Source organism: Enterovibrio paralichthyis, assembly GCF_019209835.1.
In the GTDB taxonomy this organism is placed as follows: domain Bacteria; phylum Pseudomonadota; class Gammaproteobacteria; order Enterobacterales; family Vibrionaceae; genus Enterovibrio; species Enterovibrio paralichthyis.
The window spans coordinates 1-57,671 of the sequence record NZ_JAHUTS010000028.1; the positions used below are offsets into that span (position 1 = coordinate 1).

Here is a 57,671-nt window from a genome sequence, read left to right on the forward strand (position 1 = left end):
GAGGAGGCGATACATCATGTGTTGCCCATTAAGCGAGAAGATCGAATATACCCGAGAGCCGTGAAGCCTAAGGCAAAGAAATACCCCAATAAAAAGAAAGCCAGTCAGCTTAACTGACTGGCATTAAGCCTGAGCTGCCTTTTCTAATCACTTTGATGTGCTGTTAAAGCGCGGGTTATCAGTGAAGACCGCCGACGTATTTCGAAATCGCGTCAATTTCTTTGTCCGACATTTTGCTCGCCACAATGCGCATCATCCCGTTGAGGTCATTGTTACGTTGGCCATCACGAAACGCCATAAGTTGAGCCTTGATGTAGTCGGCATGCTGACCTGAGATTTTCGGAAAGCCAGACAATGGCGTACCGTTACCGCGAGGGCCGTGACAGGCAACACATGCTGCTATGCCGCGGTCTTTGTTACCGGCCATGTAAAGCTCTTCACCAATATCAATCGAAGATTCAGGCGTACTGCCAGGTTTGGCGGTTTGAGAGGCGAAGTAGGCAGCAAGATCTGCCATGTCCTGCTCATTCAGTGGTGCCACCATACCTGCCATCACGGCATTGTAGCGACCCTGCTCACCACCGGTAGTGGCGCCGAGCTTAAATTCTTGCAGCTGTTTGAGCAGATATTTTTCATGCTGGCCGGCAAGTACTGGGTTGGCGGGAATGACGCTGTTACCGTCAGCACCATGACAAGCGGCACAAGTGGCTGATTTTGCTTTACCTGCTTCTGCATCGCCTTGAGCAAAGGCAGTAAAGCTCGCGAATAAAGTGAGTAGTAGCGCTAATCTCTTCATGACATTCCATTTATAATTATCAAGCTTCCAATACCACGATGCCCACGCCATCATGATACAATCATCGAGCAAAAACCGAGCACGGTCATTTTACACAATTTCACATAAAAGTAATCAGTCGACTACATAAAGTCGAGACGGAGTTAACAGTGAATTCTTCACTCAACTATCGAAAAACCCACTTTATTACCAGCGCACCTGACATTCGACACCTGCCTCACGACACCGGGATCGAAGTCGCGTTTGCTGGCCGTTCAAATGCAGGGAAATCCAGTTCCATTAACCGCCTCTGCGACCAGAAAAGCCTGGTGAAAACCAGTAAAACGCCAGGACGCACGCAGCTGATCAACCTGTTTAAAGTGGATGAAGGGTGCCACATCGTTGACTTGCCAGGATACGGTTACGCGCAAGTGCCCTTGGAGATGAAGAAAAAGTGGCAAAAATCGCTGGGCGAATATTTGCAAAAACGTGATCAACTCAAAGGTCTTGTGGTGCTGATGGACATTCGTCACCCGCTGAAAGACCTGGATCAGGATTTAATCTTCTGGGCGGTTGACTGCAATTTGCCGGTCATGGCGCTGTTGACCAAATGTGACAAGCTAAAAAGCGGTGCGCAAAAGGCTCAACTGGCAAAAGTCCGTGAAGCGGCTGTGGACTTTGGTGGTGATGTGCAGGTCGAGCTTTACTCATCCCTGAAAGGGATCGGTGTCGACAAACTGCGTAAAAAGCTGGATGGCTGGTACCAGCCAATGCTGGCTGTTGACCTGCTGCCGGAAGATGGTGAGGCTGGCGAAAGTCAGGAGTAACCCTCTGGATAATAAAAACCCCACCTGTGAAGGTGGGGTAACGGGAGAGAAATAGGAGGTTCTTATAATCGTTATGGAATTAGTGTCAGCGATAAACGCCAAACCCGCAAGCTAACCCTGCCCGAACATTCTTCATCTTCGCCTTAGTAATCAGGCATATAGTTATATCAAAAAACACAACACACTGATCTTTCTTGTGTTTGGTTGCTTCCGCCCAACTTATTTATCTTCGAAAAATATTAAACTTTTTGTATCAATTCTGCGTCATCCAAGATTGGAACTGAATTACAGGATTGATTGGATAAAAAAAGACCGCACTGATCACTCAGTCCGGCCATAAATAACGTGAGAGCACGATGCCTGACAATTGGTTTCAGGCGGCTCCATCACATCAAGAACAAGAAGCAGTCATCATTATAATGCTCTTGCCTTCAATTTAAAGTAATTACTCTAATTAAACGTAACAAAATACAACCAAGCCTTAAAATACACGCTTAAGCCTTTGTTTTAATTAAGCATAAGATTCAAAGAATAGTGTTGGCAGGTGGGTGTATTGCACAATAAAAAATGCCCCGGTTGACATTCGTCAACCGGGGCTGCTGAATCAGCTAAATCCAATAACGTGAAACAAAAGGTCTGAAAGATAGAACATCTTACCTCTGTACCCTACGTCTGTTACTGTATATCAAATGCTCGATTAAGAAAACCCTTTACGTAGTTTTTTTTCATCAAATTTAAAAATCTCGCGCCTTTTGTATTCACTTTGTTTCATCCAGGCGATAAAAAAGCCTGTAAAAACAGGCTTTTTTCGCATAGAAATTTAAGTCAAATCGTGAGTATTCTCTCACTCAACAGGAAGGATTAGTGGGCATCGTCCCAGTTAACGCCGCTTCCAGAGTCTGCCACCAACGGAACTTCCAGTATGGCAGCTGATTCCATCAGTTTGGTGATCTGTTGTTCGACTTCCGACAAATGATCAGTTTCCACTTCCAGCACCAGTTCATCGTGTACCTGCATGATCAGGGCAACACGTCCTGCCGGCTGTTGCTGGATCCACGCATCGACCAAAATCATCGCGCGTTTAATGATGTCTGCCGCCGTACCCTGCATCGGGGCGTTGATTGCGGCACGTTCCGCGCCCTTGCGGCGCATGGCGTTGCTGGACTTGATTTCCGGCAAGTGCAGACGGCGGCCAAAGATGGTTTCCACATAGCCCTGCTCTGCGGCCTGCAGTCGGGTGTTCTCCATATACTGGCGCACACCAGGGTAACGCTCGAAGTAGCGTTCCATATATTGCTGCGCTTCACCACGTGGAATGCCGAGCTGCTTCGCCAAACCAAATGCACTCATGCCGTAAATCAGGCCAAAGTTGATTGCCTTGGCACGGCGACGCATTTCTGACGTCACATCGCTGATGTCGATCCCCATCACTTCAGCGGCAGTGGCCGCATGAATATCCTTGCCGTGGCGGAAAGCATCAATCAGGGCTTCGTCACCGGACAGGTGCGCCATAATGCGCAGTTCAATTTGCGAGTAGTCGACCGCCAGAATGGTTTTACCCGCAGGGGCGATAAATGCCTGACGGATACGACGGCCTTCTTCATTGCGGATTGGAATGTTCTGCAGGTTCGGATCGGTCGATGACAGACGGCCGGTTGCGGTGACAGCCTGATGGTAAGAAGTATGCACGCGGCCGGTCGCCGGTTTCACCATCTTCGGCAGCTTATCAGTGTAAGTAGATTTCAGTTTCGCCAGACCACGGTACTCCAGAATGCACTTTGGCAACGGATAGTCGAGCGCCAGCTCCTGCAGTACTTCTTCGTTGGTCGATGGGGTGCCAGACGGGGTTTTCTTCACGACTGGCAAGCCCATTTTCTCGAACAGGATTACCTGAAGCTGTTTCGGGGAGCTGAGGTTGAACTCTTCGCCCGCCAGTTCAAAGGCCTGCTTTTCCAGCTCATCGAGACGGACGGCGATTTCTTTGGATTGCTTGGCCAGCATTTCCGCGCTGATCAGAACACCATGGCGCTCCATACGCGACAGCACTGGCACCAGCGGCATTTCATACTGCTCGAAAATGACTTTCAGTTTGTCGTCATTGTTAAGCTGTGCCATCAGGGCATTGTGCAGACGCAAGGTGACATCGGCATCTTCCGCGGCATAGGGCGCCGCCTGATCCATTTCAATCTGGTTGAAGGTCAGCTGCTTTTTACCCTTACCGGCAATCTCTTCAAAACTGATGCACTTATGCTGCAGGTAACGCATCGCCAGGCTGTCCATGTCATGCTTGCCCGCCACGCTGTTAAACACGTAGGACTCAAGCATGGTGTCGTAGGCGATGCCGCGCATTGCGATGTCGTAACGCGCCAATACACTGGCGTCATACTTGAGGTTTTGCCCCACTTTCAGAGCGCCTGCATCTTCCAGCCACCCTTTCATCTCGGCCAGAACCCAATCTCTGTCCAGCTGCTTCGGTGCATCCAGATAGTCATGGGTCAATGGCAAGTACGCCGCTTCACCTTCTGCTACGGCGAAGGAAATACCCACCAGGTTGGCTTCCATGTAATCCAGGCTGTCGGTTTCAGTATCAAAGGCAACAACGTCTGTCTTACGCAGCTTTTCCATCCAGGCGTTAAACGCCTCTTCAGTCAGGATGGTTTCATATTTGCTGCGATCGATAGCGGCCGCTTCAAAGCTCGGCGCTGTATTGCCTGATGCAGACGGTGCAGCCGCGCTGCTTTGCGCTCTCGTGCCCGCACTTTCACCGATGGCATCAATGCCCGCCGCGCCATTTTGCGCTTCGGCCAGCCAGCGTTTGAAATTCAGCTCGGTGAACAACTCCACCAGCTTGTCGTTGTCTGCCGCACGGTTGGTCAGCTCTTCCGGTTTGAACGGCAGTTCACAGTCAAGCTTGATGGTGGCCAGACGGTAAGAGAGATACGCATTCTCTTTGTTCTCTTCCAGCTTCTTCGCCATGGTTTTTGAACCACGGAAGCCAAGATCGGCAATTTTGTCCAGGTTGGCATAAAGCTCTTCCAGGCCACCGATACCGGCAATCAGTGCCGTTGCGGTTTTTTCACCCACACCTGGTACGCCTGGAATGTTATCCACCTTGTCGCCCATCAGTGCCAGATAGTCGATGATGTATTCCGGGCCAAAGCCATATTTATCGTGCACACCCTGCGGCGTCATGATCACATTGGTCATGGTGTTGATCAGGGTGACATTTTCGTCCACCAACTGCGCCATGTCCTTATCACCGGTGCTGATCAGTACCGGCATGCCCGCTTTTGAACCCTGAGTTGCCAAGGTGCCGATAACGTCATCTGCTTCAACGCCTTCGATCACCAGCATCGGAAAGCCCATGGCTTCGATGATCTGATGCAGCGGCGCAATTTGACCGCGCAGATCGTCCGGCATTGGCGGACGGTGGGCTTTATATTCCGGATACATGTCATCACGGAATGTTTTCCCCTTGGCGTCAAAAATCACTGCCACGTTGGATGCAGGGTATTGTTTTACCAAACTGCGCAACATGTTAACCACCCCGTAGACGGCGCCGGTTGGCTCGCCTTTGGCGTTAGTCAGATTTGGGGAGGCATGGTATGCACGGTAGAGGTAAGAGGAACCGTCGACCAGGATCAACGGGTTATCAGAAGTCGTCGCCATAACGTTATAAGCTAACCGGATAATGATGGATGGGTTAGGATGCCATGACTTACCGCCACTGTTAACCTGAGATTTTGCCAAGCCGCTCCCGCTGGCACCGTAAATCTTTGCTTCCCCTGGCCCTGTGAATAAATGCCGTGATGCCGAAAACGCCTCGCCCTCACTGTGGATAAGTTTGTTGGTATTTATTTTCTCGCGTTTAGATCGATTTCATAAACGCCTTAGAACTTAAAATTAATTGCTTATTTTTTAATACTTTAAATGTAAGTCATTGATCATGATCAGGATCGATCTCCGATCATCTGTTGTGGAAAAAGAAATTCCTGATTGGCTCCACCTCTGCGGAACAAATTTCTTTCCGTCAAATATCACTCTGTGATCCAGGTAGATTCATTTCCTCGCCGTTTTGTTCATAAACTATCCTTCCATGGTCTAATTGGCAGACAAACAGACTCAACTATCGAGGAAGGGAAGATGAAAAAAGTAGCGGTGATTTTGTCAGGTTGTGGCTTCTATGATGGCGCAGAAATCCATGAATCCGTGCTGTCATTGCTGGCAATTGAGCAAAATGGCGCAAGCTGGCACTGCTTCGCCCCGGATATCGACCAGTTTCACGTGGTTAACCACGCAGCAGGCGAAGAAATGGCCGCCAACCGGAACGTGCTGCAGGAATCTGCGCGCATTGCACGTGGCAATATCCAGGCGATCAGCGAACTGAATCCCAATCATTTTGATGCCCTGTTATTGCCCGGAGGCTTTGGCGTCGCCAAAAACCTCAGCTCTTTTGCATCAAAGGGGGTCAATCTGGATGTGGACGAAAACGTCCTGCGGGTGTGTAAGGCATTCGCCACTGCCGAAAAGCCTGCAGGCTATGTCTGCATTTCCCCGATACTGATCCCGTCGGTGTATGGCAATGGCGCCAAAGGCACTATCGGCAATGATCCGGAAGTCTCTGCGGCGTTCAATGCCATGGGTGGCGAGCACATTGACTGCCCGGTGGATGATTTCGTGCTGGATCAAAGCCGTCGGTTGCTTTCCACACCCGCCTATATGCTGGCCACCTCGGTCAGTGAGGCTAATGCAGGGATCAGCAAGCTGGTTCAGAAACTGATCGATCTGGCGTGATCGCCCACTTTCGATACAAAGAAAAAAGCGACGCCTAATTGGCGTCGCCTGCATCAGAAAATGCTAATAAACTTACTGGAAGCAATGTGAGCAATGTCGTGCGTTCAAGGGCAAAATGAGCCATTGCCCCGGAACAGTTAAATAATAACCATTCTCATTAGCATTTGGCAAGCATTCCAATCCTTTTTTCCCAGACTCAGTCTGCTGGTGTGATTTTCTTCACAAAATGTAGGCGGTACTGGTCAAGAGTGTCTTTCTTTTCCAGGTGCTCTACCTGGTAGTGGTTATTCAGTAACAAACAGAGCATACCGGCAAAACAGTTGCGGGATTTTACCCGAAGGCTGGTATAGCCATGCTTGGCCACCCAGCGCTCCTGCGCATGCAGCAGGGCCTGTGCAATGCCGCGGCGGCGCCCGCTTTTGGTCACGCCACCCAGCCAACTGTAAAAACAATCGTCATCCAACTGATAACCGATCTTCACGCCGCAAAGCTCACCGTCCAAGTCCGCCACCAATACCAGTGAAGGCTTATCACCAATGCGCTTTTTCAGCGCTTCCAGGGATTCCTTTTGCGCCAGTTCATCAATTTTATGGAGCACCTCTACGGCTTCTGCCAGGGTGCCTTCTCGAATAATCATGGGAATGTCCTTTATATACCTAAACAACCTGAAGAGGCAGGATTCAGCGAGATTGACTGACGTTGTGATCGCGGCGTTCCTTTGTAGGTGTAGTCACCTCCATCAAAAAGGAACAACAAAGAGCACGGCGTCAGTCAATTCGCCCAAAGGGAGGCCATCAATGCGCCCACTTCTTCGTTAAATTCCACGGAAATAGAACGACTATTCCACGTAAAATTTGCCTTGAATTGAACGTATTGATGACCTCTGAATACGAGCATCTTCAGGTCGTTTAGGTATAGATACCCACCGCTTTCCTTTTCGACGCAGATAAATCCGGCGGGTATGAATAGCGCCAAGACGCTCGTGGTTTCAGTATAGAAAACATAAAAAAAGCCAGTCTTGCGACCGGCTCTCTTTCCCTCAATATCTTATCGCAAAATGGCGTTTACACCACTTTGGTTTCCAGCGCGCCATTGACCTGGGTAATGCGGCGGATGATGTAGTTCAGCAACACACCATACATAGGCACGAACAGGCCAAGGCTGATCACCAGCTTGAAGGCATAATCCACCAGCGCGATTTCCACCCAGTTCTGCGCCATAAAGGCATCAGGGCTGTTGTAGAACGCAATCGCGAAGAAGGCCAGTGTATCAATCGCGTTACCAAACAAGGTTGAACAGCTTGGAGCTACCCACCATTGTTTAGTCTGACGCAGACGGTTGAAAACGTGGATATCCAGAATTTGACCCAAGAGGTAGGCCATAAAGCTGGCAATCGCGATACGCGCGACAAACAGGTTGAACTCGGTCAGGTGCGCCAGTCCCTGGTATTGTCCCTGATAGAAAAGCACGGACAACACATAGGAAATCAGCAGCGACGGTACCATCACCGAAAAGATGATGCGACGTGCCATACCTGCGCCGTAGATACGGACAGTCAGATCGGTTGCCAAAAAGATAAACGGGAAGGTAAACGCACCCCAAGTGGTGTGAAACCCGAAAATGGTGAATGGCAGCTGAACCAGGTAATTACTGGATGCAATGATGATCAGATGGAAGACCACCAGATAAGAGAGGGCTTTGCGCTGTTGCGCGGGTGTAAAAGTGCTCATTGTGAACCTTTTTGTCATTGGGGGCGAGGGAACCCAAATTACTCATTCACTGGATTTTGTTATCCAGCGCCTTACTAGGGTGGCGAATTATACAGCAATTTTACCGCTTGCCAACTTCTGAAGATTAGCGCTATTTAGCGAGTTGGCGGGCAAGCCAGGTATGCAAAAACTGCAGTTCTTCATCGCCCTCTGCGCCAAGCTTTTCCAGCCAGACGCAGGCGCTGTAATGCTCAGCGCGCAGCATAAAGGCGACGCCTTCAAAATCCACCAGCCAGCTCAGCAAGTCTGCGTCAGTCTGCTTTTCCTTGGCAGTAGCACCTATCAGTTGGCAAAACGCGGCAAGGTGCGCATCGGCATTGTCAAAATCGAGTGTATCAGCCACCAATGACACTCTTCCTGACGCGGCATCCAGCATCGGACGCTCAAAGCAGAACGCATTATCCATAATGGGATTCACTGTGGTTGAGGGTGATGTGATCTTCAATCACATCAAGGAACACATCGCCGTATTTCTCCAGCTTGCGCTGACCGACGCCGTTTACCGCCAGCATTTCGCCCTGTGAGGTTGGGATCATCTCTGCCATTTCGATCAGGGTGGCGTCGTTAAACACCACGTATGGCGGGATATCTTCCTCATCGGCAATCGCTTTACGCAGCTTGCGCAGTTTGGCAAACAGCTTCTTGTCGTAATTGCGCTTGCCGAGCTTGTCTGCCTTGGTGCGCGGTGCCAGACCCAGTCTTGGCACTGCAAGCTCCAAGGCCACTTCGCCGCGCAGCACTGGGCGCGCTTCTTCGGTTAGCTGAAGCACCGAGCTTCGGGCAATGTTCTGTACCAGATAACCACGATGGATAAGCTGACGGAAAATGCTGACCCAGTATTCGTGGCTGAATTCTTTCCCCAGACCATAGGTGCTGATCTTGTCGTGTCCATGTTCTTTAATACGCTGGTTCTGCATCCCGCGCAGCACCTCAACGGTGTAGCCAACACCAAAGCTCTGGTTGACGCGGTAGACACAGGAAAGCGCTTTTTGCGCCTGTTCAGTGGCATCAAACAGAGTAGGCGGGTCAAGGCAGACATCGCAGTTGCCACAAGGCTGGTTGCGGTATTCGCCGAAATAGTTCAGCAGCACCAGGCGTCGGCAGGTCAGCGCCTCAGCGAACGCGCCCATGGCATTGAGCTTGTGGCTTTCCACCTGTTTTTGCGGCCCGTCCGGTTTTTCTTCCAGACAGCGGTGCAGCCAGCCGAGATCAGACGGGTCATAAAGCATCACTGCTTCTGCGGGCAAACCGTCACGCCCGGCGCGGCCGGTTTCCTGGTAGTAGGATTCGATGTTGCGCGGAATGTCGTAGTGCACCACAAAGCGTACGTTGGGTTTGTTGATCCCCATGCCGAACGCCACTGTCGCCACCACGATTTGTACGTCATCGCGCTGGAACGCTTCCTGTACCCAGGCGCGCTGCTCATTGGTCATGCCGGCATGGTAGGCCGCCGCACGGATGTTGCCGTCAATCAGCTTTTCCGCCACCTGCTCTACCCGTTTGCGGCTGTTGCAGTACACAATCCCGCTCTGGCCACTTTGGGTGGCAAGGAACTGGGTCAGTTGTGCCAGCGGTTTGTGTTTTTCAATCAGGGTGTAGCGGATATTGGGGCGATCGAAGCTGCCGAGGTAAACATGCGGATCGGCCAATGCCAGACGCTGGCAGATATCCTGGCGCGTGGTGTCATCAGCGGTGGCTGTCAGCGCCATGACGGGCACATTGGGAAAATGCTGTTTCAGGCTGCCAAGCTGGGCATACTCAGGGCGGAAATCGTGTCCCCACTGGCTAATACAGTGCGCTTCATCCACCGCAATCAAGGCCAGGGTGACAGACTGCAAACGCTCGATAAAATCGCGCATCAGCACCCTTTCCGGCGAGACGTACAGCAATTTCAATGTGCCGTTTTTCAGCGCCTGCCATGTGTCAGACTGGGCTTCCGGGGTCATGGCGGAATTGAGGCATGCTGCCTGCACACCGTTAGCGAGCAGTTGGTCGACCTGATCTTTCATCAGGGAGATAAGCGGTGAGATCACCACCGTCAGCCCGTCGCGCACCAGCGCAGGAATTTGATAGCAGAGGCTCTTACCACCGCCGGTTGGCATGATGACCAATGAGTCATGGCCGGTAATGGCGGCGTCGATGATTTCCTTCTGACCGTCGCGGTAGCTGTGGTAGCCGAACACCTTCTGCAGTACAGCTTCGTCTTGGGTGCATTGTGGCGTAATTTCGGCCGAATCGGTCGCGGTCATAGAGCCTCTCATCATCGAATAGCCGCTCATTCTAAACGCAGGACGGCGGGGATAAAAGGTCAACAACGTCGAAGTGACGCTTCAATTTTTCTCATCGGATTGTTCAGAGAAAATGTGTGCTTCATGGAAGGTTGCCCATATACTGGCCTTGGCAGCAAAAACGTTTACCGATGATACGGATGTCGGTCTGTTCACCAAACCCGCCGCGTCACTCCCCTTCTTTTCGCTGCCCTGACCGCCTTCCCGGCGGTTTTTGCTCTTTTCTGTTTGGATTAATGAGAATTTGCAGTGACTGACGAAGCACAACAGACCCGCCGCGGCATATTGCTCGCCCTCGGCGCCTATATCATGTGGGGGATCGCCCCGCTCTATTTCAAAGCCCTTAATGGCGTGCCTGCGCCGGAAGTGTTGGTTCACCGCATTATCTGGTCGTTTTTCTTCCTGGCGCTGATTTTGTATTTCACCGGTAGCATGGGCAAAGTGCGCTGGCTGATAAAAGACACCAAACGGCTGATGCTGCTGACAGTCAGCGCGGTGGTCATTGCCGCCAACTGGCTGATTTTCATCTGGGCGGTGAATAACAACCACATGCTGGATGCGAGCCTGGGTTATTACATCAACCCGCTGATCAACGTGGTGCTCGGCATGGTGTTCCTCGGTGAGCGGTTCCGCAAGCTGCAGTGGGTCGCTGTCGCACTGGCTTTCATTGGCGTGGCGGTACAGGTGATCACCTTTGGCTCCCTGCCATGGGTGGCACTGGTACTGGCCTCCAGCTTTGGCTGCTATGGTCTTATCCGCAAAAAAATCAGTGTGGATGCCGCCACCGGCCTGTTTATTGAAACGGCCGTCCTGTTGCCGGTCGCGCTGGTATATTTGCTGATGATTGCCGACAGCGCCTCGTCAAACATGTTTAACAATCCGACCAGCCTGAACCTGTTATTGATTGCAGCCGGGGTAGTCACCACCCTGCCACTGCTTTGCTTTAACGGCGCGGCGACTATCCTTCGCCTGTCCACCCTGGGCTTTTTCCAGTACATCGGCCCCAGCATGATGTTTCTGTTGGCCGTCGGGCTCTACAACGAGCCGTTCACTGCAGATAAAGCCACCACCTTTGCCTTTATCTGGACGGCACTGGCGGTGTTTATATTCGATGCGGTACGCAACCGCAGGAAACAGCGTCAAACAGCGTAACAGCGCGTCGAAGCGGTACTCAGGTGCCGCTTTTTTTATTATGCAATCACAGCCCTATCTTACTGCTTCATCAGCAATTCTCTGCACCCTTGCCTCGTAATACCGACACTTCAATTTTGCATCGGGCGTCTATACTCAAAGTCCAACCGTCTGCGCTCTACAAGGAATGAGAATGAAACTATCCCCGACCCGTTTTCTCCCGGCGCTCGCCTTATCTGCACTGCTTTCTGCACCTGTCTATGCCACCTCGGAAGGTCAGGTTACCGACGCCGTTGCACCGGAGCTTGCCACCGGCAGCGTGATGCGAAAAAGCGTCAAAGGCAAAGAGTGGATGGTCGCCTCTGCCAACCCGCTCGCCAGTAAAGCCGGTGAGGCCATGCTGCGAGCAGGCGGTAACGCCATTGATGCCATGGTGGCCGTGCAAACCGTACTCGGCCTGGTGGAACCACAAAGCTCCGGCCTCGGTGGTGGCGCTTTCTTGGTGTATTGGGACAACGAGGCACAGGCCCTGACCACGTTTGACGGCCGGGAAACCGCTCCTAAAGCAGCGACACCGACCCTGTTTCTCGACGCCGACGGCCAGCCGCTGAAGTTTTATGACGCGGTGGTCGGCGGTTTGTCGGTCGGCACGCCCGGCACCGTGCGCCTGATGCATGACACCCACGCCAAATACGGCAAGCTGTCCTGGCGCACTGTATTGACCCCGGCCATTGAGCTGGCGCAGAACGGGTTTGAAGTTTCCCCGCGTCTGGCTGCCCTGATTGAAGGGGATGCCGAACGCCTGCGCCGTTATCCTGCGACTTACCAGTACTTTTTTGACGACAACGGCAACCCGCTCACTATCGGCCAGCGTCTGACCAACCCAGACTACGCCAACACCCTCAAGCTGGTTGCGGAAGACATTGATAACTTCTACGAAGGAGAAATTGCCGACGACATCGTCGCTACCGTTCAAAACGCAGCAGGCAATCCGGGCGTGTTGAGCAAAGACGATTTGGCTGAGTATAAGGTTATCGAACGCAAACCCGTGTGCGCCCCCTACCATCAATACCGCGTTTGCGGCATGGGCCCCCCAACATCCGGCGGTATCACAGTGGGACAAATCCTTGGCATTCTCAGCCACTTCCCTCTGCAAAATCTGGGCAAAGACAACCCGGAAAGCTGGCGTCTGATTGGCGATGCTTCGCGTCTGGCCTTTGCTGACCGTGGCCGCTATATCGCCGACAGCGATTTCGTTCCCGTCCCCACCGAAGGCTTGCTGGCACCGGCGTATCTGGAAGCACGGGCGGGGCTTATCCCGGCAGAAGGGGCGATGACAGAGGTGTCACCCGGCGAACCACAGTTCAGCCATGCCATCGCCGCCCCCAAGCTTGCTGATGACCAGTCCATTGAGCTGCCCTCCACCAGCCATTTTGCGATTGTCGATAAAGAAGGCAACGTGGTGTCGATCACCACCACCATCGAAAACGGCTTTGGTTCACGCCTGATGACCCGCGGCTTTCTGCTCAATAACGAGCTGACCGATTTCTCCTTTGCCACCCACCAGAATGGTTACCCCATTGCCAACCGCATCGAGCCGGGGAAACGCCCGCGTTCATCCATGTCACCGACTATTGTTATGCGTGATGGCAAACCTTACATGGCGGTAGGCTCACCGGGCGGTAGCCGCATCATCGGTTATGTGGCCACTGCGCTGATAGCCCACCTCGACTGGGGACTGGATATCCAGGCCGCCATTGACCTGCCTCACCTCATCAACCGCTTCGGCACTTACGATCTCGAAGCCGGGACAGATGCAGAAAGTTTTAAGCCAGCCCTTGAAGCCATGGGATACAAGGTCGATATTCGTGACTTAACGTCCGGTATCCACGGTATTGTTATCGACAGTGGCACGCTGGAAGGCGGTGCCGACCCAAGACGTGAAGGTCTGGTAATTGCGAATTAGCGCTCAGGAGACAGCGAATGAAAAAAGTAAGTGCTTTGATGTTGTGCGGATTGTTGGGTGTCGCCACCCTCCCAGCTCAGGCAACGGATTTAGGGAACCTGCTCGGTGAAGCCAACCGCGAAGCCAGCAACCTGTTGGAAGGCGTAAACAGCGAAGCGGCGGAAAACCCGATCACCTCTCTGCTAAGCAAAGGGCTGGATATTAACGACAAACAGGCGGCGGGCGGTGCCGGTGCCATGCTGGCAATGGCTTACCAGACCTTGGGTGAGTCTCAAAGCAGCGAGCTTCTGAAAATGGTACCGGGCATGGAATCCCTGACCGGCATGATCCCGGCGGGTCTTGGCAGCAATCTGGCCAACCTGGAATCCGTGGATAAAGTGTTCAACCTGCTCGGCATGGACGCAGGCATGGTGCAAAAATTTGCGCCGATGATCATCAAGTACCTGACCGGTGAAGGCGCCAGTGAATCCCTGCTGAGCGGCCTGACCAGCGCCTGGGGCGTGAAATAATCCGTCAGCGGAAATAGCAAAGGGTGGCTAAATGCCACCCTTTTTTGTTTGTATTGCCGTTACAGCGCTTCGAGTTTGGCGTACTGGGTCACCAGCCATTTAATGCCTTCACCGTTAAAGGCAACCTGTACCCGGCTTTGCTGACCACTGCCTTCAAAGTTGATGATGGTACCTTCACCAAATTTCGGATGCTGCACGCGCTGGCCGAGGGCAAAACCGGTCTGGTTGAAATTCTGCTGGGTCTGGGTTGACGAGAAACGGCCAGCCGCTGCTGCGGGGCGCGACACCTTGGCACGCATGCGCACTTCTTCCAGACACTCTTCCGGCAACTCGCGGATAAAGCGTGACGCCTTGTGGAACATATCCTTACCGTACACGCGGCGCATTTCTGCAAAGGTGATGTAGAGCTTTTTCATCGCGCGGGTCATACCCACGTAGCAAAGACGACGTTCTTCTTCCAGGCGGCCGGCTTCTTCCGCCGACATCTGGCTTGGGAACATGCCCTCTTCCACACCCACCATAAACACCATTGGGAATTCGAGACCCTTGGCACTGTGCAGTGTCATCAACTGTGCGGCATCGTCAAATTCGTCCGCCTGTCCTTCACCGGCTTCCAGCGCCGCATGGGAGAGGAAAGCTGACAGCGGTGACATCTCATCCTGCACCTCTTCCGGCACCTCGAACTGGCGGGTTGCTGTCACCAGTTCCTCAAGGTTGTCGATACGTGCCTGCGCCTTCTCGCCTTTCTCGGCTTCGTACATAGCACGTAGGCCGGAGTGCTGGATAACGTAATCCGTTTGCTGGAACAGCGCCATTTCGCGGGTGTCATCCTCAAGGGCATTCACCAGCTCGATAAAACGGCGCAGGGAATTGGCGGCGCGGCCAGCCAGCGCTTGCTCTTCCAGAAGCTGGTTACTGGCTTCCCACATGGTTGCACCGCGGTCACGCGCTGCAAGACGGATGGTTTCCAGGGTGCGGTCACCCAGGCCACGGGCCGGGGTATTTACCACGCGCTCAAACGCCGCATCATCAAAACGGTTGCCAATCATGCGAAGATAAGCCAGCGCATCTTTGATTTCCTGACGTTCGAAGAATCGCATGCCGCCGTAAATGCGGTACGGCAGTCCGGCCTGGATCAAGGCTTCTTCAAGCACACGGGACTGGGCGTTGTTGCGGTACAAAATGGCGGTGTCATTCAACGCGCCACCTTCGTCCTGCCAAGCTTTGATTTTGCCGACCACAAAGCGTGCTTCGTCCAACTCGTTGAACGCACTGTATACCGAGATTAATTCACCTTCCTTGCCTTCCGTCCACAGGCTCTTGCCCATGCGCTCGGCGTTATTGGCGATCAGGTGGTTAGACGCTTTCAGGATGTTGCCGGTCGAGCGGTAGTTCTGCTCCAGACGGATGGTTTCTGCGCCCGGAAAGTCCTGCAGGAAACGGGAAATGTTCTCGATTTTCGCCCCGCGCCAGCCGTAGATGGACTGGTCATCATCACCCACAATCATCACTTTGGCAGAGTTGCCCGCCATCATACGCAGCCAGGCATACTGGATATTGTTGGTATCCTGGAATTCGTCCACCAGAATGTGCTGGAAACGGGCCTGGTAGTGTTCGCGGATATGGACTTTGTCACGCAGCAGTTCGTGGCAACGCAGCAATAGCTCGGCAAAATCCACCAGACCGGCACGGTCACACGCTTCCTGATAGGCGCTGTAAACCCGCAGCCAGGTTTTCTCAACCGGATCGAACTGGGCATCAATATGGTGTGGACGCAGCCCTTCATCTTTCTTGGCGTTGATGTACCAGGATGCCTGACGCGCTGGCCAGTGTTTTTCATCCAGGTTCTGTGCCTTGATTAAACGGCGCAGCAGGCGTTGTTGGTCATCCGAATCGAGGATTTGAAAATCCTGCGGCAGGTTGGCATCAAGATGGTGCGCACGCAGGATGCGGTGACACAAACCGTGGAACGTGCCACACCACAGCCCGGACGCGGTGCCCTGCATTAACTGCTCAATACGGCCACGCATTTCTGCCGCGGCTTTGTTGGTAAAGGTTACCGCCAACACCGAAAACGGCGAGGCATACTCAACCTGCATTAACCAGGCAATACGATGGACCAACACCCGGGTTTTACCACTGCCCGCACCGGCCAGAACCAGATAGTTACCAAGCGGCGCAGCCACGGCTTCGCGTTGTTTGTCATTCAAACCGTCAATCAGGTGGGATACGTCCATCGTTTCATTCACTGGTTATTTATACACTGGTTGAGGATTATACCCGCAATGTCCCTCAGATGCATGTCAGCGGATGAGATCACCACCAATTGTTAGATATCAATAAATTAAGACACTCCCCCGCCCTCACACTGCCAATTTTGGCGAAAAAATATCCTTACAAACGAAAGTTTTCTTTGTGGACTCCTATCTTTTAGATCAGCACGCCCTTGGTTTGTGCTGGCGCATAGAACGCCAACTCTATTAATCATTAAAGGACGAAAGTCTGCCTAAAGAGGATTTACCATGAAAAAGACCAATTTTGCTGTTGCTGCCGCTGTAACCAGTCTGCTTGCTGTGGGTGCGACGACCCTCACCACCACGCCTGCCCAGGCAGCAGAAAAAGAGAAATGCTATGGCGTCGCCAAAGCCGGTAAAAACGACTGTGCGACCAACACCAGCTCCTGCGCCGGTACTTCTACCCAGGATGCACAGAAAGATGCGTTCATCGTGGTACCAAAGGGCCTGTGTGATCGTCTGGTTGGCGGTTCAACCACCTCATCTTAATCACGCATTATCACAGGTAACCGGCGAGCGAGGCTTGGCATGAAACAGATTTCTCCCTGGGTAGGTGTAGGACTAAGAGAACCCCACCACGACTATTTCCTCGAGCAGACCCCGGATATGGGCTGGCTGGAGGTTCACAGCGAGAACTTTTTTCTGCCGCACGCAAGTGCCACGAAGGCGCTGCGTACCTTGCGGCGCCGTTATCCCGTGAGCTGCCACGGCGTGGGTTTGTCGTTGGGTTCGGTTGACCCGGTCAACCCACACCACCTTTCCCGTCTGAAGACTCTGGTCGATGAAATCGATCCCCTGTTTGTTTCCGATCACCTGAGCTGGAGTTCGGTTGACAACACTTATTTCAACGATTTGCTGCCCCTGCCATATACGGAAGAGGCGCTGGCGGTTTTTTGCCGCAATGTCGAGGTAACACAGGACTATCTCGGCCGTCAGATACTGGTTGAAAACCCGTCAAGCTACTTAAGCTTTGCCCATTCCACCATTCCTGAGTGGGAGTTTTTATCCGAGGTAGCCAGACGCACCGGCTGTGGTCTGTTACTGGATTTGAACAACATTTACGTCAGCGCCTTTAATCATGACTTTGACACAGACTCCTACCTTGCAGCCATCAATCCGGATTGGGTGCAGGAAATTCATCTGGCCGGTTTTACCAAAAAGACCCTGGATGAAGGGGAGATCTGGATTGATACCCACAGCCAGCCGGTCTCCGAACCTGTGTGGGATCTCTACCGGAAATGGATTGCACACCATGGCGCTTGCCACACCCTGATTGAATGGGACCGGGACATTCCCGCCCCTGCAGTCTTGCTGGCCGAAGCAGCAAAAGCCAATGACATCATCCAGTCGATGGTAACGCCTAGCAGGGAGGCGATATGAGCACGCCAAACCTTGCCGAACTGCAACACCAGTTTCGCGATGCGTTGCACTACCAGCCGCACGACTTGTCGCTTGGCGAAGGCGTTGCGGAGCCGGAAGCGCTGCTGCAGGTGTACCGAAACAATTTTGTGATGACCCTGACAGAGTGTCTGGAGGCTGTGTATCCCGTGGTGAATGCACTGGTGGGCGATGAATGTTTTCAGGCGGTTGCCCGCCACCACGTGCTCAGCCACCCCATGACGGATGCCTGCGCCGAGAGCTATGGCGGGGGATTCAACGACACCATCATGTCACTGCCCAACATTGTTGAAACGGTGCCATACCTTGCCGACATGGCAGCCCTGGAGTGGCATATCCAGTGCGTCAGCCGTGCCCCCATGCCCGCTCCCTTTCCAATGGAAAGGCTGGCGAAGGTCGAAGACGAAGCCTTCGCGGCTATCCAGTTGCAAAGCCCTGCATCCGTCGCGGTATTGCCAAGCGATTACGCGGTTGGCGTTTTGTGGCAGGCCATCAGTGATAACGACGAGACAGCGTTATCCAAAATAGACATCAACCAGCCACAGACCGTGCTTGTCCAGAAACAGGCCGAAGGTGTGGTGATATCAACCTTAACCGAAGAGGATGCCCAGCTGATCCTTGCCTGTCAGCAATCACCGTTAGGTGACGTTGACCCGGCGCTGCTGCAACACCTGTCCGGCGTGATACAGGGCGGCATCTTCAGCGACTTTGTCCTCGTAGCCCAATAAATAAAAAAGGAATTTGAACATGATTGCTGTATTGAACAAACTGGACAGTGTAATGGAATCCCTGCTCAAGCCTTTGGTACCGGTTTTGCTGCTCATCGGACGCCTGTGGGTTGCGTGGATTTTTTTCCGCTCAGGGCAGACCAAATTTGCCAGCTGGGACAGCACCCTGTTTTTGTTCGAATATGAGTATCAGGTGCCTTTCCTGCCATGGGAAATGGCAGCTTATCTGGCAACGGCGGGGGAGCTTATCCTGCCTGTATTGTTGGCGGTGGGCTTTTTAAGCCGCCCAACCGCGCTGGCTCTTTTTGTGCTTAACGCGGTGGCAGTGATTTCCTACCCGGCGCTGTGGCCAAAGGGATTCTTTGACCATCAGCTATGGGGCATGATGCTGCTGTTGATCATGATTTTCGGCCCAGGTTTGGCGGCGGTTGATAACTGGGTTAAATCGCGAGCGGTAGGCTCAGCAGCTCGCCAAGGTGAGTGATTTCGATATCCGGCAGTAATGAAGCGCGCCGCTGCAATGTCAGCGGCGTTTTTGTGTCGTTAAACCAACAGGCACGGAATCCCGCCAGCTTCGCCCCACGGACATCTGCCACCAGATGATCGCCGACATGCAAGATACGCCCGGCAGGCACCTTTAACTGGGACTGTGCCTTGGCAAACAACGCCAAATCCGGTTTGGCAGCGCCATCTGGCCCCGCCTGCAACACACTGTCAAACAGCGGGGTCAGCCCGAGACGGTCGCAATCCACGTTGCCGTTAGTGATCGCCACCATGGGATAGCGCGATGCCAACTTGTCCATGATGTCCATGGCTTCATCCGGTACGGTGAAGTTGCTGCGCTCGTGAAGAAAAAATGCGACGCCGTCATCGGCCAATGATTTGGCTTCCGTGTCGCTCAGTCCGCAACGCTTAGCGGCCAATCCCAACTGAGCGCGGCGGATTTCTGTAACAAAGCCAATCAAGGAAGGATTCGCGGCAATTGCCTCGGCGCGCATTGCCTGCCACTGCGGCCAGTCAAATTCGGCCATTTCAGGGCAGCGTGCTGCCAGCCATTCCAGCAGCAGGTTTTCAGCGCGCACAATCACCACCCGGTTGTCGTACAGGGTGTCGTCCAAGTCGAAGGTCAGTGCCGATACCGGCTGCCAGCGGCGGTAGAACTTCATGTGCGCTCCTTAGCCTTAGCTGTCGCTTTTCCGTTTGCGCGCCCTGGGGTGCGCGGCATCGTAGACTTTTGCCAGATGCTGGAAGTCGAGGTGGGTATAAACCTGGGTAGTGGACAAGTCAGCATGCCCCAGCAACTCCTGCACCGCGCGCAGATCGCCAGAGGACTCCAGCATATGGGTAGCAAAGCTGTGGCGCAGTTTGTGCGGGTTGATATGGCTGCTGACCGCCTGTTTCTGTCCCCATTCCGCCATGCGTTTTTGGACGCTGCGCGGCGAAATGCGGTTGCCCAGTTTGGACAAAAACAGCGCCTCTTCCGGCCCTTTGAGCAATTGGTTACGCACCTTGAGCCAGTTAATCAGCCACTCTTTGGCCATGCCGGTAAAGGGGACAATGCGCTCTTTGTCGCCCTTACCGATGACACGCAAATCGCCCTTTCGCATCGCAACATCACGCACATTCAGGCCAATCAGCTCAGACAGGCGCAGACCCGCGCCATACATCAACTCCATCATGGCGCGATCACGCACCGACAATGGGTCGTCGGCATCAACCGAAAGCAGCTGGTTCACTTCATCGACATCGAGGTTTTTCGGCAAGGTACGTCCTTGCTTGGGCGCAGCCACCCCTTTGGCCGGATTGGCACTGAGTACCCCGTCGGCCACCAGAAAATCAAAGAAGCTTCTGAGCGATGAAAGACGCAGGGCAATGCTGCCCGGTTTGAGTTTGTCACGCTTGGCCTGGGCGGCAATCTGGCGAACCCAGGTAGCATCCACATCCCGCCATTCGGTCACACCGACGCTCACCAGAAATTCAGCGCTGGCAGTCAGTTGTTGGCGGTAATTGGTTTCGGTGTGGCGACTGAGGCCCCGCTCGCGAATCATGTAATCAAAGAATCGCGCCAGCGGTTTTTCCAGACTGGCGGGCAGACTCATTGGTCCGCCTGCCATTTGGTAAGAAGGATGGCGATGTGCTCGGCGACCTGCTCAACAAACAGGGTGTCCATGCTGGGCTGGAAATGGCCGCCGTCTTTGCTGGCAAAAGCCAGAAAGCCCAGCTCTTTACCTTTGACTACCGGCACCAGGGCGTAGGAGCCCAGCTCCGGCGCCTGGGAGACAAACAGCTCGCCATCGGTACGGCGCAACCGGCCAAGGTAAATGCGCTGGCCACAGAAGTGTTGTGCTTTCACGGCATCTACACTGGCGCGGTCAAGGGCATGGTGACCCTGGTCGAACAAACGCAGGCTGACAGAAAGGTTCAGGGAAGCTGCCAGTTCACGCACAGCACAGTGAATATCGTCTTCCGACTCTGCCGCAAACAGGGCTTTGTGCGCTTTGGCAAAGGCGCGGAACAGGTTCTCGTTCCCCGCCGCAATGCTCATCAGTTGGGTGATGTCTTCTTCCAGCTCGCCGACACGTTCGCGCAGGCGGCCAAGCTGGATTTCCACCAAGGAGACCGCGCCACGCTCAGCGTGGGGGATCCGAAGTTGCGCCGCCAGCGAAGGCTGGCGGATAAAGAAATCAGGGTTATCTTTCAGGTAAGCGGCCACTGCGTCTTCGGTCAAAGCCTCGGCAAGTGGCCCCTCGAGCTTGGAAAGCTCAGTCATACTGTTATGTGTCCATCGTATACGTGTGTTGCAGGTCCGGTCATGTAAAGCGGATGACCCGGCCCTTTCCAGCGGATGTGCAGCGTACCGCCCGGCAGGTTTACCGTGACAGATTCATCCAGCAACCCCTGAACAATACCGACAGCAACCGCCGCACAGGCACCGCTGCCACACGCCTGGGTTTCCCCCGCGCCGCGCTCGTAGACGCGAAGGCGGATTTCATTGCGCGATACCACCTGCATAAAACCGGCGTTCACACGCTCAGGAAAACGCTCGTGGGATTCCACCAGCGGCCCCAGGGTTTCCACGTCTGCGGTATCGACATTCTCCACCACAGTCACACAATGTGGGTTGCCCATACTGACGGCACCTACAAACAGGGTTTTATCTTCTACCCGTAAAATATAGGTTTTTTCTTCCGCATTTGCGCGGAACGGGATTTTCGCCGGCACCCAAATTGGCTCACCCATGTTGACGGTAACCAGATCGTCACTGTCGATTTTGAGAACCATCTTGCCCGATTTGGTGCTGACGTGGATTTGGTGTTTGTTGGTCAGCCCTTTCATGCGAACAAAGCGGGCAAAGCAGCGCGCACCATTACCACACTGCTCCACTTCACTGCTGTCTGCGTTGAAAATCCGGTAGTGAAAATCACTTTCCGGATCATACGGTGGCTCAACCACCAACAGCTGATCAAACCCTACGCCGGTGTTTCTGTCCGCCAGACGACGGATCATTTCTGGTGAGAAATAGGCATTCTGGGTCACACAGTCAACGACCATAAAGTCGTTGCCAAGGCCATGCATTTTAGAAAACTGAATCTGCATCCGGGTCCTTTATTCAGGCAGTACCTGCTCGAGTGCCCACAGGGATTCCAGCGGTTCACGCTGGCGCACCAGATGGGCTTTGTCACCATCGACCATCACTTCGGCCGCACGGCAACGGGTGTTGTAATTGGAAGACATCGCAAAACCGTATGCGCCGGAAGAGCGCACCGCCAGCAGATCGCCGGCTTCCAGCACCAGGGCTCGATCTTTACCCAGGTAATCGCCGGTTTCACACACAGGCCCTACCAAATCATAGGTTTGCGCTTCACCGTCGCGCGGAATGACAGGTACGATTTCCTGCCACGCCTGATACAGCGCAGGGCGGAGTAAATCGTTCATTGCGGCATCAATGATGGCAAAGTTCTTGTGCTCAGTGTGCTTGAGAAATTCCACTTTGGTCAGCAGCACGCCTGCGTTAGCGGCAATGGCGCGGCCCGGCTCAAACACCAGTTCAATATCCTGGTGGTTCGACAGGCGATCAAGCAATGCTTTGGCGTATTCCGATGGCTGGGGTGGCTTCTCATCGTGATAAGTCACTCCGAGGCCACCGCCCACATCCAGGTGGGTAATATGAATGCCGTCGTTGCGCAGCTCATCAATCAGTGCCAGCAGACGGTCAGTTGACTCGATAAACGGTTCAATCTCGGTCAGCTGCGAGCCGATATGGCAGTCGATACCGTGCACTTCCAGATTTGGCAGGCTGTGCGCGTAGTGGTAAACGTCACGTGCGCGGTCAAACGCGATACCGAATTTGTTCTCTTTCAGGCCGGTAGAAATGTAAGGATGGGTTTTCGCATCCACATCCGGATTGATGCGCAGGCTGATTGGCGCCACTTTACCCAAGTCGCCCGCCACTTTGTTGAGGCGGTCAAGTTCGGCTTCCGACTCAACGTTAAAGCATTTGATGCCTAGGCTCAGCGCGCGCGCCATCTCCACCTCGGTTTTACCCACACCGGAAAACACCACTTTGGCCGGGTCACCGCCCGCTGCCAGTACGCGTTCCAGCTCGCCCTGGGAGACAATATCAAAACCAGAGCCGAGGCGTGCCAGCACATTCAGCACACCGATGTTGCTGTTGGCTTTCACGGCATAGCAAATCAGGTGCGGATGATCGCCCGCTGCGTTGTTAAACGCATGCCAGTGACGCTCCAGCGTGGCGCGTGAGTATACGTACAGCGGGGTGCCATGCTCTTCAGCCAGTCGTGCCAATGGCAGATCTTCTGCCCACAACTGCCCATCATCCTGATAATTGAAATAGTCCAACGTTGTCCTTCCCTGTCCAAAAATTTATTGCTGAGTGGCGCCCTGAGCGTCCTGTGGAGTTTCTGAAGCAGCAGGTGCAGTCTGCGCCGGCGCATCTTCAGGAAAATAAAGCGGCCCTTGTTGGCCACATGCTGAAAGCAGGGTTACGGCTGCCAGCAAGGCAAGTTTCAGGGGAGTTCGCATCATTATCGCCAGTGATCCAAAAGTTAATGCCCTCTATAATCGCATCAACACACTGAAAAGCAATAGGACGACAGAGAATGAACACAAGCCAATACCACGAACTGGTTGACGTGCAATGGATGGCGATTGAAGAGGGTATCGACGAAAGCGGTGCCGATATCGATTACGAGACCAACGGCAACGTCCTGACACTGGAATTTGAAGACCGCAGCCAGATCATTATCAACCGCCAAGAGCCGATGAAAGAGATTTGGCTGGCATCGCGCTCAGGCGGATTCCACTTCGGTTACCAGGATGATGAGTGGGTTTGCAGCAAGACCGGCATGGTCTTTATGGACATGGTAAAGCAAGAGTGCAGCAAGCACGCGGGCGAAGCTGTCGAGTGGTAACAGCCGCTTGGTAACACTTGATGGGTAACAATAGAGTGCTGACAACCTGTGTTGTCAGCCTTTTTCTCAGCGCGACATAAACTGCGCGGCGTTTTTACCGGCATCGCTACTGCGCTGCCACTGACGATCGCTCTTGTAAGGAATAACCTGGGCACGGCCATCAGCCTGATAGATGATGTCGTAAAACTGCGGCAGGTTGAAACTGCCAGCCTTACCACCGAAGTTGGTCGATTCCTGCGATGAGGTGTAGAAACGGTTTACACCCTGCACCATCTCTTCTTTATCACCGCTGCACTGGCGGTAAACTTCCACCCGGTTATTCTCGTCCAGCACATAGATGTGGAAACCCTGATCGCAATCTTCAAAGAAGAACTGGATAAGTCGTTCACTGGCGTAGGCATCCACCACTTCCGGCGGGTGAACTTCCGTTTCCTTGTCCAACACCATGATAGGTGAACCATGCACTTTGTTGGTGGAAATGGAGCGGTAGAAGTCGACGGAGTTTTCCAGTTTCTGTACTGACACACCACGGCGTTCGAAGAATAGGCCAAAGGTCTGATCTGCCACGCGGATGGCTTTAAAGCGGCGGCGTTTTTCCTGATCAACCGGTTTGAGGCGCAGGTCGATACACTCCGCCACCAGTTGGTACACCAGGTTGCGGATCAGGCCACGCATCTTGCCGGCATAACAGAACACGTCCACCGATTCCGGCGGAATGGCGTCCTGGTGCATTTTGCCGAGCAGGGTTTTGAGTACGTCGAGAATGGCATTCTCACCCTTGAAGTTCAGGGTACGCACTTCGTTCCAGCTGTTGCGGTAAACCAGATCGACACTGCTGACCAGACACTGCTGATCCAGCCCGTAGCAGAAAATGTCGGTATTTTTGAAATCAAACCGGGCAGCAGGCTGCTTGAGTTCCGAGGTCGGATCCTGCTCAAGATTGATAAACAGCGCCAGTTTGCGGATTTCACACGGACTCGACAACGCCTGCAGCGATGGCTGAGGACGGCGCACGGAGAAGGTGTTGCGAATATCACTCACCAATTGGTAGAGCTTGTCGATGTCCACATTGCTGGTTTTGCTCACCACATGCAGACGGGTGGATTCGGTCAAAAGGCCATTGAAATAAGCCCATGCCACCAGCTTGGACAGGTAGCGGTTATGCTCCAACGGCGCACGGCCAATGATGTCGACCGGTTTGAGCGAATGCTTGTACAGATACCAGCCCGGCGGGTTGTTGCGCCCTTCCGGCACATGGATAAAGGTCAGATCTGCCTCGTGCAAGTCCGGTGACAGCTGCGGGTTAAGCAAGGTCACTTTACCCGGCAACACCTCAAATGCTGCGTACAGCTTACGCGCCAGAATACTGATGTCTTCCGGGCTGATAGCAGAGGTGATGTCATTGCGGCGTGCAAAGCGGATCAGGTTGCGGTAGCTCAGCATCAGGGCTTCGAGAAGCTCGTTGTGCGCTTCCTTTACATCTTCCACTTTCCAGTTGCGGCGATTGTCCAGGTGCGCGATATCGTCCTGTGTCCAGCCCCACTCACGGGTCAGGATGCACAGCACTTCGCGGCGCCACGGCACCGAGCCTGGACCCGGATCGCGGGTCAGTTTTTCATGGGTTTTGAGGTAGAAGCAGCGACGCACCAGATCCAGACGGCGGTGATCGTCAATACGCTCAAGGTAGCGCGTCACCTTCTCCAGCATGAGGTAGTAAGCATCGGACTGATACACATCCAGCATACCGGAGAAGAAGCGGCGCTTGCCGTCAACACTCAGAAGCTGGGTCCCAGGATATTCCCAGGAATAGGCTTCGAGCAAAATCGCTTTCAATACCGATTTGTAAGGTGAATCAATGCTTTTATACAGCTGCCACAGGCTGGAGCCGAAATACTCTTCCGCAGGAATTGACGGCAGTCCGCCAAAATCGACCCACTCATTGCGGCGCACCGCACCACTGGCAATCAGCTCGCCAACATAGTCTTCATAGCAGTTTTCCATCTCCGGCGGCACCAGGTACCACAGCAGATGTTGCCCGGCGAGATGCACGGCCGAGCGGTAGAATTCATCCAGCAACAGATAGTGCTGGGTCGAGCCACAGTTGTCTGTGGTCATCTCCTGAGTCAAGTACTGGCGGAAACGCTGTTCGCAGATGACGAAGAAATTGACCTCGACTCCCTGCGCCATCGCCCATTCAGAGATCAGGGCGCATTTGGCATCCAGCATGGCGCGATCGTCGGCATTCACCCAGTCCTGAACACACACCCAGATATCCAAATCACTGGATAGGCTTTGTCCCATGGAGGCAGTACTGCCCATAGAAAACAGTCCCTTAATAGGGAATTCCTGGGAAAATGGCTTGCTGGGTGCCGGTTGGCTAGCAGCCAATGCACAATCGCTGATGAAGTCTTGCTGGTCGTTGGTGAGGGTAAAGTTGCAGACGCCGTGAAGCACACTGCGCTCGAGGTAACCGGGAATGGCAGGATGGTTAAAATGCAGCAACGCCGGTAAAACGTTAAACACGTTTACGGCTTGCGAGTGCATCGCACTACGCGCACGTTCCAACCTCACAAGGTTGAATGCTTCCAGTCGCGCTATTTGCTGATCAACATAGTTTTGCAAGATAAACATCCAAAGTTGCCGACATCCCAGTCAACGTAATGAGCCCGAATTAACAACCACTCCGAGCTCATGGATAAAAACGTGATCAATCTAACAGTTTTTTCCTGGAGCGTAAAGCAAGCGATGCCTCGCTACTTTCGCTGCATATTGTTCACTATATGACCAAAACTGTGAGTGAGACAACGCTTTATCTCAAAATTGATGCGAAATTAAGTGAACCAAGGACGATTTCGCCCCACTTGCGGCCCCGCAAAATTTGATCTTTATCACATGATATTAGTCCAAAGCGTCCACCTTCGCACGTTTTAACCCCCACGCCCGGCTTCTCTTATCAAGAAAGATAAAGCGATGATACGATTAGCGTTAAGCAAACCAAATGGACGTCACTATGAATTCAACCCCTATTCGCATCGCCACCCGCCAAAGCCCGCTCGCGCTGTGGCAGGCAGAATTTGTTAAAGCAGCCCTGGAAGCGACCCATCCGGGTCTGGTGGTAGAGCTGGTGCCTATGGTGACCAAAGGCGACATCATTCTGGATACCCCACTGGCGAAGGTGGGCGGTAAGGGTCTGTTCGTGAAAGAGCTGGAACAGGCCATGCTGGAAGGACGCGCGGACATCGCCGTGCATTCAATGAAAGACGTGCCGGTCGAGTTCCCGGAAGGGCTGGGACTGGTCACTATCTGTGAACGTGAAGACCCACGTGACGCCTTTGTTTCCAACACTTACGCCAGCATCAGCGAGCTGCCTCAGGGCGCAGTAGTTGGCACCTCCAGCCTGCGCCGCCAGTGTCAGCTGCGCGCCATGCGCCCGGATTTGGTGGTCAAAGATCTGCGCGGCAACGTCGGCACCCGTCTTGGCAAACTGGACAACGGTGACTACGACGCCATCATCCTGGCATCTGCCGGCCTGAAACGACTTGGCCTTCATGACCGCATCCGCAATGAGATTGAACCGGAAGAAATCCTGCCGGCAGTCGGCCAGGGCGCGGTGGGCATTGAGTGCCGTCTCGATGACGAACGTGTTCGTGCCCTGCTGGAACCCCTGGCGGATGCCAACACCACTTACCGCGTATTGTGTGAACGCGCCATGAACAACCGCCTGATGGGTGGCTGTCAGGTGCCGATTGGCAGCTACGCCGAAATCCATGGTGACCAAATCCACCTGCGTGCCCTGGTCGGTGAGCCGGATGGCAGCAAAATCATCAGCGGCGAAGTAACAGGTCCGCTGGAAAAAGCAGAAGAGCTGGGTACTGGTCTTGCCGAGCAACTGTTGGAAGACGGTGCACGTGCGATCCTCGAAAGGCTGTATCAGGACGAGGTATGACCGTCCTCGTTATCCGTCCGGCACCGGCTTGTAACGAGCTGAGTGACCGTCTCAACCAGGCGGGAATAAAGGCGCTACCCGCGCCTTTGTTGTCTTTCTCTGCCGGACAAGATTTACCCGATCTGTCTGCATCCCTAGATGCACTCCCGCCACACAGTGTGGTGGTCTCGGTCAGCCCACGTGCTATTGAATATGCCCAGCATCAGCTCGATGAAGAAAATCACTTTTGGCGTGACGATTTGCATTATGTCGCGGTCGGAGAAAAAACGGCGGCGGAATGGCAACGCCTGAGTGGCATCAAAGCATGGCAACCAACGACAGAAGACAGTGAAGGCATGTTATCGCTGCCCGTATTCGCAGAACCAAAAAACCTGTCGGTTTTGGTACTGCGTGGCAACGGTGGCCGCGCCCTACTCGGCGATACCCTGAAATCGCAGGGATCTAAGGTGCGCTATTTTGAAGCCTATCAACGACATTGGACCAGTGAGCCCCTATCATCACTGACTATGCGATGGCGAGCGGAAGGCGTGGATACTCTGGTGATCACCAGCGGTGAGCAACTTTCGCTTTTGTGCCAGACAATCTCACAGAGTGACCAACATTGGTTACGAGAATGCCATATACTGGTGCCAAGCAAACGGATTTACAATCAAGCAATTGACCTTGGTTTTTCGGCAATTAGCTGCGTAAACAGCGCGTCCAATCAAGCACTGTTCAACGCTTTACACGAGATGAACAACTCGGGACATACGGATGACAGACAAGAATAAGACATCAGGCTCAGGCAACGCTTCGTCGGCGCCAGCATCCCCTAAAGGCACTGGAACATCATCGTCCGCCAAGGACACTCGGCCTTCAGGCACCGACAACAAAGCCAGCAATACGCCAAACAAACCCGACGCACCGGCGCCGAAAGAGCCAGTCAAGGCGAATGACACCACGCCACCGGCTTCCCCGCCTCCCGCTCCTGCGGCCAAAGAGAAAAAAGGCGGTAACGGCCTGTCTGTTGTCGCCATCGTGCTGGTGATTGCCCTTGGCGGTGGTCTCTATTATCACGGCCACCAGCAGACTCAAAACCTCAATGCCAGCATCAGTGCCCTGACCGGTGACATCGACACACTGAAATCTGCCCTGTCGCAAAGTGAAGCGCAAAGCAAAGCGGCTGTCGAAAACGCCGTGCGTGACACTCAGGTGCTGATTGACCAGCAGGATAAAACCATCAAGAGCCTGCAATCAGCGCTGGCAGACATCAAAGGCCGTCGTCCGAACGACTGGCTGCTGGCAGAAGCGGATTACCTGGTGAAACAGGCAGGTCGCCAGCTGTGGCTGGAGCACGATGCCCTGACCGCAACCACCCTGATGGAAACCGCTGACCAACGTATTGCCGAACTGAATGACCCGTCACTGACCCCAATCCGTCAGGCGATGGCGAAAGACATTCAGGAGCTGAAAGCCATTAAACGCATCGATACCGACGGTATCGTGCTGCGCCTGACCTCACTGCAACAGGAAGTGGACAAGCTGCCACTGGCTAACGCTATCATGCCAGAAGCTGAGCAGACCGAAACCCACCCGGTATCGGCCAATGTCGACGACTGGCAACAAAACCTGAAAGCGTCATTTGAAGATTTCGTCGGCCAGTTCATCACCTACCGCAAACGCGAAGGCAACGTGGTCCCTCTGTTGTCACCGGCGCAGACTTTCTACCTGCAAGAAAACCTCAAAGCCAAGCTGGATCAGGCCATCACTGCGGTTTACCGCGAAAACGGCCGTCTGTATGCAGAATCGCTCAAAACCGCCAAAGAATGGACTGAGCGTTTTTACAACCAGGATGCAGAAATCACCAAGAGCTTTGAAGCGACACTGACGCACCTGAGTCAGCAGACTATTGACGTATCTTACCCAGAAGCGCTGAAGAGCCAGGCCCTGATCAGCGACATGCTGGATGAACGCCTGCGCCGCGATCTGGCACCGTTACCGTCGGAGGAGAACAGCCAATGATCAAAATTCTCCTTCTGGTTATCGCCCTGATCGCCGGCCTGATTGTCGGCCCGGATCTGGCGGGCCAACAGGGTTACGTGCTGATCTCAGCCGCCAACCAAACCATTGAAATGAGCGTCACTACCCTGATCATTCTGGTGGTGCTGGCCTTTGCTTCTCTGTTTTTGCTGGAATTTATCATCCGCAAACTGTTTTCGCTTTCAAGCTCGACCCGCGGCTGGTTTTCCGGCCGCAAGAGTAAAAAAGCCCGCAAACTGACCAATGACGGCATGCTTAAACTGCTGGAAGGCGACTGGAAACAGGCGGAGAAACTGGTGGTCAAGGGTGTCACTGGCAGTGATGCCCCTTTGCTGAACTACCTGGCTGCAGCAGAAGCTGCGCAAGGGCGTGGTGACGTGGAAAACCGCGACCGCTACCTGCAACAGGCCGCGGATTTCGGAACCGACAGCCTGGCCACTTCTCTGACCCGTGCCAAACTGCAATACCGCCAGGGTCAATATGAAGAGGCGCTGGCGAGCATTCAAGGGCTGCTGGATGCCAATCCGCGCAATACGGTGTTGCTCAACCTTTTGAAAGATACCTATCTCAAGCTGCAGGACTGGCAGGCACTGCTGCGCCTGTTGCCATCACTGAAACGGGTAAAAGCAGTATCTGATGAGGAAGCAGCCAAACTCGAACAGAAAGCCGAATGTGGCCTGATGGCGCACATTGCTACCCAAAAAGGCAGCGATGGCCTGTTGGCACACTGGAACAGCCTGAGCCGCAACGCCCGCCAGCAAACACCGTTGATTGCCTGTCTGGTGAAACAGCTGATTGGCCGCCATGCCGATTCCGAAGCCTATATCATCCTGCGTGAAAACCTGAAAAAACACCCGGATGAAACCCTGATTGCCATGGTGCCGGAACTGAACTTGCCAGATTACCACCCTGCTATCGTAAAGCTTGAGGATTTGCTGCGTTACAACGAGAACAATCCAGTGACCCACAGCGCACTGGGACAGCTTTATTTCCGTGAAGGAAAATGGCCGGAAGCCCGCCGCCATTTTGAAAAGGCGCTGGAAATCCGTCCGGATGTGACCGATTACGCTTGGTTGGTGGATACACTGGAGAAGCTCAATGAGTCCGGTGCTGCAAACAGCCTTTCCCGGGAAGCCCTCAAGCTGGCGCTGCCTCACAAAGAGTGAAACATTTAACGAACAGAAAACGCCCATCCGGGCGTTTTTTTATGCGCAAAATAAGACATACCGCACCTTTCTAAAACAAACATGTTTCAGAACGTTACTAACAATTAACGACTATTTACCGACCATTGTTAAGTAGAACAGTGTGTTATCAAATACAGCGGCAATAAGACAAATAATGTAAACCCCCTTTAAGAAAGCGAGCCCATTCAATGGATATGTTACCTTGGATCCTGGTGTCAGGCCTGTTGGTATCAGTAGTGACCGGTCTGTTGACCGTGCTGCTGGTCAAAGGTATGGAGTGATCCATTTCTGACCGTCAACGCCTCCGTTTGGAGGCGTTTTTGTTTGGAGGGAAGAAAAGGGAAATCAGCGCATCGCCGCTTTGACATAGACATCAAAACGGTTCTTCTTGGTTTCAATCTGGGTCGACGGGGTTTTCCCGTCCAGAAATTCTGCGTAATCAGGCCGTTTCACCACTACCCGTTTGGTCGCCAGCGCAAACGCCGGTTCAAACAGGCCATCTGCATCGTCATCAGCGCCCACCAGTGACTGGAACACCCGCATCTCTTTTTTCACCAGCGCCGACTTTTTCTTGTGCGGGTACATAGGGTCGAGATAGACCACATCCGGACGCGCCAGGCTTTCATCGTCAGCAAGTTTGTCCAGCGCATCATGGCTAGAGGCATGAAGCAGGCTCATACGCTCGCTCACCCAGCCACCGATTTCGGCGTCCACTTTCGCGCGCTCAAGGCCATCTTCCAGCAAGGCGGCGACCACAGGATGGCGCTCCACCATCATCACCTTACAGCCGAGGGAGGCGAGAACAAATGCATCTCGGCCCAGACCGGCAGTGGCATCCAGCACCGTTGGCGTCGCCCCTTTGTTGAGGCCGACGGCCTTGGCAATCGACTGCCCTTTACCGCCACCAAACTTGCGGCGGTGACCGACTGCACCACCGACCAGGTCGACAAACACAGCGCCGAGTTTGGGCTCATCGCGTTTACGCAGCTCAAGTTGCGATGCTGTCAGTACCAGCGCAAAAAGGGCATTGTCGTCATGGGTCAGTCCCCAACGCGAGGCGATACTGTCGAGGGCGTCAGCGCGCTCTGGCGCTTCGCAGATTAAGGCAATCAGCAACTGTGTTCTCCGGTCTGTTTAACGCGCAGAGTATATACGCAAACACCTGCAAGATGCAGGTGTTTGGTTGGTCAGAAGAGGCCGGTCAATACGCCCGGGCGGCGGCAGGCATTTTCGGTGCCTGCTCATAGACAAGCTGCGCCATGGGTTTAGGCACACTGAAATAGTAGCCCTGTGCATAGTCCACACCCAATGCCTGAAGGCGCTCAAGGATGCCGGCGTTTTCGACAAACTCCGCCACCGTGCGTTTGCCCATTTGCGCGGCCAGCTCATGAATCGCCCGTACCATCACGTAATCCGTCTCATCCTCGGCAATATCCCGAACAAACTGGCCGTCGATTTTGATAATGTCTACCGGCAGGCGCTTGAGATAACCAAACGATGACAGGCCAGAGCCAAAGTCATCCAACGCGATAGTACAACCCAGTTGCTTGAGTTTGGTGAACAGCTCAATCGCATCGGTCAGGTTACCAATGGCAGCCGTCTCGGTGATTTCTAGGCAAATCCGGTCACTTGGCACCACACTCTCGGCCAGCGCCTCCATCAGGAATGCCACAAAATCCTCATCACTCATAGAGCGCCCGGAGAGGTTAATCGAGATCATGCCAATGGTGTCGACATATTCCGGGTGATGGACAAACCAACCCAGGGTCTTCTCAATCACCCGTTTGTCTATCAGGTGCGCCATGTTGTAGCGCTCTGCCGCCGGAATAAACTGCCCCGGAGGGACATACTCGCCGTCACCGCCACGCATCCGTACCAGCACCTCAAAATACAGCTTGTCTTCCACAGACGGTGCAACACGCACGATCGGCTGGGCAAAGACCTCAAACCTGTCTTCCCCCAGCGCCTGATGGATCTTGTTGACGAAGGCCATCTCGCGCTCGTGGCGGCGAAGCTCTTCATCATCAGGACGGTACAGGTGGATACGGCTGCGCCCGTCGTGCTTAGCCGCGTAACAGGCAGTATCTGCCTGTGCATGCACCTGCTGCGGCGAACCGGCTGTGCTGTCGAGCATTCTTACCCCGACAGAGCAGCTCAGTGCCAGCCTTGAATTTTGCCAGTAAAAGTCCAGCGAACTCAGGGTATCCACAATCTCCCTGCCCTGTGCCTGCGCCTGCTGTTCATCGCAGTCATAACAAATGACAGCGAACTCATCGCCGCCGAGGCGCGCCAGTGTGGCGTTTTCCGGCAACGCTTCCCTGAGCGCCTGCGCGGTCTGCTTCAACGCCTCATCACCGGCCTCATGGCCGACGGTGTCGTTGATGACCCGGAACTGGTCAAGGTCGATATAGAACAGTGCGTGGACAACCGCACCTTCAGACAGGGTTTGGAGCGCCTCCACCAGCAGGCTTTCAAAATGGTTGCGGTTATACAGCCCGGTCAGGAAGTCATGCTGCGCTTGATAACGGAGCTGATGCTCCATGCGGCGGTTTTCTGTAATGTCTTCGCCCACCAGCAGGAGTTGGGACTGTACCTGGGTCGAACGGACGCTTTCGCGGATCCAGCGCTCCTGCCCATCACGGGTAAGGTACCGGATCTCACGGCGGCGGATGCCAAATGCTTCAAGGTGCTTGTTGCTCAGCAGGCTGCGCGGTGGCGGGCTGTCATCGGCATAGAATTCTGTCACCTTGTGACCAAGCATATGGCGTTTGGAGTAACCCAGCCACTCCATGGCGCATTGGTTCACGGACTGAATGCGCGATTGCTGGTCAATGGTCATCAGCATTACCGGTTGCTGCTCATAGAGCATGCGGTATTCCACTTCGCTGCGTTGCAGTTTCTGCTCGGCCAGTTTGCGTTGGCTGATGTCCCGCGCCTCAAACAGGATTTGTGCTTCGGCATGGCTGTGATCCGGCAGCGCTTTGAGCGCCACATCCAAGATCACTTCGTTTTGCAGTTCAGACAGCAGACAGGCTTCAAAACGGCTGGCTTGTCCTTCGATAAGCGAGCTAAGCTGCAGGCGGAGACGCTCAGCGCCCAGCCATTCAGACCACTTCCACAGCGGGATAAAACTGCGGGAAGCATAATGGGGAAACAGGCGCTGGAAAGCACCGTTGGCAGACACCACACGTCCACGGGAATCGAGCAGCGCGATATACTGGTGGCTCTGGTCAAACACCCCTTTAAACAGGGCGCGGCTTTGTGCCAGTGCTTCTTCACTGCGCTTGCGGCGGTTCATATGCTGGGTCAGGATGCTGATGATCACCCCGGCAATGGCCATGATGGCCAGGCTACTGAAGATGGCATCACGGTTACGCTGTAAAAATGGCAATGGCGTATTGACCACAATTGCATCATGAAACTGGCTGGTATCTATCCCCCTGCGCTTGGCCTCCGCATACTCAAACATCGGGTGGTTGGCGTTTTTAATCACCGGTGGCGTACCGCCATTTTCCAGCGCATTGATTAACAGGCGTGCCTGAACCTCACCATGGTGTTGACCGTCAACCATGATGCTGCCTACGACCCCGTAAGGCAGCATAAAGCTGTTCGCCCCATACACCGGCACACGCGCCGATGCAGTAATCTGGCTGAGCAGCACACCGTGATCCATAAACTCACCCGCAGCATCCTTGAAATAGGACACAAACAGCACCACATCGCCGGTTTCCAGCCTATTGATGCGCTCAATCAAGCCGGCAAAGGTCAGGTGATGCAACCGCTCGACGTCGACCCCAAGGCTTTCTGATTCTTTCAATTGCTGGTTAATTGCCATCCAGTACTGACGGCTGGAAAAGCTGTCATCGAGCGCCAGCCAGACCCTTTTCGTCTCCGGATGCAGGTTTTTGATCAGCCTGACGTTGTCTGGCACGTTCACCACTTCCTCAACGCCACCCAGACGCTTCAGTCCCGGAAATTCGCTGTAGTCAGCCACATTCAGGCCAGAAAATACCACTGGGATATCGCCGATCTCTTCACTCAGTTCGTTCACCAGCCAGAGCGCGGAGTTATCCGTGGTCATGATAGCGTCATAGTGGTGCGACAGCAGGCGGGAGCGGTAGAGTTGTTTGAGCCTTTCGAGGTAGAAAGGCGACTGCACACGTTTGGTATCCAGGTAGGTGTGCTGGACCACGATATCCTGACCGGCAACCCCCTTCTCAATCCCCTCTGCCAGCGATTGCGTCCAGAAAAAATCCGGATGATAAGAGTGAACAGCCAGAACCTGATAAGCTGCAGATGCTGCACCACTCATCAGCAAAGCCGATGTCAGAAATATTCGTTTTATGAATGGGTGCATGTAAATAAATTGCTTATTTTAAAAAAGGTTACGTTAAGATAATACCGTATTGGCAAGTCTGTTATTTGGTCAAGTTTCATGCACGGAATCTGCGGGTTATATGTTCAATCTGCGTTATTATGCAGGTTTTACCGGTAAGAACCGGCGTCAACGGGAAATCGGGTTGGGATACAGGGAGTTAAACGGCCACCATGAATGAAATTGCAAAACTGGATGATTTAGACCGCCAGATCCTCCGCACCCTGATGGCCGACGCCAAGGTACCCTATGCGGAAATGGGTAAGCGTTTTTCAGTCAGCCCGGCGACGGTACATGTACGGGTAGAGAAAATGAAAGCGGCGGGGATCATTACCGGAACGGAGGTTCTGGTCAACACCAAAGCGCTGGGCTATGACGTTTGCTGCTTTATCGGTATTAACCTCTACGCGGCACGGGACTACCACTCTGCCCTGGAAAAACTCCAGCAGCTCGATGAAGTGGTGGAAGCCTACTACACCACCGGTGCCTACAACATTTTCGTCAAATTGATGTGCCGCTCCATTGAAGAGCTGCAATATGTGTTGATCGACAAATTACAAGCCATTGAAGAAGTGCAATCCACCGAGACCCTGATCTCGCTGCAAAACCCTATCAAGCGCAACGTATCGCCGTAAAAAGGTAAGCCTTACCAGAAACAAAAATGCCAGCGAGAATTCGCTGGCATTTTTCATGGGGAACCGGTTTATTCCGCACTTTCCTGATTTGGCAACTCAGGCAGTTCCATCTGCTGCTCTTCTGCCAGCCAGCGTGCTACGTCTTTGGCAAAGTAGGTCAGGATGCCATCCGCGCCTGCACGTTTGAAGCACATCAGAGATTCCATCACAGTTTTGCGTTCATCCAGCCAGCCATTAAGGGCGGCGGCTTTGTGCATCGCGTATTCACCAGATACCTGATAGGCGAAAGTTGGCACTTTCAGCTCGCTCTTCACGCGGCGAACCACATCCAGATACGGCATGCCCGGTTTCACCATCACCATGTCCGCACCTTCATTGATGTCCATGGCGACTTCATGCACCGCTTCATCACTGTTGGCCGGATCCATCTGGTAGGTTTTCTTGTCACCGCCTTTGAGGTTAGACGCTGAGCCAACGGCATCACGGAACGGGCCGTAGTAAGCAGACGCATACTTGGCGGAATACGCCAGGATCTGGGTGTGGATGTAGCCTGCTTCTTCCAGCGCATTACGGATAGCGCCAATACGGCCATCCATCATGTCTGACGGCGCAACAATGTCAGCACCCGCTTCTGCATGGGACAGCGCCTGCTTGATCAGCACTTCGGTGGTTTCATCGTTGAGCACATAACCCTCTTCATCGGTCAGACCGTCCTGACCAGAGAGGGTGTACGGGTCGAGTGCCACATCAGTGATCACGCCCATTTGCGGCACGTGTTCTTTCAGCAGACGCACGGCACGCTGAACCAGGCCTTCCGGGTTGTGAGCTTCATCAGCATTGGCCGATTTAAACTCCTGCGGTACCACCGGGAACAGGGCAATCGCCGGGACACCCAGTTTTGCCAGGTATTCCGCTTCGTACAGCATGAGATCAATAGACAGGCGTTCAATTCCCGGCATGGACTCAATCGGCTCACGGCGGTTTTTGCCCATCAGAATGAACATTGGGTAAATCAGATCGCTGGCAGTCAGCGTGTTTTCCGCCATCAGGCGGCGGCTGAAATTGTGTTTGCGCAGACGGCGCGGGCGACGTGCCGGATAGGCGCCCTGAATGGATACGGTCACGGTATCCTCCTTAATCCAAGTGCGTTAGCGTTGAATGCATCATAGCGGTTACAGCCCAAAGAATCGACGGCTGTTAAGGGTGGTTTGTGTGATCAACTGCTCAGTGTCCTGCCCACGCAACATCGCAATTTCGCCAACGATATGCGGCAGATAGCAAGGTTCATTACGGCTCGACTTGGGTTTAGGACGCAAGGTGCGCGGCAGCAGATACGGCGCATCCGTCTCTACCATCAGCCTGTCGTCCGGTATAAGCGGCACGATATCACGCAACTCTTCACCACGTCTGTCATCGCACACCCAGCCGGTAATGCCTATATAAAGCCCGGCCGCCAGGCACTCGTTCAGCTCTACCTCTGAACCGGTAAAGCAGTGCAACACCGCCGCAGGCAGCCTATCCATGTAAGGCTTCAAAATAGCCAGAAAGCGCTCGTGGGCATCACGGCAATGGAGAAAGACCGGCATCTCTAACTCGGCCGCCAGCATCAGTTGCGCCTCAAACACGGCCTCCTGTTGCGGGCGGGGTGAGAAGTCACGGTTAAAATCGAGTCCACACTCGCCAATTGCCACCACCTCAGGCCGGGAAGCGAGCGCGCGGATAGCAGGCAGGGTGAGATCCTCAACACTTTTGGCGTCATGGGGATGCACCCCGGCCGTTGAAAAAGCATAGCCCGGTAACCGGGCTGCCATTTCAGCAGCGTCTTTGCTCGACTCAAGATCAGTGCCGGTCAACACCATGGCACTGACACCCGCCTCTTTGGCACGGACAACCACATCCTCTCTGTCTTTATCAAACCGGCTGTTGGTAAGGTTTACCCCGATATCAATCACTGGCTTTCCTTGTTCTTCAATGGTGTACAGATAAGAAAAAAGCCAGTGTATCACTGGCTTTCTGTGCAGGCATCTTGCCGGGTTATCCCTGGCTTTGCTCTTCGCTTTCGCTGCTTTCCTCATCACGCGGCTTGTAGAAGCGCGAGAAGAACAGACCGACTTCGAACAGCAGGCACATTGGAATAGCCAGCAGGGTTTGTGAAATCACATCCGGCGGCGTTAGGAACATGCCGACCACAAACGCGGCGACAACGATATAAGGGCGCTTTTTGCGCAGGTCGTCTGGGTCTACCGCGCCTGTCCACACCAGCAGGATGATTGCCACCGGGATTTCAAACGCAATACCAAACGCCATAAACAGCGCCAGGATGAAATCGAGGTAGCTCGCGATGTCTGTGGCTATTTGCACATCCACCGGCGCGATGGAGGTGAAAAAACCAAACACCAGCGGGAATACCACAAAGTAGGCAAACGCCACGCCGCAGTAAAACAGCAGGGAGCTGGAGATCAGCAGCGGTATCACCAGCCGTTTCTCGTGTTTATACAGCCCCGGCGCCACAAACGCCCATACCTGGTACAGAATCATTGGTACCGCAACAAACACTGACACCACCAGCGTCAATTTGATTGGCGTGAAGAAGGGCGAGGCCACATCCGTTGCAATCATGCTGGCGCCTGTCGGCAACTGGGAAACCAGCGGCGCGGAGACGAAGGTGTAAATGTCGTTGGCGAAATAAACCAGCGCAAGGAATACCACCAGCACTGCCATCAAGGCTTTGAGCAAGCGGTCTCTCAGCTCAATAAGGTGGCTGATGAGCGGTTGGGTATCTTCAACAGATGACATAATTTCTCGATAAGTACAGCAGCCCGACCAAACGGCTATTCGGCTTTGTCTTTTGTCGGACTGGAAGTGCTGGCAGCGTCAGGTGACTCGCTCTTAGCAGGGTAAGGGCGCTGCACATCTTCGGCTGCTTTTTTCAGCTCATCAACAGACTGTTGCAGATCCGGTGACAGGTTTTTCATTCCCATCTGCTCGGCTTTTTTCAGGTTTTCCTGCAACTCCTGGATTTTGAGCTCCTGTTCAAGCTCGTCTCTCACAGAGGTCGCCATACGACGTGCCGCACCCATCCAGCGCGACACATTGCGAATAGCCACAGGTAAACGTTCGGGGCCGAGCACCACCAGACCGACAACGGCGATCAGGATCAGCTCCCAAAAACCGATATCAAACACGGATTATGCCTGCTCTTTATCTTTGTCTTTTGCTTCGCTTTTTTGAGCGGTGTTGCTGCCTTTTTCTTCCAGTTTATCCTGGCCGAAATCTGCGTCCTTCTTGTCATCATCTGACATGGCTTTCTTAAAGCCTTTTACGGCAGAGCCCAGGTCGCCACCAATGTTGCGCAGCTTCTTGGTACCGAACAGAAGAATGACGATCACTGCAATGATCAGCAGTTGCCAAATACTAATACCACCCATGCTAGTGCTACCTCTGCGTTAATGTGGTGAAAAAAAAGTAACCGAAGTCTATATGACCAATGTTACAACTAAAATGATAAAACTCACTTATTAAATGCGCGCCAGGCAAATAACCAGCTAAACAATGCGGTTGCGCCGGTGATCTGTGACAACAGTTCTATCTGGTTACTGTAGAGTATGGCAGAAGTCACCATCAGCGTGGCGCCAACCCCCAACAGAAAGCGGGCACGGTTATGTTGCCGGCGCGCTTGCATAAATTCGTGATACATCCTGTCCATACGCTGGTTGACCTGACGTCCCTGACGCAGGCTGTCGTAAACCAGTTCTGGCAGTTCCGGCAGTTTTTCTGCCCAGAACGGTGCCTTTTCTTTAATGGCGTTAATAACCGCTTTTGGGCCTACCTGACGTGACATCCAGTCTTCCAGAAATGGCTTGGCGGTATCCCATAAATCCAGTTGCGGATAAAGCTGACGCCCCAGGCCTTCCACATAAAGCAGGGTCTTTTGCAGCAGCACCAGTTGTGGCTGCACTTCCATATTGAAGCGGCGCGCTGTGTTGAACAGGTTCAGCAGCACATGACCAAAGGAAATTTCGCACAGCGGCTTTTCAAAAATCGGCTCGCATACGGTACGGATAGCAAATTCGAATTCATCGACATTGGTGTCATGGGGAACCCAGCCTGAGTCCACATGCAGCTCTGCCACCTTACGGTAATCGCGGTTGAAAAACGCCAGGAAGTTTTCTGCCAAATAGCGTTTGTCTTCGCGGTTTAATGTACCGACGATGCCACAATCAAGGCCAATCCACTGCGGATCTTCCGGGTGGTCATAAGAGACAAACACATTGCCCGGATGCATGTCGGCGTGGAAGAAACTGTCGCGGAATACCTGGGTGAAGAACACCTGTACACCGCGCTCAGCCAAAAGCTTCAAGTTGGTGCCGTTGGCTTTCAGCCCTTCGATATCGGATACCTGTATTCCATAGATACGCTCAGAAACCATCAAAGTCTGGCGGCAGTAATCGCTGAATACTTCCGGCACATACAGGATATGGTCGTTTTCAAAGTTGCGGCGAAGCTGGATGGCATTGGCCGCTTCACGCATTAAATCGAGTTCATCGAGCAGGGTCTTTTCGTACTCACGCACCACTTCCACCGGCTTGAGGCGGCGTGCCTCTGGCAGGAAACGCGCCACGATACGCGCCATGCGGTACATGAGTTTGATGTCAGCCTGAATCACAGGAAGGATGTCAGGGCGGATCACCTTGAGCACCACTTCGCGGCCGTTTTCTCTCAACGTGGCCGTGTGCACCTGGGCAATCGATGCGGAAGCCAGTGGGGTTTCGCTGAAATCATCAAACCAGTTTTCCAGCGGCCCACCGAGGGCTTTTTCCATCTGCGCTTTGGCAAGCTTGCCGTCAAACGGCTCGACCTGATCCTGCAACAGCGCCAGTTGGTCAGCAATCGCAGGTGGGAAAAGGTCACGGCGGGTCGACATCATCTGGCCGAACTTGATCCACACAGGCCCCAGTTCCTGCAACGCCAGACGCAGTCGCTGGCCAAGCGGTTTGTCGCTGTGCTGGTTTTTCATCCAGAACAGCATCTTGCGCATCAGTTGCGGGCCGCGGGTAATGGGTTGATCAGGCAGGAGTTCATCCAGACCATAACTGAGCTGAACCTTGGTGATTTTATACAGGCGGCGGATTTCGCTCGGGGTCATGCGCGTTCCACCTCAAGGGTCGCCAGCGTTTTCTCAAAAGCGTCGATGCGGGCCTGCAGGCGTGATGCCTGGCTTTGCACTTCATCAACCTGGTCGGCAAAGTAGGCCACTTCCAGCGCACCCGGCGCCAGTCGCCACTCTTCCACCACCAGTTCACCGACATAGCGCTGATTGCGCTCGGTCACCTGTTTGATAAACGCCAGCCCCTGCTGCGCACCGCGCACCAACGTATGGGCGACCACATCACCGGTGTAATGGGACAGCCACTCGGCAATGTCCGGGTTAAGGCCATTCAGAAGATTGGAAAACTGCTGAGCAACGTCGATATCGCCCTCTAGGTGCAGCTTGTCCTGCTTGATCAGGCTGGTGAGGTTGGCTTTGTCTTTCAGCTGTGGCGCGACAGAAATGGCGAGCGCCAATTCGCAGTCTGCATCCCCTTCAAAGGCCGCCAGCACATCAATCTGCTGGCTGAACACAAACACCAACTGCTTGTTGATGTCGGTCAGGCGCACACGCAGCACCTTGCCTTTCAGGCGAGCCAGACGGCGCTGGCTCTCACTGTCCTGCTTAAGCAGGGTGTTGAGGCTGGTTTCTACAACGGCGGTGACTAACGGATCCAATGGCATCATCTACCCCTTAGAACTTATAGCCACGGTGTAGTGCAACGATACCGCCGGTAAGGTTGAAGTACTTGGTTTGTTCAAAACCTGCTGTTTCCATCATGCCTTTCAGGGTGTCCTGATCCGGATGCATGCGGATAGATTCGGCGAGATAGCGGTAGCTTTCTGCGTCGTTGGCAATAATTTCGCCCATTTTCGGCAGCAGGTGGAACGAGTAGGCATCGTAGACTTTCGACAGAGGCTCTACGACAGGCTTGGAAAATTCCAGCACCAGCAAACGACCGCCCGGCTTCAGCACGCGGTACATGGAGCGCAGCGCTTTGTCTTTGTCCGTGACGTTGCGCAGGCCAAAACCGATGGTGATGCAATCGAAATAGTTGTCCGGGAATGGCAGCTCTTCCGCGTTGGCCTGAACATAGTTCACGTTGCCGACAATGCCCAGATCGCGCAGCTTGTCACGGCCAACATTGAGCATGGAGTTGTTGATATCCGCCAGTACCACCTGACCTTTCTCGCCAACGATGCGGGAGAATTTCGCGGTCAGGTCGCCGGTACCGCCCGCCAGATCCAGCACACGATGTCCCGGGCGCACGCCACTGCAATCAATGGTGAAGCGTTTCCAGATACGGTGAATACCCATGGACATCACATCATTCATGATGTCGTATTTTGCTGCCACACTGTGGAAGACGTTGGCAACCATGCCCACTTTCTCGTCTTTGTTGACGGTTCTGAAACCAAAGTGGGTGGTGTTTTGATCCGCGTCCTGAGCTACGCCCTGTGTCATATCTGTCATTTTTAACCCCTGAGTCACACCGGGCGGAAAAAGAAAAAGCCCCGATAATATTGTCGCTTAGTGTACTTTACATACTCAAACAACCACAAGAAGCGCGACCCAGCCATGGGCTATGAGTGTGAAGCGGGCAAACTCACCACGTCATCTTCCTCGTCTGAAGAATCTTTCGCGAGCATTGACGGGCTGATATCCCGCTTCACTTCCACCCCAAGCGATTTAAAACTTTCCGCCTGACGCAGAATGTTTCCACGCCCGCTCGACAGCTTGTTCACCGCGCTCTGGTAGCTGTCGCTGGCTTTATCCAGCGCAATACCCATAGCTTCCATGTCGGCGACAAACAGGCGGATTTTGTCATACAGCTTGCCCGCTTTGTCCGCAATCAGGCGGGCATTTTGGTTCTGGTGCTCGTAGCGCCACAGGTTGTTGATGGTGCGAAGCGCCACCAGCAGCGTGGTCGGGCTCACCAACATGATGTTGTGATCGAGTGCTTCACGGATAAGTGACGGCTCGGCTTCAATCGCAATCTGGAACGCTGGCTCGACCGGAATAAACATCAGCACGTAGTCCAAACTCTGGATGCCATGCAGCTGATGGTAATCCTTACGTCCCAGCCCGCGGATATGTCCACGGATAGCCGCCACGTGTTCACGCAGCGCGCTGTCTTTATCTGTCAGGGTTTCGGCGTGGAAGTAGCGCTCGTAAGCCACCAGTGCCATTTTGGCATCAATCACCACATCCTTGCCCTGTGGCAGGCGCACAATCACATCCGGCTGGTAGCGCTTGCCGTGTTCGTTTTCCAGACTGACTTGGGTTTCGTACTCATAGCCTTCACGCAGGCCGGACTCTTCCAGCACGCGGGCAAGCACCACTTCCCCCCAGTTCCCCTGCTGCTTGTTGTCGCCTTTCAGCGCCTGAGTCAGGTTAACCGCTTCGCGGGTCATGGCCTCGTTCAGGCGTTGCAGGTTTTTAATTTCATGCACCAGGGTGTGACGCTCTTTGGCCTGCTCACCAAAGCTGTCAGTAACCTGCTTGCGAAACCCTTCCAGCTGGGTTTTAAGCGGCCCCAGCAGGGATTCCAGGCTCTGGCGGTTTTGCTCATCCACGGTGCGGGTTTTGTGGTCGAAGACTTTGTTGGCGAGGGATTCAAACTGCACCCGAAGACGCTCTTCCGCCCCTTCCAGCAGACGGATTTTTTCTTCCGCCGCTTCCAGTTGCTCTTCAGTGCGGGTTTGTTGCTCGCGCAGGGTCAGTTCAAGCGCGGCTTTGGTATCACGCAGGTTGTCGATCGTGTCGGTTAGTTGTTCTTTTTCGATTCTCAGGGCTTCCATCTGGCGCAGCTTTTCTGCCGCAGCGGAAAGCTTGCCGTATTGGGTACGAAGCTCCGCACTGAGGCGGTCACGCTCGATGTCCATACCATCCAGCTCGTCCTGCAGGGTCTGGTTGTGCTGCTGCAGACGTTGGATTTCAGCCTGGCTCAGCCTTTCATCACTGTCGTGTTGATGCTGCATCAAAGCGCGCAGACTATGCTGCGCCATACGATGATAGACCAGCCCCAACACCGCGGTGATCCCCGCCCCGGCACCTGCCGCTATCCATACCAGAGAATCTGAAAACAGCGCTTCAATCTGCATGCCGTTTACCTTTTTGTTTCAACGCACTTATTGTAACGAAGGCTAATAAGACACTGGATAAATGTCCAGCTTTTCTATTGTCTACAGATTGCTCTAGACTGCGGGATTCCCAACCTTCTTCTATAAGACTTTTTCTATGAACGACCGCCTTGCGATAGGCTACGGATTGGCTGCGGTGCTCCTTTGGTCAACCGTCGCGACGGCTTTTAAAATCACCCTGACCTATATGGATCCAATCCAGATGCTGGCCGCGGCCAGTGTGGTATCGGCGCTTTCACTGGCTGCCGTGGCGGGGTTTCAGGGCAAGCTCAACCTGCTGACATCCACTTTTGCACGCCGTCCGCTGTACTACCTGATGCTGGGGCTGATTAACCCACTGATTTATTATCTGGTGCTGTTCAAAGCCTACGATTTGCTGCCAGCTTCTTTGGCGCAGCCGCTCAACTACAGCTGGGCGATCACGCTGACCTTGATGGCCGCATTGTTCCTGGGGCAGAAAATCCGTAAGCAGGACTGGATTGCCGCAGCGCTTGGCTACGCGGGTGTGGTGGTGATTGCCACCAAAGGCGATCTGCTGGGATTGGAGTTCGACAGCCCGCTGGGTGTGGGGTTGGCACTGCTTTCGACCCTTCTATGGGCGGGATACTGGATCCTGAATGCAAAAAACCAAGCCGACCCAGTGATAGGTCTGTTGCTTGGTTTTCTGTTATCGCTGCCCTTTTCCATTGGCCTTAGCCTATACACCAGTGACTGGAATGGTATCCCCTGGCAAGGCTGGGCGGCGGTGACTTATGTCGGCCTGTTCGAAATGGGCATTACCTTTGTGCTATGGCTGAAGGCGGTAAAGCTTGCCACCAACACGGCAAAAATCAGCAACCTGATTTTTATCTCGCCCTTTATCTCGCTTATTCTGCTCAACCGGATCATCGGTGAGCAAATCCACTCCACCACCTTGATTGGGCTGGTGATGATCGTCGCTGGCCTTTTAGTCCAGCAGCGAAAAAGTAAGGCTTAAACGTCAGGTATTATGCGTTGCGCTGCGCGAGGTATTCGCGCAGCTCATCAACGGAAATTCCGTCGTTTGCCAACTCCTGCGCCAGTTCCAATACACGCTCGCCTTTGCGCTCTTCAATCACTTTGTTGAACTGGTGAACCAGCTCGCGCAAAGCGCTGATAGGCACCTGACGTGCCGCGCTTTTTACGCGCTCTTCACTTTGGCCGCTCAGCTCGGTGAGCAATTTGCCAAACATCATTTTTTCTGGAGACTCTTCGAGCATCTCCCAGTGACGCGCCAATTCAATCGTCGACATCGACATAGTTTTTATCTGCCTGTGATTTTAGTTAAGAAGGGATGTTCGGGCTGCTGTCAGTGAGGCGGACACCCCAGAATGGGAAGATTTGAGAATTTCGCACACTAAATATACTGATGCAGCCAAATAAGCAACAAAAAAATACCCGCGCGACCTCGGCCGGCGGGTAAAAAAGCCTGATTTTGGTTGTCGAGACCACGCGCTTTTCGCGTCTTGTTATGAGATCCGGCTAATTGATTATTGACTCTCAGCCGCGTGCCAGCGCTTGCCTTTGGCAGACCAGAGGAACAGCAGACCCGGAGCTAGAAGCAGCATGTGGAACATCAGTAGGTGCGCTTCTGACAGCCCCGCACGCTGAGTGATGCTGACCAGCACGCCAGCACCGCTCATCTGGAATACACCCAGCAAGGCTGCCGCTGTACCGGCACGCTGGCCGAACGGTTCCAGCGCTTTACCAGCAGCCGAACCCAGCACCCAAGCAAAACCGAACGAAGACATGATCACCGGCACCATAAATGCCCATGCGGTCTGAATATGGCTCAGCGCCCCCATCACACACCCTGCCACTACCAGCAACAACATGCCGCCGTTGAGGGTTTTGCGGCTGCCGATACGGTCCATGATTTTCGGTGTGGTCATCGAGGCAAAAATATTGAATACCGCGTTGATACCAAACCAGTAGGTGAACTGCTCCATCGACAGACCAAGGCCGTTGATAAGGCGCACAGGCACAGACGTGACGTATGCCAGGATGACCGACATCGCCAGCAAACACAGCATGCCATGGTAGATAAAGACCGGCTCTTTCAGCACCATCCAGTAACGGGCTGGGCTCAGTAACGGGCCACTGCTGTCGGTATCTGCCGGGCGGGTTTCGCGGAACAGGAAAAACACCAACGCCAGCGCCACCAGCGCATACGCCGCCATAAAACTGAAGTTTGCTCGCCAGCCAAACTCTGCTGTCAGCCAGGCGCCCAACAGCGGTGCCAGAGCAGGAATAAAACAGATGGCACCGTTAAGGTAGCTGATCATCTGGCCACTGCGTTTGCCGCCGAAGCTGTCGCGCACCGCCGCGAAGGCACACACAGAAGTGGCACACGCACCCGCGCCCTGCAGCAGGCGGGCAACCAGCAATGCATCCAGGGATGACGCCAGAAAGGCAAATGCCGAGCTTACGGCATAGATGGTGATACCCGCCATCGCGACCGGGCGGCGGCCGAAACGGTCTGCCAGCGGACCTGCCACCAGCTGACCAAGGCCAAGGCTGACCAGAAACCAGGAAATCGTGTCCTGGATACGGGTGGGCACCACATCATACTCCACCGCCATCATGGGCATCGCCGGCAGGTAGATATCAATCGCCAGTGGACTAAACAGCACCAGCAGCACCATAAGTGCAACCAGGCGGCTATCAGGTTTAGAAGGGGTAGACATAAAGTTCTCCTGATGAATTGCCGCGAGTTTAGGATGATTTTGATATGAATAAAAATGGTTTATATTCAGGTCAGACATTCCGATTGGGAATACCACAATTATGAACCTTAGCCATCTGCTGCGTTATGACCTCAGCCTGCTGATCTGCCTACATATCCTGCTGGAAGAGCGCAATGTCACCCGCGCCGCCCAGCGCCTGCATCTCAGCCAGTCTGCGGTCAGTAAAAACCTCGCCAAACTGCGAGAACAATTCGATGACCCGCTGTTCAACCGCTCGTCCCATGGCCTTCATCCAACGCCCCGTGCGCTGGCGCTTAAACCTGCCCTGAAAAGCCTGCTCAGCCATGTGGAAGGGTTAACCGCGCAGGAAGAGTTCAACCCTGCTACCAGCGATCGCCGCTTCAAGCTGGCATTGGTGGAGAGCGCCTATCCCCTGCTGATGCCGCGCTTTTTAGGGGAAATACTGGATGCCGCCCCATCCATCACCCTTGATACCGTATCCTGGAGTGCACAGACCTTTGATGCCATGGCGCGGGGAGAAGTGGATTTTGGCGTTACCGGTAAAGATCTTAACCCGGCGGACGCCATGCTGACCCTGATGCCGCCAAAAGGGATTGTGTATAAAGAGCTGCATCAGGATGACCAGCGGGTGATTGTACGCAAAGGTCACCCAATGCTGGGGAAACCGCTGGATTTGGACACCTACCTCAAGCAGCGCCACGTGCAGGTGCGTTGTGATGGCAGCGACCGCTGGCTGCTCGACTACAAGCTGGCTGAGAAAGGGCTGGAGCGGGATATCGCTATCTATGTGCCGGATTTCAACAGCGCCGCGAGTCTGTGTACCCACACCGATCTGGTGTTTACCGCCCCGTCCCATTTTGCCTATGCCATCGCCAAGCAACTGGATCTGCAGGTGTTGCCGTTGCCTACCCCACTGCCGCCCATGGCCTATACCCTGTTCTGGCACCACAGCCAGCAAAATGACCCCGGCCACAACTGGCTCAGGGAGCTCATTATTTCGCGCTGTCGCCAAATGACAGAAATTGCAGCGGCTGGGGAAAACAGATAGGTTATTACTCAGTTACGATCACTAAAAAAACCGACATAAAATAGGACGACACATGCACGCCATTATTGCAGAGCGCGTTGATGCGCTTCGACGCTGGCTGGAAGAACAGGCAATGGACGCTCTGATCATTCCGCACGAAGACGAATTCCTCGGTGAGTACATTCCCGAGCACAATGAACGCCTGCACTGGGCGACAGGCTTTACCGGCTCTGCAGGTGCCGCGGTGATCACCCGCGAAAAGGCCGCCGTGTTTGTGGATGGCCGCTACACGGTACAGGTGCGCAAGCAAGTACCGGGCGAGATTTTCGAATACCGTCACCTGATTGAAGAGCCTGCATTGCAATGGCTACTCGACACCCTGCCACAAGGCAGCAAAGTGGCGGTGGATACCCGCCTGCACAGCGCCAACTGGCTGGCGGCGGCAGAGAAAACCGTCAGCGGCAAACTGATCCTGCAAAGCATCGACCGCAACCCAATCGATACCCTGTGGCATGACCGTCCTGTACCGCTTCTGACCTCAGCACGCCTGATGGGCAATGAACTGGTAGGTAAAGGCAGCACAGAAAAACGCACTGAGATCGGGGCGGTGATTGCAAAGACCGGCGCTGATGCGGCACTACTGAGCCAGCTCGACAGCATCTGCTGGCTGCTGAATATCCGCGGTGGTGATGTATCCCGTCTGCCGGTATTGCTGGCCAGTGCGCTGATCAATGCCAGCGGTGATGTCACCCTTTTCATCGACCCAGCCCGCCTGCCTGAAGGCTTCGCTGCGCATGTTGGCGAAGGCGTGTCGGTATTGGCACCGGAAGCACTGGCGTCGGAGCTGGCCGCGCTTTCCGCTAAAACCGTTATGGTTGACCCGCAAACCAGCAACGCCTGGGCAAGCGAAATCCTCAAGCAGCACGGCGCGAAGATTGTTCATGCTGCCGACCCTTGCATGCTGCCGAAAGCGGCCAAAAATGCGGTGGAAATTGCCGGTATGAAAGCCAGCCACGTGCGTGATGGTGTCGCTGTCAGCCGTTTCCTTGCCTGGCTGGACAAAGAAGTCGCTGCTGGCAAACTGCATGATGAAGCCCTGCTGGCAGACAAGCTCTACAGTTTCCGCGCCGAAGACGAAACACTGGCTGACCTCAGCTTTGATACGATTTCGGCAGCCGGTGGCAATGCAGCAATGTGTCACTACAACCACCAGAACCAACCTGAACCGGGTCAGCTTGAGCTGAACAATGTGTATCTGGTGGACTCAGGCGGTCAGTACCCTGATGGCACCACGGACATCACCCGCACCATCGCCATTGGCGAATGCTCTGACGAAGTGAAAAAAGCCTTTACCCTGGTATTGAAAGGCCATATCGCACTGGCCACTGCCCGTTTCCCGAAAGGCACGGCAGGCAGCCAGCTGGATGCACTGGCGCGCCAGCACCTGTGGGCGCACGGTTTCGACTATGACCACGGCACCGGGCACGGCGTCGGCCACTTCCTGAGTGTTCACGAAGAGCCGCAACGTATCGCCAAAGCACCGAACACAGTGGCGCTGCTGCCGGGTATGGTGCTTTCCAACGAACCGGGCTATTACCGTGCTGATGCCTTTGGCATCCGTATCGAAAACTTGGAACTGGTGGTGGAAGTCCCTACCCAGGGTGATATGACGGTGCTGGGCTTTGAATCCCTGACCCGTGCGCCGATTGACCGCCGTCTGGTGGATGTCAGCCTGCTGACCGACAGCGAAATTGCCTGGTGGAACGATTACCACCGGAAAGTGTGGCAGGACGTCAGCCCATCGCTGCAGGGCTGTGATCTGGCTTGGCTGGAGCAGGCGACCAAAGCACTGTAAAAACAAGAAAGCCCACTGTCGACAGTGGGCTTTTTCTTTAGTTCGTCATCATGGATGCGCATCGTTCAGCATTGTAAAAATCGTTAATACCGCCCTGCCCCTTGAACCGGACCTGAACAACAAACCCGGACTCAACAAACGGCAGCAGCTTGTCACAGGCGATGTCATATCCCGCTTCACGGATCACCGACGTACGCCAGTACTGCTTCGGCTCCAGTCCCTGAGTAAAAATGATAAAACCATCGTCAGTGACATCGACCAGTTTCTGATCGGCAAAAGCACGTTGTGCTGCCTCAATGGCTTTCTGTTTCGCTGTCGGGACGTAAGGGCTCTCTTGTGTGGTCGCCTGACACCCCATTAAAGTCATTGCTGCCAATACTGACAAAACTATCCTTTTCATTATTTTGCTTCCTTGATTACTGCATTCCCCAACAGCCTATACCAAGAAAGCACCGTCCGGATCCTAACACCTTTCCGCCTGCAACAACTTTACACTTTTCCCAATAACGCAACACATCTAGACCTGATGACCGGAGTATCCCTGCTCCCAATCTTTCCACACCACTTCAAGCCCCGCCGCTTTCACGGCTTGCGCGACTTCGCTGGCACTACGCTCATCCGAGACTGAAAACTGCTCCAGTTCCGGAACCTCATCGGCATAACCGCCAGGCTGGGTTTTCGATGCGGCGGACATACTCGTGATCCCAAGAGGCAGCACCTTGTCGCGAAACGCCGGGGATTCGCGGGTCGAGAGCGACAACTCCACTTCCGGATTGAGCAAGCGGTAGGCACAGATAAGCTGCACCAGCTGCCTGTCTGTCATCACCGATTTTGGCTGCAATTGATTTTGAGAACGGCCGCCTTCGCAAGGACGAAGCCGTGGGAAGGATATGGAGTAGCGGCTACGCCAGTAGGTACGTTCCAGATAATCAAGGTGACTGGCAACAAAAAAGCTGTCCGTCCGCCATTCATCAAGCCCGATCAGTGAACCGATACCTATCTTGTCGATGCCCGCCCGGGCGAGCCTGTCCGGGGTATCCAGACGGTAAACAAAGTCCATTTTGTTACCACGCAGGTGGTGCTCGGCATAGGTTTTGCGGTTGTAGGTTTCCTGATACACCATCACCGCATCCAGACCAAGACCTTTCAGCTCAGCATATTCGGCTTGCGCCAGCGGCTGCACTTCCATCGCCAGATAACTGAAATGACGCTTAATCGCAGGTACGGCGCGGCGGAAATATTCCATTCCTACCTTGGTCTGGTGCTCACCGGTAACCAGCAGGATGCTGTCAAAGCTCATGGCTTTAATGGCATCGCATTCACGCTCAATGTCATCCAAGGACAAAGTGCGGCGCTTGATGCGGTTTTCCATCGAAAAACCGCAATAGGTGCAGGCATTGGCGCAGAGGTTGGAAAGATAAAGTGGCACATAAAAATTCACCGTGTAGCCAAAGCGCCGCCGGGTGAGCGCTGCCGCCTGCTGCGCCATTTCTTCCAAAAAAGGCTCTGCAGCGGGTGAGATCAGCGCTTTGAAATCTTCCAGACTGCGCTTAGGTTTTGCAAGGGCGCGCCTGACATGCACCTCTGTCTTGGCATAAATCGACAACCGGATATCATCCCAATCCAGCGTTTGCCAATGGTCAGAAAAAGCCATGTTTCCTCCCATTAGGCCAGCTCATCAAGGAATGCCGTCAATGGGCTGGATGCCACTGCCTGCACCGTTTTAGCTGCCAAACCGGCTTCATAGGCCAAACGCCCGGCTTCCACCGCCATTTTGAATGCCCTGCCCATGGCAACCGGATCCGCTGCTGTCGCAATGGCTGTATTCACCAACACAGCGTCTGCTCCTTTTTCCATAGCTTCTGCCGCATGAGACGGTGCGCCAATCCCTGCATCGACCACCACAGGCACTTTGGCCTGGCTGATAATGATGTCGAGAAAATCCCGTGAAGCGAGCCCTTTGTTGCTGCCTATCGGGGCACCCAGCGGCATAACCGCTGCGCAACCTGCTTCCTCCAGGTGTTTGCAAAGCACAGGATCAGCGTGACAGTAAGGCAACACCACAAAGCCTTCCCGAACCAGAGTTTCCGCGGCTTTCAAGGTCTCGATAGGGTCAGGCATCAAGTATTTGGGATCAGGATGGATTTCCAGTTTGAGCCAGTTTGTCCCCAGAGCCTCCCGGGCAAGGCGGGCAGCAAAGATGGCCTCCTTGGCAGTTTTCGCTCCTGAGGTGTTGGGCAGCAGATTGATGCCTGAAGCCACAAGCGGTGCGAGGATATCGTCTGCCGGGTTTTGCACATCAACCCGCTTGAGCGCCATGGTGACAAGCTCTGAGCCACTCGCCGCGATACTGTTCGCCATCAAACGGGTACTGGAAAATTTCCCAGTGCCCGTAAACAGGCGGGATGAAAAGGTTTTATCAGCAATCTTTAACATGATTAACCTCCGGCAATGGCCTGAAACATGGCCACGCGAATGCCCTCAGTCAGCGGCGTATCCTGCCACTGACTGCGGGAAATGATGTCGCCGTCCACCGCAATGGCAACGGCCTGTTCCGGTAGCGACAACTCTGCTATCAAGCTGCTTAAATCTGTCGCTGTCACCGGGATATAGAGAGCGTCATTCAGCCAAATCTGCACTGGATGCCTCCTTGTGGGTTGTTGTACGGCACCGGCAAACAGCGCAATCAGGGTCGCGTGGGATCGGCATTTTTTTCAGTGACAAGGTGTGAGCGTCAAACTGATAAAAACTGGCGCCCAACTCGTTGCCAAGTAGGCACTTAATGGCTTCCAGCGCCTGCAGGTTGCCGACAGTGCCGACGACCGGCCCAGCAACCCCTGCGCTCTGGCAGTTCCGCGCTTTCGGTTCGGTCACGGCAGCGAACAAACAGTGGTAGCAAGGCTGGTGAGGCTGACGGAAATCAAAGGTCATCAACTGCCCCTGCCAGCCGATGGCGGCACCGGCAATCAACGGCTTTTTGTGTTCTACACAGGCTGCATTGGCCGCCTGGCGCGTTGCCATGTTGTCGCTGCAATCAAGCACTAAGTCAGCCAGCGATACCTCGAGCGACAATGCTGTTCCCTCAAGGCGCCTTTTCACTGCGCGGCACTTAATATGGCTATTCAGTGCTTTTAACTGTGCTGCCAGCGCCGTGGTTTTTCCCCTGCCAAGATCGGTTTCGCGGTAGGCAACCTGCCTTGGCAGGTTTGAACGCTCGACCACATCGTCGTCGGCCAGAATAAGTTGTCCCACGCCGGCACCGGCAAGATAGAGCCCTGCCGCCGTGCCAAGACCACCACAGCCAACAATCAGCACCTTGGCACCGGAAAGGCGCTGCTGCCCATCCTCTCCCCAATCACCCAGCATGATCTGGCGGCTATAGCGGTCAAATTCAGGATCGGTAAGCCTAGCTAGCGATGGCTGCATCTCTGGCCTCCTCACTGAGCACCTCTTCAAAGGATTGAAGGGTTGCCGCCAAATCACAGGATTGACTGACAGCACGGACCACGGCAATGGCATCCACACCGGAGCGCCATACATCAGGTGCATTGGTCAAATCGATACCGCCAATCGCCACGGTCGGAATGCGCCCGCCTACCGTTTTGAGGTGCTTTTCCAGTTGGGCAATCCCTTGGGGCAGCGTAGGCATCTGCTTGGTGGGCGTGGGAAAGATGTGGCCGATAGCGAGATAACTGGGAGCCAAATCGAGCGCCAAGTCCAACTCGTCTGATGTGCGTGTGGATACGCCAAGGCGAACACCGGCACGGGCGATGGCATCAAGATCAGCGGTTTGTAGATCATCCTGCCCAAGGTGAATACCATAGGCACCGGCATCCAGTGCTTTTTGCCAGTGATCGTTGATAAATACCTGCGCCTGACAAAGACGCCCGCACTCGACCGCATCTTTAATGATGCGATCCAGGTTTGGGTGCAAAGGGTCTTTAACCCTGAGCTGGACGGTTCGTACACCGAAGGCCAGCAGGCGCTTAAGCAGGTTCAGGTTGTCGACCACAGGGTAGAGCGGGCCAATGCCTACATCCATCCGCGCGAAAGCGGTTGAAGGTTTCATACCGCCACCTCACGCTTTCTGGTGGTAGAGTTCGCTGCCCTTGGCGAGAAACTCCGCCGACTTTTGCTTCATGCCTTCAAGCGGGTCTTCCAGTATCTGCACCTCAATCCCCTCCCCATGGTCTTTGGCATAAGCACGCACTTCATGACTTATTTTCATCGAACAGAATTTCGGGCCACACATAGAGCAGAAGTGCGCCACCTTGCCAGATTCCTGAGGCAAGGTTTCATCGTGGTAAGCGCGCGCGGTATCCGGATCGAGCGCGAGGTTGAACTGGTCTTCCCAGCGGAATTCAAAACGCGCCTTGGACAGGGCATTATCCCGCACCTGCGCACCTGGATGGCCTTTGGCGAGATCGGCTGCATGGGCGCAAAGTTTGTAAGTAATAAGGCCGGTTTTCACATCGTCTTTGTTCGGCAGGCCAAGGTGCTCTTTCGGTGTCACATAACAAAGCATGGCGCAGCCATACCAGCCAATCATGGCAGCCCCAATTCCCGAGGTAATGTGGTCATAACCCGGCGCTATGTCAGTGGTGAGGGGACCAAGGGTATAGAACGGCGCTTCATGGCAGTGCTTGAGTTGCTCTTCCATGTTCTCTTTGATCATGTGCATCGGCACATGCCCTGGCCCTTCAATCATCACCTGCACATCGTATTCCCAGGCAATCTTGGTCAGCTCGCCAAGGGTGCGCAGTTCAGAAAATTGCGCTTCGTCGTTGGCATCAGCCACCGAACCCGGACGCAAACCGTCACCAAGAGAAAGCGCCACGTCGTACTTGGCACAAATTTCACAGATTTCGCGGAAGTGGGTATAGAGGAAACTTTCGGTGTGATGCGCCAGACACCATTTGGCGATGATGGAGCCACCACGAGAGACAATACCGGTCACGCGCTTGGCTGTCATCGGTACATAGCGCAGCAGGACACCGGCATGGATGGTGAAGTAATCCACCCCCTGCTCAGCCTGCTCAATCAGGGTGTCTCGCATGACCTCCCAATTGAGGTTTTCCGCAATGCCGTTAACCTTCTCTAGTGCCTGATACATCGGAACAGTACCAATCGGCACCGGGCTGTTGCGAAGAATCCATTCGCGGGTTTCGTGGATATTCCGTCCAGTCGACAAATCCATCACGGTATCTGCGCCCCACCGGGTCGACCACACCAGCTTTTCGGTTTCCTCTTCAATGGATGAGGTCACCGATGAGTTGCCGATGTTGGCATTGACCTTCACCAGGAAGTTACGCCCGATGATCATCGGCTCAGACTCTGGATGGTTGATATTGGAAGGAATAATCGCACGCCCTTCAGCGACTTCCCTACGTACGAACTCCGGCGTGATCTCTTTTGGCAGGTTGGCACCAAAACCCTGTCCCAGGTGCTGGCGGTTCAGTTGCTCGTCGACATATTGGTGGCGACCCATGTTTTCACGGATAGCAATGTATTCCATTTCCGGGGTGATGATGCCCTTACGCGCATAGTGAAGCTGGGTAACACGCTTGCCTTCTTTCGCCTTGCGCACCGAAGGCAGGTTACCGAAACGCAGTTCATCTAGGGTTTCATCACCAAGGCGGATTTGGGCAAATTCCGAGGTCACGCCATCCAGAAGTTCGGTATCGCTGCGCTCTTCAATCCAACGTTCACGCAGTTTTGGTAACCCGGCATAAATATCAATTTCAAAGTCTGGATCAGTGTAAACACCGGAAGTGTCATAGACACGAATGGATTCGTTAGATTCAAACTGGGGATTTTCTTTCGTCCCACCGACAAAGCTGTCGGCCAAGGCTATTTCTCGCATACCTACACGGATATCCGGACGAGAGCCTTCAACATGGACTTTATGGGAATTGGGGAAGGGTTGTACCGACAGGTTGTCGATAAAAGCTTTGGCTTCGTTTCTGGCTAGTTTACGGTTCGACATAGCATTACTCCTGATAAGTATGGGAATAAATGCTTGCCGGATTTGCTGAGCAAGAGGTGTGGCAATTGAGTAGAAACAGAGTGCTCCTAAAATGCCGACATCAATGTTCTCTTGTTCCCTTCGCAGGTATTAGCCTGATCAGGTTCAACGGATCCTGCTTTCGCAGTCTCAGCCAAATGGCACTCCGACAAGTATCAGCGAACGATTATAGAGAAAGCGTCCAAGAGGTGTGCAATCAAACATCACTTTTGTGACTAGGAGCGCACCAGTAACTGGAAGCCAGCCCAGGCAACAAAAATACACACCACGACATTGAGCACGATGTTCAAACCCATTTTCAGCCACTCACCCTGTTGGAGCAACAGAACATTATCCATTGAAAACGTTGAAAATGTGGTTAAGGCACCGAGAAAGCCAAGGCCAATGAGTTGGCGCCAGGGGCCCGGTGGGATCATCTCATGCTCCAATGCCGCAATCAGCATCCCCATGATAAAAGAGCCAAAAACGTTTACCGTCAAGGTTCCGTAAGGGAAGCCTTTCCCGAGCAACAATACGCAAAACTCAGAAATAAGATATCTGGAGCAAGCGCCGATAGCTCCACCTGCCCCAATATAAAACAAGATAACAGCCTGATTCATGGTTGCTAGCCACCGTTTTTTAACCGTGCTTAACATGATACGCGCTAAAACACGTATGAGGTAAAACGATATTGGGAATTGATGAAAAAGCGCATCGAAATGCCTGACCTGCCGAAAGATCGACGGAGGCCGAAGAGATAAAACAGCAGATGCGAAAAAGCCCCAGCATTTCTGCTGAGGCCTTAAATTTGGCAGGGGTGGAGAGACTCGAACTCCCAACACGCGGATTTGGAATCCGCTGCTCTGCCATTGGAGCTACACCCCTATTACGGTCGCTATTTTATCGGGAATTCATTAAATAGCCAGACTTGATTGAGCAGGGGATGTCCAACCGAACACTATTCGAGCAAGTCTATGACTCTTCGGCGAGATTACGTTGTTTGTACTTATTAAACACAAACAGGGCGACGACTGCAGGACCCGCGACCAATGCGGCAATAGCAGTACATAACAACGTCATTTGAATAAGTGCTGACAAATCATTCATCCGATGATTCTCCGAGCTATATTTATATCCTTGATAATACTGGGATGTTATAGAAAAACCGTCTTAATAGTAAGAACGGGCTAGACGCATTACCGAGCGTTACATCTCTTGTACTTCGGGAAATGAATCTTGATCACTATATGCATATCAATCTATACATCTCTTGTAGGTACAAATACTCAGATTTTCAAATGTTAAGTCTCTATTTATATGTAAATTGTGCGATATAACTCAACTTTTACTGTCTAAACCATTCGACAGTGGATCCGGCAGAAGAGCTTTAATGAGGTGAAACATGACAATGATTGATAGGGTTGGAAAAGCATTAGAACCCTTGATGCTGGTAATGGGACTTGTAAGTCCCCTAGCTACATTGCCTCAACTCTATAAGCTCTACTTTTCGCACAGCGAACATGCGGCTGGATTATCACTCGTCACTTGGACGCTTTATGCTGTGATTGCTTCTCTGTGGAGTATCTATGGCCTTTACCACAAAAATCCGACTATCTGGGTCGGAAACAGTGTGGGTTTTGCTATGTATCTGGCTATGGTGGTAGGGATCTATCTGAAAGTTGGCTTGACGTTTTAAATCAAAATGGCCAAGAAGCACTATAGTGGATAGTTTATTACAGACGATAAAAAGCCCT

The 57,671-nt window shown here is 53.7% G+C and carries 56 protein-coding genes, 1 tRNA gene and 1 riboswitch; of the genes, 19 read left to right on the forward strand and 38 right to left on the reverse strand.

Annotation, left to right across the window (positions count from 1 at the left end; translation table 11 throughout):
• Positions 1–178: 178 nt before the first annotated feature.
• Positions 179–796 (reverse strand): c-type cytochrome, encoded by a 618-nt coding sequence (locus KU854_RS21310; RefSeq protein ID WP_218360343.1) that lies wholly within the window; start codon positions 794–796, stop codon positions 179–181.
• Between the two features lie 149 nt (positions 797–945).
• Between KU854_RS21310 and yihA the strand changes: the two genes are divergently transcribed.
• On the forward strand, positions 946–1,602 hold the full coding sequence (gene yihA, locus KU854_RS21315) for a ribosome biogenesis GTP-binding protein YihA/YsxC (protein WP_218360344.1): 657 nt from the start codon (positions 946–948) through the stop codon (positions 1,600–1,602).
• Between the two features lie 604 nt (positions 1,603–2,206).
• On the opposite strand, the gene spfP is transcribed toward yihA, so the two are convergent.
• Positions 2,207–2,254: a small protein SpfP gene (gene spfP / locus KU854_RS25210; protein WP_438356882.1), complete on the reverse strand. Its 48-nt coding sequence runs from the start codon at positions 2,252–2,254 to the stop codon at positions 2,207–2,209.
• Between the two features lie 209 nt (positions 2,255–2,463).
• Entirely contained in the window at positions 2,464–5,271 is a 2,808-nt protein-coding gene (gene polA / locus KU854_RS21320) for a DNA polymerase I (RefSeq protein WP_218360390.1), read from the reverse strand.
• Between the two features lie 474 nt (positions 5,272–5,745).
• Here polA and elbB point away from each other — a divergent pair, with 474 nt between their 5' ends.
• Entirely contained in the window at positions 5,746–6,396 is a 651-nt protein-coding gene (gene elbB, locus KU854_RS21325) for an isoprenoid biosynthesis glyoxalase ElbB (RefSeq protein ID WP_218360345.1), read from the forward strand.
• Between the two features lie 196 nt (positions 6,397–6,592).
• Here the strand turns inward: elbB and KU854_RS21330 are convergent, their stop codons facing one another.
• The 4 genes from KU854_RS21330 to recQ all read right to left on the reverse strand — a co-directional run bounded on the left by KU854_RS21330 (position 6,593) and on the right by recQ (position 10,414).
• Positions 6,593–7,033, reverse strand: a complete 441-nt coding sequence (locus tag KU854_RS21330; protein ID WP_218360346.1) for a GNAT family N-acetyltransferase — start codon at positions 7,031–7,033, stop codon at positions 6,593–6,595.
• Positions 7,034–7,460: 427 nt separating this feature from the next.
• The gene (locus tag KU854_RS21335; RefSeq protein WP_054780066.1) at positions 7,461–8,126 is read right to left on the reverse strand and encodes a 7-cyano-7-deazaguanine/7-aminomethyl-7-deazaguanine transporter; all 666 of its coding nucleotides are present in this window, start codon (positions 8,124–8,126) and stop codon (positions 7,461–7,463) included.
• 130 nt (positions 8,127–8,256) lie between these two features.
• Positions 8,257–8,571, reverse strand: coding sequence for a DUF3630 family protein (locus KU854_RS21340; RefSeq protein WP_255555675.1), 315 nt, complete (start codon positions 8,569–8,571; stop codon positions 8,257–8,259).
• Positions 8,564–10,414 carry an ATP-dependent DNA helicase RecQ gene (recQ, locus tag KU854_RS21345; protein WP_218360347.1) on the reverse strand — a complete coding sequence of 617 codons (1,851 nt, stop codon included), beginning with the start codon at positions 10,412–10,414 and terminating at the stop codon, positions 8,564–8,566. The genes KU854_RS21340 and recQ overlap by 8 nt, the downstream gene beginning before the upstream one ends.
• 348 nt (positions 10,415–10,762) lie before the next feature.
• Between recQ and rarD the strand changes: the two genes are divergently transcribed.
• From rarD to KU854_RS21360, 3 genes are all read left to right on the forward strand, one after another.
• Positions 10,763–11,605, forward strand: a complete 843-nt coding sequence (gene rarD, locus KU854_RS21350) for an EamA family transporter RarD (RefSeq protein WP_418885871.1) — start codon at positions 10,763–10,765, stop codon at positions 11,603–11,605.
• Positions 11,606–11,777: 172 nt separating this feature from the next.
• Positions 11,778–13,550 carry a gamma-glutamyltransferase gene (gene ggt, locus KU854_RS21355; RefSeq protein ID WP_218360349.1) on the forward strand — a complete coding sequence of 591 codons (1,773 nt, stop codon included), beginning with the start codon at positions 11,778–11,780 and terminating at the stop codon, positions 13,548–13,550.
• 17 nt (positions 13,551–13,567) lie between these two features.
• Complete coding sequence (locus tag KU854_RS21360; RefSeq protein ID WP_218360350.1) at positions 13,568–14,059, forward strand: DUF2780 domain-containing protein; 492 nt, start codon at positions 13,568–13,570, stop codon at positions 14,057–14,059.
• 59 nt (positions 14,060–14,118) lie between these two features.
• Here the strand turns inward: KU854_RS21360 and uvrD are convergent, their stop codons facing one another.
• On the reverse strand, positions 14,119–16,296 hold the full coding sequence (gene uvrD, locus KU854_RS21365; RefSeq protein ID WP_218360351.1) for a DNA helicase II: 2,178 nt from the start codon (positions 16,294–16,296) through the stop codon (positions 14,119–14,121).
• Between the two features lie 285 nt (positions 16,297–16,581).
• On the opposite strand from uvrD, the gene KU854_RS21370 reads away from it, so the two are divergent.
• From KU854_RS21370 to KU854_RS21385, 4 genes are read left to right on the forward strand one after another with little or no spacing between them, the layout of a single operon-like run.
• Positions 16,582–16,842 carry a BufA1 family periplasmic bufferin-type metallophore gene (locus KU854_RS21370; protein WP_218360352.1) on the forward strand — a complete coding sequence of 87 codons (261 nt, stop codon included), beginning with the start codon at positions 16,582–16,584 and terminating at the stop codon, positions 16,840–16,842.
• A gap of 39 nt (positions 16,843–16,881) precedes the next feature.
• Positions 16,882–17,733: an MNIO family bufferin maturase gene (bufB, locus tag KU854_RS21375; RefSeq protein ID WP_218360353.1), complete on the forward strand. Its 852-nt coding sequence runs from the start codon at positions 16,882–16,884 to the stop codon at positions 17,731–17,733.
• A complete protein-coding gene (locus KU854_RS21380; RefSeq protein ID WP_218360354.1) occupies positions 17,730–18,479 on the forward strand; it encodes an HvfC/BufC N-terminal domain-containing protein in 750 nt (249 codons plus the stop codon). Before bufB ends, KU854_RS21380 begins: the two co-directional genes overlap by 4 nt.
• Positions 18,480–18,498: 19 nt before the next feature.
• Complete coding sequence (locus KU854_RS21385) at positions 18,499–18,963, forward strand: DoxX family protein (protein WP_218360355.1); 465 nt, start codon at positions 18,499–18,501, stop codon at positions 18,961–18,963.
• Here the strand turns inward: KU854_RS21385 and KU854_RS21390 are convergent.
• The 6 genes from KU854_RS21390 to lptM are packed head-to-tail and all read right to left on the reverse strand — an operon-like array spanning position 18,920 to position 23,525.
• Positions 18,920–19,645 carry an HAD-IA family hydrolase gene (locus KU854_RS21390; protein ID WP_218360356.1) on the reverse strand — a complete coding sequence of 242 codons (726 nt, stop codon included), beginning with the start codon at positions 19,643–19,645 and terminating at the stop codon, positions 18,920–18,922. The two genes, KU854_RS21385 and KU854_RS21390, sit on opposite strands and share 44 nt — an antisense overlap.
• Before the next feature lie 15 nt (positions 19,646–19,660).
• Positions 19,661–20,578 carry a tyrosine recombinase XerC gene (gene xerC, locus KU854_RS21395; RefSeq protein WP_218360357.1) on the reverse strand — a complete coding sequence of 306 codons (918 nt, stop codon included), beginning with the start codon at positions 20,576–20,578 and terminating at the stop codon, positions 19,661–19,663.
• Entirely contained in the window at positions 20,575–21,249 is a 675-nt protein-coding gene (locus KU854_RS21400) for a DUF484 family protein (protein WP_218360358.1), read from the reverse strand. Before KU854_RS21400 ends, xerC begins: the two co-directional genes overlap by 4 nt.
• Positions 21,246–22,076, reverse strand: a complete 831-nt coding sequence (gene dapF / locus KU854_RS21405; RefSeq protein WP_218360359.1) for a diaminopimelate epimerase — start codon at positions 22,074–22,076, stop codon at positions 21,246–21,248. Before dapF ends, KU854_RS21400 begins: the two co-directional genes overlap by 4 nt.
• A gap of 9 nt (positions 22,077–22,085) precedes the next feature.
• Positions 22,086–23,339 carry a diaminopimelate decarboxylase gene (gene lysA, locus KU854_RS21410; RefSeq protein WP_218360360.1) on the reverse strand — a complete coding sequence of 418 codons (1,254 nt, stop codon included), beginning with the start codon at positions 23,337–23,339 and terminating at the stop codon, positions 22,086–22,088.
• A 24-nt stretch (positions 23,340–23,363) separates the two neighbouring features.
• Positions 23,364–23,525, reverse strand: a complete 162-nt coding sequence (gene lptM / locus KU854_RS21415) for an LPS translocon maturation chaperone LptM (protein WP_218360361.1) — start codon at positions 23,523–23,525, stop codon at positions 23,364–23,366.
• Between the two features lie 74 nt (positions 23,526–23,599).
• Here lptM and cyaY point away from each other — a divergent pair, with 74 nt between their 5' ends.
• A complete protein-coding gene (gene cyaY, locus KU854_RS21420; RefSeq protein ID WP_218360362.1) occupies positions 23,600–23,911 on the forward strand; it encodes an iron donor protein CyaY in 312 nt (103 codons plus the stop codon).
• Positions 23,912–23,977: 66 nt separating this feature from the next.
• Here the strand turns inward: cyaY and KU854_RS21425 are convergent, their stop codons facing one another.
• Complete coding sequence (locus tag KU854_RS21425) at positions 23,978–26,542, reverse strand: class I adenylate cyclase (RefSeq protein ID WP_218360363.1); 2,565 nt, start codon at positions 26,540–26,542, stop codon at positions 23,978–23,980.
• A 379-nt stretch (positions 26,543–26,921) separates the two neighbouring features.
• Between KU854_RS21425 and hemC the strand changes: the two genes are divergently transcribed.
• Genes hemC through KU854_RS21445 form a run of 4 tightly spaced genes read left to right on the forward strand, consistent with a single transcriptional unit; the run spans position 26,922 to position 31,042 of the window.
• Positions 26,922–27,857, forward strand: a complete 936-nt coding sequence (gene hemC, locus KU854_RS21430; protein WP_218360364.1) for a hydroxymethylbilane synthase — start codon at positions 26,922–26,924, stop codon at positions 27,855–27,857.
• Positions 27,854–28,627: a uroporphyrinogen-III synthase gene (locus KU854_RS21435; RefSeq protein ID WP_218360365.1), complete on the forward strand. Its 774-nt coding sequence runs from the start codon at positions 27,854–27,856 to the stop codon at positions 28,625–28,627. Before hemC ends, KU854_RS21435 begins: the two co-directional genes overlap by 4 nt.
• Complete coding sequence (locus KU854_RS21440; protein WP_218360366.1) at positions 28,611–29,858, forward strand: uroporphyrinogen-III C-methyltransferase; 1,248 nt, start codon at positions 28,611–28,613, stop codon at positions 29,856–29,858. The genes KU854_RS21435 and KU854_RS21440 overlap by 17 nt, the downstream gene beginning before the upstream one ends.
• Positions 29,855–31,042 carry a heme biosynthesis protein HemY gene (locus tag KU854_RS21445; RefSeq protein WP_218360367.1) on the forward strand — a complete coding sequence of 396 codons (1,188 nt, stop codon included), beginning with the start codon at positions 29,855–29,857 and terminating at the stop codon, positions 31,040–31,042. Before KU854_RS21440 ends, KU854_RS21445 begins: the two co-directional genes overlap by 4 nt.
• Before the next feature lie 366 nt (positions 31,043–31,408).
• On the opposite strand, the gene KU854_RS21450 is transcribed toward KU854_RS21445, so the two are convergent.
• Positions 31,409–32,179 (reverse strand): class I SAM-dependent methyltransferase, encoded by a 771-nt coding sequence (locus tag KU854_RS21450; protein WP_218360368.1) that lies wholly within the window; start codon positions 32,177–32,179, stop codon positions 31,409–31,411.
• A gap of 85 nt (positions 32,180–32,264) precedes the next feature.
• Positions 32,265–35,375 (reverse strand): EAL domain-containing protein, encoded by a 3,111-nt coding sequence (locus KU854_RS21455; protein ID WP_255555677.1) that lies wholly within the window; start codon positions 35,373–35,375, stop codon positions 32,265–32,267.
• A gap of 236 nt (positions 35,376–35,611) precedes the next feature.
• Here KU854_RS21455 and asnC point away from each other — a divergent pair, with 236 nt between their 5' ends.
• Positions 35,612–36,073 carry a transcriptional regulator AsnC gene (gene asnC, locus KU854_RS21460; RefSeq protein WP_218360370.1) on the forward strand — a complete coding sequence of 154 codons (462 nt, stop codon included), beginning with the start codon at positions 35,612–35,614 and terminating at the stop codon, positions 36,071–36,073.
• Between the two features lie 68 nt (positions 36,074–36,141).
• Here asnC and hemB read toward each other — a convergent pair whose 3' ends face one another.
• From hemB to rmuC, 9 genes are all read right to left on the reverse strand, one after another.
• Complete coding sequence (hemB, locus tag KU854_RS21465; RefSeq protein ID WP_218360371.1) at positions 36,142–37,197, reverse strand: porphobilinogen synthase; 1,056 nt, start codon at positions 37,195–37,197, stop codon at positions 36,142–36,144.
• Between the two features lie 48 nt (positions 37,198–37,245).
• Entirely contained in the window at positions 37,246–38,025 is a 780-nt protein-coding gene (tatD, locus tag KU854_RS21470) for a 3'-5' ssDNA/RNA exonuclease TatD (protein WP_218360392.1), read from the reverse strand.
• An 82-nt stretch (positions 38,026–38,107) separates the two neighbouring features.
• Positions 38,108–38,869: a Sec-independent protein translocase subunit TatC gene (gene tatC, locus KU854_RS21475; RefSeq protein ID WP_218360372.1), complete on the reverse strand. Its 762-nt coding sequence runs from the start codon at positions 38,867–38,869 to the stop codon at positions 38,108–38,110.
• A 35-nt stretch (positions 38,870–38,904) separates the two neighbouring features.
• Positions 38,905–39,258 carry a Sec-independent protein translocase protein TatB gene (gene tatB, locus KU854_RS21480; RefSeq protein WP_218360373.1) on the reverse strand — a complete coding sequence of 118 codons (354 nt, stop codon included), beginning with the start codon at positions 39,256–39,258 and terminating at the stop codon, positions 38,905–38,907.
• Between the two features lie 3 nt (positions 39,259–39,261).
• Positions 39,262–39,501 (reverse strand): Sec-independent protein translocase subunit TatA, encoded by a 240-nt coding sequence (gene tatA / locus KU854_RS21485; RefSeq protein WP_218360374.1) that lies wholly within the window; start codon positions 39,499–39,501, stop codon positions 39,262–39,264.
• An 83-nt stretch (positions 39,502–39,584) separates the two neighbouring features.
• On the reverse strand, positions 39,585–41,219 hold the full coding sequence (gene ubiB / locus KU854_RS21490; protein ID WP_218360375.1) for a ubiquinone biosynthesis regulatory protein kinase UbiB: 1,635 nt from the start codon (positions 41,217–41,219) through the stop codon (positions 39,585–39,587).
• Positions 41,216–41,845 (reverse strand): ubiquinone biosynthesis accessory factor UbiJ, encoded by a 630-nt coding sequence (locus tag KU854_RS21495; RefSeq protein ID WP_218360376.1) that lies wholly within the window; start codon positions 41,843–41,845, stop codon positions 41,216–41,218. The genes ubiB and KU854_RS21495 overlap by 4 nt, the downstream gene beginning before the upstream one ends.
• A 10-nt stretch (positions 41,846–41,855) precedes the next feature.
• The gene (gene ubiE / locus KU854_RS21500) at positions 41,856–42,635 is read right to left on the reverse strand and encodes a bifunctional demethylmenaquinone methyltransferase/2-methoxy-6-polyprenyl-1,4-benzoquinol methylase UbiE (protein ID WP_218360377.1); all 780 of its coding nucleotides are present in this window, start codon (positions 42,633–42,635) and stop codon (positions 41,856–41,858) included.
• Between the two features lie 110 nt (positions 42,636–42,745).
• Entirely contained in the window at positions 42,746–44,266 is a 1,521-nt protein-coding gene (gene rmuC, locus KU854_RS21505; protein WP_218360378.1) for a DNA recombination protein RmuC, read from the reverse strand.
• A 136-nt stretch (positions 44,267–44,402) separates the two neighbouring features.
• Here rmuC and KU854_RS21510 point away from each other — a divergent pair, with 136 nt between their 5' ends.
• Positions 44,403–45,281: a DMT family transporter gene (locus tag KU854_RS21510; RefSeq protein ID WP_218360379.1), complete on the forward strand. Its 879-nt coding sequence runs from the start codon at positions 44,403–44,405 to the stop codon at positions 45,279–45,281.
• A 10-nt stretch (positions 45,282–45,291) separates the two neighbouring features.
• Here the strand turns inward: KU854_RS21510 and tsrA are convergent, their stop codons facing one another.
• Both tsrA and KU854_RS21520 read right to left on the reverse strand, forming a co-directional pair.
• Entirely contained in the window at positions 45,292–45,582 is a 291-nt protein-coding gene (gene tsrA / locus KU854_RS21515; RefSeq protein ID WP_054780080.1) for an H-NS-like global regulator TsrA, read from the reverse strand.
• Between the two features lie 231 nt (positions 45,583–45,813).
• Positions 45,814–47,010, reverse strand: coding sequence for a multidrug effflux MFS transporter (locus tag KU854_RS21520; RefSeq protein ID WP_218360380.1), 1,197 nt, complete (start codon positions 47,008–47,010; stop codon positions 45,814–45,816).
• A 100-nt stretch (positions 47,011–47,110) separates the two neighbouring features.
• Between KU854_RS21520 and KU854_RS21525 the strand changes: the two genes are divergently transcribed.
• Together KU854_RS21525 and KU854_RS21530 are read left to right on the forward strand one after the other, a co-directional pair.
• Complete coding sequence (locus KU854_RS21525) at positions 47,111–48,079, forward strand: LysR substrate-binding domain-containing protein (protein WP_054780081.1); 969 nt, start codon at positions 47,111–47,113, stop codon at positions 48,077–48,079.
• 52 nt (positions 48,080–48,131) lie between these two features.
• A complete protein-coding gene (locus KU854_RS21530) occupies positions 48,132–49,913 on the forward strand; it encodes an aminopeptidase P family protein (protein WP_218360381.1) in 1,782 nt (593 codons plus the stop codon).
• A 37-nt stretch (positions 49,914–49,950) separates the two neighbouring features.
• Here KU854_RS21530 and KU854_RS21535 read toward each other — a convergent pair whose 3' ends face one another.
• From KU854_RS21535 to KU854_RS24950, 10 genes are all read right to left on the reverse strand, one after another.
• A complete protein-coding gene (locus KU854_RS21535) occupies positions 49,951–50,313 on the reverse strand; it encodes a hypothetical protein (RefSeq protein WP_218360382.1) in 363 nt (120 codons plus the stop codon).
• Positions 50,314–50,430: 117 nt separating this feature from the next.
• A complete protein-coding gene (gene thiH, locus KU854_RS21540; RefSeq protein WP_218360383.1) occupies positions 50,431–51,567 on the reverse strand; it encodes a 2-iminoacetate synthase ThiH in 1,137 nt (378 codons plus the stop codon).
• A gap of 11 nt (positions 51,568–51,578) precedes the next feature.
• A complete protein-coding gene (locus KU854_RS21545; RefSeq protein ID WP_218360384.1) occupies positions 51,579–52,349 on the reverse strand; it encodes a thiazole synthase in 771 nt (256 codons plus the stop codon).
• 2 nt (positions 52,350–52,351) lie between these two features.
• Complete coding sequence (gene thiS / locus KU854_RS21550; protein WP_218360385.1) at positions 52,352–52,552, reverse strand: sulfur carrier protein ThiS; 201 nt, start codon at positions 52,550–52,552, stop codon at positions 52,352–52,354.
• Positions 52,533–53,339: a HesA/MoeB/ThiF family protein gene (locus tag KU854_RS21555; RefSeq protein ID WP_218360386.1), complete on the reverse strand. Its 807-nt coding sequence runs from the start codon at positions 53,337–53,339 to the stop codon at positions 52,533–52,535. The genes thiS and KU854_RS21555 overlap by 20 nt, the downstream gene beginning before the upstream one ends.
• Positions 53,320–53,982, reverse strand: coding sequence for a thiamine phosphate synthase (gene thiE, locus KU854_RS21560; RefSeq protein WP_218360387.1), 663 nt, complete (start codon positions 53,980–53,982; stop codon positions 53,320–53,322). The genes KU854_RS21555 and thiE overlap by 20 nt, the downstream gene beginning before the upstream one ends.
• Positions 53,983–53,991: 9 nt before the next feature.
• Positions 53,992–55,899, reverse strand: a complete 1,908-nt coding sequence (gene thiC, locus KU854_RS21565; RefSeq protein WP_255555678.1) for a phosphomethylpyrimidine synthase ThiC — start codon at positions 55,897–55,899, stop codon at positions 53,992–53,994.
• Between the two features lie 98 nt (positions 55,900–55,997).
• A riboswitch (TPP riboswitch) is annotated at positions 55,998–56,096 on the reverse strand.
• 57 nt (positions 56,097–56,153) lie between these two features.
• Complete coding sequence (gene crcB, locus KU854_RS21570; protein ID WP_218360388.1) at positions 56,154–56,537, reverse strand: fluoride efflux transporter CrcB; 384 nt, start codon at positions 56,535–56,537, stop codon at positions 56,154–56,156.
• Positions 56,538–56,726: 189 nt separating this feature from the next.
• A tRNA-Trp gene (locus KU854_RS21575) sits at positions 56,727–56,802 on the reverse strand.
• 87 nt (positions 56,803–56,889) lie between these two features.
• Positions 56,890–57,024, reverse strand: a complete 135-nt coding sequence (locus KU854_RS24950) for a hypothetical protein (protein WP_255555679.1) — start codon at positions 57,022–57,024, stop codon at positions 56,890–56,892.
• Positions 57,025–57,319: 295 nt separating this feature from the next.
• On the opposite strand from KU854_RS24950, the gene KU854_RS21580 reads away from it, so the two are divergent.
• Entirely contained in the window at positions 57,320–57,613 is a 294-nt protein-coding gene (locus KU854_RS21580) for a SemiSWEET transporter (RefSeq protein WP_218360389.1), read from the forward strand.
• Positions 57,614–57,671 lie beyond the last annotated feature (58 nt).

Coding starts and splice junctions, on each gene's coding strand:
- hemC (WP_218360364.1), top strand. CDS start 26,922: ATGAATTCAACCCCTATTCGCATCGCCACCCGCCAAAGCCCGCTCGCG.
- KU854_RS21495 (WP_218360376.1), bottom strand. CDS start 41,845: ATGCCATTGGATCCGTTAGTCACCGCCGTTGTAGAAACCAGCCTCAAC.
- rarD (WP_418885871.1), top strand. CDS start 10,763: ATGTGGGGGATCGCCCCGCTCTATTTCAAAGCCCTTAATGGCGTGCCT.
- KU854_RS21385 (WP_218360355.1), top strand. CDS start 18,499: ATGATTGCTGTATTGAACAAACTGGACAGTGTAATGGAATCCCTGCTC.
- thiE (WP_218360387.1), bottom strand. CDS start 53,982: ATGAAACCTTCAACCGCTTTCGCGCGGATGGATGTAGGCATTGGCCCG.
- ubiB (WP_218360375.1), bottom strand. CDS start 41,219: ATGACCCCGAGCGAAATCCGCCGCCTGTATAAAATCACCAAGGTTCAG.
- KU854_RS21545 (WP_218360384.1), bottom strand. CDS start 52,349: ATGTTAAAGATTGCTGATAAAACCTTTTCATCCCGCCTGTTTACGGGC.
- polA (WP_218360390.1), bottom strand. CDS start 5,271: ATGGCGACGACTTCTGATAACCCGTTGATCCTGGTCGACGGTTCCTCT.
- KU854_RS21555 (WP_218360386.1), bottom strand. CDS start 53,339: ATGCAGCCATCGCTAGCTAGGCTTACCGATCCTGAATTTGACCGCTAT.
- xerC (WP_218360357.1), bottom strand. CDS start 20,578: ATGAGTCTGCCCGCCAGTCTGGAAAAACCGCTGGCGCGATTCTTTGAT.
- dapF (WP_218360359.1), bottom strand. CDS start 22,076: ATGCAGATTCAGTTTTCTAAAATGCATGGCCTTGGCAACGACTTTATG.
- tsrA (WP_054780080.1), bottom strand. CDS start 45,582: ATGTCGATGTCGACGATTGAATTGGCGCGTCACTGGGAGATGCTCGAA.
- ggt (WP_218360349.1), top strand. CDS start 11,778: ATGAAACTATCCCCGACCCGTTTTCTCCCGGCGCTCGCCTTATCTGCA.
- KU854_RS21520 (WP_218360380.1), bottom strand. CDS start 47,010: ATGTCTACCCCTTCTAAACCTGATAGCCGCCTGGTTGCACTTATGGTG.
- KU854_RS21370 (WP_218360352.1), top strand. CDS start 16,582: ATGAAAAAGACCAATTTTGCTGTTGCTGCCGCTGTAACCAGTCTGCTT.
- bufB (WP_218360353.1), top strand. CDS start 16,882: ATGAAACAGATTTCTCCCTGGGTAGGTGTAGGACTAAGAGAACCCCAC.
- KU854_RS21435 (WP_218360365.1), top strand. CDS start 27,854: ATGACCGTCCTCGTTATCCGTCCGGCACCGGCTTGTAACGAGCTGAGT.
- recQ (WP_218360347.1), bottom strand. CDS start 10,414: ATGACCGCGACCGATTCGGCCGAAATTACGCCACAATGCACCCAAGAC.
- KU854_RS21390 (WP_218360356.1), bottom strand. CDS start 19,645: ATGAAGTTCTACCGCCGCTGGCAGCCGGTATCGGCACTGACCTTCGAC.
- KU854_RS21360 (WP_218360350.1), top strand. CDS start 13,568: ATGAAAAAAGTAAGTGCTTTGATGTTGTGCGGATTGTTGGGTGTCGCC.
- uvrD (WP_218360351.1), bottom strand. CDS start 16,296: ATGGACGTATCCCACCTGATTGACGGTTTGAATGACAAACAACGCGAA.
- KU854_RS21330 (WP_218360346.1), bottom strand. CDS start 7,033: ATGATTATTCGAGAAGGCACCCTGGCAGAAGCCGTAGAGGTGCTCCAT.
- KU854_RS21400 (WP_218360358.1), bottom strand. CDS start 21,249: ATGACTGAGCTTTCCAAGCTCGAGGGGCCACTTGCCGAGGCTTTGACC.
- ubiE (WP_218360377.1), bottom strand. CDS start 42,635: ATGACAGATATGACACAGGGCGTAGCTCAGGACGCGGATCAAAACACC.
- KU854_RS21380 (WP_218360354.1), top strand. CDS start 17,730: ATGAGCACGCCAAACCTTGCCGAACTGCAACACCAGTTTCGCGATGCG.
- cyaY (WP_218360362.1), top strand. CDS start 23,600: ATGAACACAAGCCAATACCACGAACTGGTTGACGTGCAATGGATGGCG.
- thiH (WP_218360383.1), bottom strand. CDS start 51,567: ATGGCTTTTTCTGACCATTGGCAAACGCTGGATTGGGATGATATCCGG.
- KU854_RS21510 (WP_218360379.1), top strand. CDS start 44,403: ATGAACGACCGCCTTGCGATAGGCTACGGATTGGCTGCGGTGCTCCTT.
- tatA (WP_218360374.1), bottom strand. CDS start 39,501: ATGGGTGGTATTAGTATTTGGCAACTGCTGATCATTGCAGTGATCGTC.
- rmuC (WP_218360378.1), bottom strand. CDS start 44,266: ATGCAGATTGAAGCGCTGTTTTCAGATTCTCTGGTATGGATAGCGGCA.
- tatC (WP_218360372.1), bottom strand. CDS start 38,869: ATGTCATCTGTTGAAGATACCCAACCGCTCATCAGCCACCTTATTGAG.
- KU854_RS21455 (WP_255555677.1), bottom strand. CDS start 35,375: ATGAGTGGTGCAGCATCTGCAGCTTATCAGGTTCTGGCTGTTCACTCT.
- KU854_RS24950 (WP_255555679.1), bottom strand. CDS start 57,024: ATGAATGATTTGTCAGCACTTATTCAAATGACGTTGTTATGTACTGCT.
- asnC (WP_218360370.1), top strand. CDS start 35,612: ATGAATGAAATTGCAAAACTGGATGATTTAGACCGCCAGATCCTCCGC.
- KU854_RS21340 (WP_255555675.1), bottom strand. CDS start 8,571: ATGGATAATGCGTTCTGCTTTGAGCGTCCGATGCTGGATGCCGCGTCA.
- KU854_RS21525 (WP_054780081.1), top strand. CDS start 47,111: ATGAACCTTAGCCATCTGCTGCGTTATGACCTCAGCCTGCTGATCTGC.
- KU854_RS21425 (WP_218360363.1), bottom strand. CDS start 26,542: ATGTTTATCTTGCAAAACTATGTTGATCAGCAAATAGCGCGACTGGAA.
- KU854_RS21530 (WP_218360381.1), top strand. CDS start 48,132: ATGCACGCCATTATTGCAGAGCGCGTTGATGCGCTTCGACGCTGGCTG.
- thiC (WP_255555678.1), bottom strand. CDS start 55,899: ATGTCGAACCGTAAACTAGCCAGAAACGAAGCCAAAGCTTTTATCGAC.
- elbB (WP_218360345.1), top strand. CDS start 5,746: ATGAAAAAAGTAGCGGTGATTTTGTCAGGTTGTGGCTTCTATGATGGC.
- KU854_RS21335 (WP_054780066.1), bottom strand. CDS start 8,126: ATGAGCACTTTTACACCCGCGCAACAGCGCAAAGCCCTCTCTTATCTG.
- crcB (WP_218360388.1), bottom strand. CDS start 56,537: ATGAATCAGGCTGTTATCTTGTTTTATATTGGGGCAGGTGGAGCTATC.
- KU854_RS21440 (WP_218360366.1), top strand. CDS start 28,611: ATGACAGACAAGAATAAGACATCAGGCTCAGGCAACGCTTCGTCGGCG.
- KU854_RS21445 (WP_218360367.1), top strand. CDS start 29,855: ATGATCAAAATTCTCCTTCTGGTTATCGCCCTGATCGCCGGCCTGATT.
- KU854_RS21580 (WP_218360389.1), top strand. CDS start 57,320: ATGACAATGATTGATAGGGTTGGAAAAGCATTAGAACCCTTGATGCTG.
- KU854_RS21310 (WP_218360343.1), bottom strand. CDS start 796: ATGAAGAGATTAGCGCTACTACTCACTTTATTCGCGAGCTTTACTGCC.
- KU854_RS21535 (WP_218360382.1), bottom strand. CDS start 50,313: ATGAAAAGGATAGTTTTGTCAGTATTGGCAGCAATGACTTTAATGGGG.
- lptM (WP_218360361.1), bottom strand. CDS start 23,525: ATGATGCGAACTCCCCTGAAACTTGCCTTGCTGGCAGCCGTAACCCTG.